This window comes from Nocardia sp. NPDC087230, assembly GCF_044744725.1.
Classification (GTDB): domain Bacteria; phylum Actinomycetota; class Actinomycetes; order Mycobacteriales; family Mycobacteriaceae; genus Nocardia; species Nocardia canadensis.
Window position 1 is genome coordinate 170591 of sequence record NZ_JBIUYV010000005.1, and the last position, 57671, is coordinate 228261.

The 57671-nt window shown below is 69.9% G+C and carries 43 protein-coding genes (2 of these 43 running past the window's edge); 15 read left to right on the plus strand and 28 right to left on the minus strand.

Annotated features, from left to right (window positions below; translation table 11 throughout):
- Nucleotides 1-100 carry the 5' portion of an acyl-CoA thioesterase gene (locus tag ACIO52_RS19025; RefSeq protein WP_402645410.1) on the minus strand. The gene continues 704 nt to the left of window position 1, outside the view, so 100 of the gene's 804 nt are visible here — the first part of the coding sequence; its start codon is at nucleotides 98-100; the stop codon falls past the left edge of the window.
- 53 nt (nucleotides 101-153) lie between these two features.
- On the opposite strand from ACIO52_RS19025, the gene ACIO52_RS19030 reads away from it, so the two are divergent.
- Together ACIO52_RS19030 and ACIO52_RS19035 are read left to right on the plus strand one after the other, a co-directional pair.
- Nucleotides 154-627: a winged helix-turn-helix transcriptional regulator gene (locus ACIO52_RS19030; protein WP_402645413.1), complete on the plus strand. Its 474-nt coding sequence runs from the start codon at nucleotides 154-156 to the stop codon at nucleotides 625-627.
- 145 nt (nucleotides 628-772) lie between these two features.
- A complete protein-coding gene (locus tag ACIO52_RS19035; protein WP_402645416.1) occupies nucleotides 773-1813 on the plus strand; it encodes a fused (3R)-hydroxyacyl-ACP dehydratase subunits HadA/HadB in 1041 nt (346 codons plus the stop codon).
- A gap of 47 nt (nucleotides 1814-1860) precedes the next feature.
- Here ACIO52_RS19035 and ACIO52_RS19040 read toward each other — a convergent pair whose 3' ends face one another.
- Entirely contained in the window at nucleotides 1861-4056 is a 2196-nt protein-coding gene (locus tag ACIO52_RS19040; protein WP_402645419.1) for a molybdopterin oxidoreductase family protein, read from the minus strand.
- Nucleotides 4057-4244: 188 nt separating this feature from the next.
- Between ACIO52_RS19040 and ACIO52_RS19045 the strand changes: the two genes are divergently transcribed.
- Nucleotides 4245-5135 carry a ribonuclease Z gene (locus ACIO52_RS19045; protein ID WP_402645421.1) on the plus strand — a complete coding sequence of 297 codons (891 nt, stop codon included), beginning with the start codon at nucleotides 4245-4247 and terminating at the stop codon, nucleotides 5133-5135.
- A gap of 191 nt (nucleotides 5136-5326) precedes the next feature.
- On the opposite strand, the gene ACIO52_RS19050 is transcribed toward ACIO52_RS19045, so the two are convergent.
- Nucleotides 5327-21526 (minus strand): amino acid adenylation domain-containing protein, encoded by a 16200-nt coding sequence (locus ACIO52_RS19050; protein WP_402645424.1) that lies wholly within the window; start codon nucleotides 21524-21526, stop codon nucleotides 5327-5329.
- Between the two features lie 268 nt (nucleotides 21527-21794).
- On the opposite strand from ACIO52_RS19050, the gene ACIO52_RS19055 reads away from it, so the two are divergent.
- Entirely contained in the window at nucleotides 21795-23033 is a 1239-nt protein-coding gene (locus ACIO52_RS19055; RefSeq protein WP_342799870.1) for a helix-turn-helix domain-containing protein, read from the plus strand.
- A gap of 170 nt (nucleotides 23034-23203) precedes the next feature.
- The gene (locus ACIO52_RS19060; RefSeq protein ID WP_218720186.1) at nucleotides 23204-23557 is read left to right on the plus strand and encodes a hypothetical protein; all 354 of its coding nucleotides are present in this window, start codon (nucleotides 23204-23206) and stop codon (nucleotides 23555-23557) included.
- 424 nt (nucleotides 23558-23981) lie between these two features.
- On the opposite strand, the gene ACIO52_RS19065 is transcribed toward ACIO52_RS19060, so the two are convergent.
- Complete coding sequence (locus tag ACIO52_RS19065; protein WP_218720187.1) at nucleotides 23982-25775, minus strand: long-chain fatty acid--CoA ligase; 1794 nt, start codon at nucleotides 25773-25775, stop codon at nucleotides 23982-23984.
- Between the two features lie 40 nt (nucleotides 25776-25815).
- Complete coding sequence (locus tag ACIO52_RS19070) at nucleotides 25816-27123, minus strand: ABC transporter permease (RefSeq protein WP_402645429.1); 1308 nt, start codon at nucleotides 27121-27123, stop codon at nucleotides 25816-25818.
- A gap of 78 nt (nucleotides 27124-27201) precedes the next feature.
- Here ACIO52_RS19070 and ACIO52_RS19075 point away from each other — a divergent pair, with 78 nt between their 5' ends.
- Nucleotides 27202-27792, plus strand: a complete 591-nt coding sequence (locus ACIO52_RS19075; RefSeq protein ID WP_316574815.1) for a WHG domain-containing protein — start codon at nucleotides 27202-27204, stop codon at nucleotides 27790-27792.
- 9 nt (nucleotides 27793-27801) lie between these two features.
- On the opposite strand, the gene ACIO52_RS19080 is transcribed toward ACIO52_RS19075, so the two are convergent.
- The 9 genes from ACIO52_RS19080 to ACIO52_RS19120 form a co-directional block, all read right to left on the minus strand.
- Complete coding sequence (locus ACIO52_RS19080) at nucleotides 27802-28584, minus strand: carbonic anhydrase (protein WP_218720189.1); 783 nt, start codon at nucleotides 28582-28584, stop codon at nucleotides 27802-27804.
- 303 nt (nucleotides 28585-28887) lie between these two features.
- Complete coding sequence (locus ACIO52_RS19085; RefSeq protein ID WP_402645433.1) at nucleotides 28888-31272, minus strand: ATP-binding cassette domain-containing protein; 2385 nt, start codon at nucleotides 31270-31272, stop codon at nucleotides 28888-28890.
- Between the two features lie 57 nt (nucleotides 31273-31329).
- Nucleotides 31330-31740 (minus strand): VOC family protein, encoded by a 411-nt coding sequence (locus tag ACIO52_RS19090; protein WP_218720191.1) that lies wholly within the window; start codon nucleotides 31738-31740, stop codon nucleotides 31330-31332.
- 10 nt (nucleotides 31741-31750) lie between these two features.
- On the minus strand, nucleotides 31751-32191 hold the full coding sequence (locus tag ACIO52_RS19095; RefSeq protein ID WP_218720192.1) for a helix-turn-helix transcriptional regulator: 441 nt from the start codon (nucleotides 32189-32191) through the stop codon (nucleotides 31751-31753).
- A 13-nt stretch (nucleotides 32192-32204) separates the two neighbouring features.
- Nucleotides 32205-32645 (minus strand): MerR family transcriptional regulator, encoded by a 441-nt coding sequence (locus tag ACIO52_RS19100; RefSeq protein WP_402645437.1) that lies wholly within the window; start codon nucleotides 32643-32645, stop codon nucleotides 32205-32207.
- A gap of 9 nt (nucleotides 32646-32654) precedes the next feature.
- Nucleotides 32655-33200 carry a class I SAM-dependent methyltransferase gene (locus ACIO52_RS19105; RefSeq protein WP_316574817.1) on the minus strand — a complete coding sequence of 182 codons (546 nt, stop codon included), beginning with the start codon at nucleotides 33198-33200 and terminating at the stop codon, nucleotides 32655-32657.
- Nucleotides 33201-33217: 17 nt separating this feature from the next.
- A complete protein-coding gene (locus ACIO52_RS19110) occupies nucleotides 33218-33775 on the minus strand; it encodes a cysteine hydrolase family protein (protein WP_402645441.1) in 558 nt (185 codons plus the stop codon).
- Nucleotides 33776-33803: 28 nt separating this feature from the next.
- A complete protein-coding gene (locus tag ACIO52_RS19115) occupies nucleotides 33804-34589 on the minus strand; it encodes an N-acetylmuramoyl-L-alanine amidase-like domain-containing protein (RefSeq protein ID WP_218720196.1) in 786 nt (261 codons plus the stop codon).
- A gap of 71 nt (nucleotides 34590-34660) precedes the next feature.
- Nucleotides 34661-35701, minus strand: a complete 1041-nt coding sequence (locus ACIO52_RS19120) for an NAD(P)-dependent alcohol dehydrogenase (protein WP_402645444.1) — start codon at nucleotides 35699-35701, stop codon at nucleotides 34661-34663.
- 213 nt (nucleotides 35702-35914) lie between these two features.
- On the opposite strand from ACIO52_RS19120, the gene ACIO52_RS19125 reads away from it, so the two are divergent.
- On the plus strand, nucleotides 35915-36964 hold the full coding sequence (locus tag ACIO52_RS19125) for a glucose 1-dehydrogenase (protein ID WP_402645447.1): 1050 nt from the start codon (nucleotides 35915-35917) through the stop codon (nucleotides 36962-36964).
- Between the two features lie 4 nt (nucleotides 36965-36968).
- On the opposite strand, the gene ACIO52_RS19130 is transcribed toward ACIO52_RS19125, so the two are convergent.
- Nucleotides 36969-37682, minus strand: coding sequence for a DsbA family oxidoreductase (locus ACIO52_RS19130; RefSeq protein WP_402645450.1), 714 nt, complete (start codon nucleotides 37680-37682; stop codon nucleotides 36969-36971).
- Nucleotides 37683-37855: 173 nt separating this feature from the next.
- Here ACIO52_RS19130 and ACIO52_RS19135 point away from each other — a divergent pair, with 173 nt between their 5' ends.
- Together ACIO52_RS19135 and ACIO52_RS19140 are read left to right on the plus strand one after the other, a co-directional pair.
- The gene (locus ACIO52_RS19135; RefSeq protein WP_402645453.1) at nucleotides 37856-38584 is read left to right on the plus strand and encodes a histidine phosphatase family protein; all 729 of its coding nucleotides are present in this window, start codon (nucleotides 37856-37858) and stop codon (nucleotides 38582-38584) included.
- Between the two features lie 48 nt (nucleotides 38585-38632).
- Nucleotides 38633-40498 (plus strand): Na+/H+ antiporter, encoded by a 1866-nt coding sequence (locus ACIO52_RS19140; RefSeq protein ID WP_316574822.1) that lies wholly within the window; start codon nucleotides 38633-38635, stop codon nucleotides 40496-40498.
- Here the strand turns inward: ACIO52_RS19140 and ACIO52_RS19145 are convergent.
- Entirely contained in the window at nucleotides 40474-41040 is a 567-nt protein-coding gene (locus ACIO52_RS19145; RefSeq protein WP_218720202.1) for a TetR/AcrR family transcriptional regulator, read from the minus strand. The two genes, ACIO52_RS19140 and ACIO52_RS19145, sit on opposite strands and share 25 nt — an antisense overlap.
- A 214-nt stretch (nucleotides 41041-41254) precedes the next feature.
- Between ACIO52_RS19145 and ACIO52_RS19150 the strand changes: the two genes are divergently transcribed.
- The gene (locus tag ACIO52_RS19150) at nucleotides 41255-41863 is read left to right on the plus strand and encodes a TetR family transcriptional regulator (protein ID WP_316574823.1); all 609 of its coding nucleotides are present in this window, start codon (nucleotides 41255-41257) and stop codon (nucleotides 41861-41863) included.
- 14 nt (nucleotides 41864-41877) lie between these two features.
- Entirely contained in the window at nucleotides 41878-42534 is a 657-nt protein-coding gene (locus ACIO52_RS19155) for an enoyl-CoA hydratase-related protein (protein ID WP_218720204.1), read from the plus strand.
- Between the two features lie 6 nt (nucleotides 42535-42540).
- Here the strand turns inward: ACIO52_RS19155 and ACIO52_RS19160 are convergent, their stop codons facing one another.
- From ACIO52_RS19160 to mshC, 6 genes are all read right to left on the minus strand, one after another.
- A complete protein-coding gene (locus ACIO52_RS19160) occupies nucleotides 42541-43383 on the minus strand; it encodes an Abi-alpha family protein (protein WP_218720205.1) in 843 nt (280 codons plus the stop codon).
- Nucleotide 43384: 1 nt separating this feature from the next.
- Entirely contained in the window at nucleotides 43385-44803 is a 1419-nt protein-coding gene (locus tag ACIO52_RS19165; protein ID WP_218720206.1) for a hypothetical protein, read from the minus strand.
- Between the two features lie 115 nt (nucleotides 44804-44918).
- Nucleotides 44919-45704: a universal stress protein gene (locus ACIO52_RS19170; RefSeq protein ID WP_316574824.1), complete on the minus strand. Its 786-nt coding sequence runs from the start codon at nucleotides 45702-45704 to the stop codon at nucleotides 44919-44921.
- Between the two features lie 84 nt (nucleotides 45705-45788).
- Nucleotides 45789-46487, minus strand: a complete 699-nt coding sequence (locus ACIO52_RS19175) for a dienelactone hydrolase family protein (protein WP_218720208.1) — start codon at nucleotides 46485-46487, stop codon at nucleotides 45789-45791.
- 47 nt (nucleotides 46488-46534) lie between these two features.
- Nucleotides 46535-48913, minus strand: a complete 2379-nt coding sequence (locus tag ACIO52_RS19180) for a heavy metal translocating P-type ATPase (protein WP_402645460.1) — start codon at nucleotides 48911-48913, stop codon at nucleotides 46535-46537.
- 117 nt (nucleotides 48914-49030) lie between these two features.
- Complete coding sequence (mshC, locus tag ACIO52_RS19185; RefSeq protein ID WP_218720210.1) at nucleotides 49031-50269, minus strand: cysteine--1-D-myo-inosityl 2-amino-2-deoxy-alpha-D-glucopyranoside ligase; 1239 nt, start codon at nucleotides 50267-50269, stop codon at nucleotides 49031-49033.
- A gap of 344 nt (nucleotides 50270-50613) precedes the next feature.
- Between mshC and ACIO52_RS19190 the strand changes: the two genes are divergently transcribed.
- A complete protein-coding gene (locus tag ACIO52_RS19190) occupies nucleotides 50614-50871 on the plus strand; it encodes a hypothetical protein (RefSeq protein WP_218720211.1) in 258 nt (85 codons plus the stop codon).
- Here ACIO52_RS19190 and ACIO52_RS19195 read toward each other — a convergent pair.
- The 6 genes from ACIO52_RS19195 to ACIO52_RS19220 all read right to left on the minus strand — a co-directional run bounded on the left by ACIO52_RS19195 (nucleotide 50856) and on the right by ACIO52_RS19220 (nucleotide 55379).
- Nucleotides 50856-51125 (minus strand): hypothetical protein, encoded by a 270-nt coding sequence (locus ACIO52_RS19195; protein WP_218720212.1) that lies wholly within the window; start codon nucleotides 51123-51125, stop codon nucleotides 50856-50858. The two genes, ACIO52_RS19190 and ACIO52_RS19195, sit on opposite strands and share 16 nt — an antisense overlap.
- A gap of 93 nt (nucleotides 51126-51218) precedes the next feature.
- On the minus strand, nucleotides 51219-52196 hold the full coding sequence (locus ACIO52_RS19200; RefSeq protein WP_402645464.1) for an aldo/keto reductase: 978 nt from the start codon (nucleotides 52194-52196) through the stop codon (nucleotides 51219-51221).
- Nucleotides 52197-52255: 59 nt separating this feature from the next.
- Nucleotides 52256-53053 (minus strand): SCO1664 family protein, encoded by a 798-nt coding sequence (locus ACIO52_RS19205; RefSeq protein WP_218720216.1) that lies wholly within the window; start codon nucleotides 53051-53053, stop codon nucleotides 52256-52258.
- A gap of 4 nt (nucleotides 53054-53057) precedes the next feature.
- Nucleotides 53058-53645 carry a DUF3090 domain-containing protein gene (locus tag ACIO52_RS19210; RefSeq protein ID WP_218720218.1) on the minus strand — a complete coding sequence of 196 codons (588 nt, stop codon included), beginning with the start codon at nucleotides 53643-53645 and terminating at the stop codon, nucleotides 53058-53060.
- A 50-nt stretch (nucleotides 53646-53695) separates the two neighbouring features.
- On the minus strand, nucleotides 53696-54406 hold the full coding sequence (locus ACIO52_RS19215; RefSeq protein WP_402645468.1) for a histidine phosphatase family protein: 711 nt from the start codon (nucleotides 54404-54406) through the stop codon (nucleotides 53696-53698).
- A 31-nt stretch (nucleotides 54407-54437) separates the two neighbouring features.
- Complete coding sequence (locus ACIO52_RS19220) at nucleotides 54438-55379, minus strand: undecaprenyl-diphosphate phosphatase (RefSeq protein WP_218720221.1); 942 nt, start codon at nucleotides 55377-55379, stop codon at nucleotides 54438-54440.
- 229 nt (nucleotides 55380-55608) lie between these two features.
- Between ACIO52_RS19220 and ACIO52_RS19225 the strand changes: the two genes are divergently transcribed.
- The 3 genes in view from ACIO52_RS19225 to ACIO52_RS19235 are tightly spaced (at most 17 nt apart) and all read left to right on the plus strand, a layout consistent with a single transcriptional unit that may run on beyond the window.
- Nucleotides 55609-56586, plus strand: a complete 978-nt coding sequence (locus ACIO52_RS19225) for an aldo/keto reductase (protein ID WP_218720222.1) — start codon at nucleotides 55609-55611, stop codon at nucleotides 56584-56586.
- Nucleotides 56587-56603: 17 nt separating this feature from the next.
- The gene (locus tag ACIO52_RS19230; RefSeq protein ID WP_402645471.1) at nucleotides 56604-57617 is read left to right on the plus strand and encodes a hemin ABC transporter substrate-binding protein; all 1014 of its coding nucleotides are present in this window, start codon (nucleotides 56604-56606) and stop codon (nucleotides 57615-57617) included.
- A protein-coding gene (locus tag ACIO52_RS19235) for a FecCD family ABC transporter permease (RefSeq protein ID WP_402645474.1) crosses the window boundary here: on the plus strand, nucleotides 57614-57671 show its beginning. Its footprint extends 1064 nt past the window's final position; 58 of the gene's 1122 nt are visible here — the first part of the coding sequence; the start codon lies at nucleotides 57614-57616; its stop codon lies off the right edge, out of view. The genes ACIO52_RS19230 and ACIO52_RS19235 overlap by 4 nt, the downstream gene beginning before the upstream one ends.

A 57671-nucleotide genomic window follows, 5' to 3' on the forward strand; every position in this document is an offset into this window, starting at 1 on the left:
TCCAGCCCCGCCAGGAATCGTCGACGACGGCGTGCCAACGCCCCGATTCGGCGGCGGTGAGGGCGAATTCCGCACCCAACCGCCCAGTGAGTTTCATCATGAAACTTACGGTAGATGGGTGAGTTCTATGACGCAACCCACTAGACTCGGGGTATGCGGCGCACCAGCTTCGAGGACATGAACTGCTCCCTGGCCCAATGCCTGGAGGTGGTCGGGGAGTGGTGGACGCTGCTGATCGTGCGTGACGCCCTGTTCGGGGTGACCCGTTTCGACGAGTTCCGCGACCGGCTCGGTATCGCCCGCAACGTGCTCACCCAACGCCTCGACGGCCTGGTCGAACACGGGATCATGACCAAGGAGCCCTATCAGGACAACCCGGTCCGCTACGACTACCTGCTCACCCCCAAGGGGCGCTCGCTGTGGCAGGTCGTCACCGCGATGCGGCAGTGGGGCGACGAATGGGCCGCGCCCGACGGCGCGCCGGTCGTGGCCGTGCATCGCGGCTGCGGTCACGTCGCCACCGTCGAACCGGTGTGCTCGCACTGCGGCGAGCGGGTGATCGGCCGGGATCTGACGCCGATCGACGGGCCCGGAGCCGGTCCGGTGTCGCTGCTGCCGACGCGCTGACCACGCCGGGGCGGGTTCGGCCGCGGCCCGCGGAGCGCGTGCGTACCGGGCGACGCCACTGTGAAGTGTGCCAAGGTGTGCGCGGTGTGGCGAGGAGTCCGCTAGCCTGCCGGGTGTCCGTTCCCCGAACGAAGGTGATCGAAAAGTGACTTCCGTGGTCGATGCCCCTGATATCGCGTCGAAGGTTGGGCATTACTACCGGGTCGACGACGTCTACGAGGTCGGCCGCGAGAAGATCCGCGAATATGCCCGCGCGGTACAGGATTTCCACCCCGCGCACTGGGACGAGGACGCGGCGCTCGCGCTGGGCTATCCGGGCCTGGTCGCGCCGCTGACCTTCGTCTCCATCCCGGCCATGGCCGCCAACCGGCCGCTGTTCGAGTCGGTCGTCGTCGGCTACGACATGTTCGTGCAGACCGAGCAGGTCTTCGAACAGCACAAGCCGATCGTCGCCGGTGACCGGCTGGTCGTCGACGTCGAACTGTCGTCGGTGCGCCGGATCGCGGGCAAGGACCTGATCACCGTCACCAACACCTTCGCCGACGAATCCGGCGAGACGGTGCACATCATGCACACCACGGTCGTCGGCATCACCGGCGAGGGCGTCGATCCCGAGATCACCAGCGCGGTGGAGAACGTGATGGTCCACGGCGTCAAGGTGTTCGGCAACAGCGACACCTCGGCCCAGGAGCCGGTCGAGACCACCCTGCGGCCGGAAGGCGAGCTCCGGCTCTCGGTCGCCGGCGCGGCCCGCGTCCCCAGCACGACACTGGCGTTCGAGGAACTCACCGTCGGTGCCGAGCTGCCGCTGCGCGACGCGCACCTCTCGCGCGGTGACCTCGTCAACTACGCGGGCGTCTCCGGCGACAACAACCCGATCCACTGGGACGAGAGCATCGCCCGCCTCGCCGGCCTGCCCAACGTGATCGCACACGGCATGCTCACCATGGGTCTGGGCGCCGGTTTCGTCTCGACCTGGTCCGGCGATCCGGGCGCGGTGACCCGCTACGGCGTGCGGCTGTCGAACTACACCATCGTCGACTTCCAGAGCGGCGGCGAGGTGGAGTTCACCGGCCGGGTGAAGTCGCTCGACGCCGACACCAAGACCGCGGTGATCGCGATCGTCGCCAAGTCCGGTGGCCGCAAGATCTTCGGCCTGGCCACCACCACCCTGCGCTTCCGCTGATCCGATCGTGGTGAACCCGGCCGTCCGGGTTCACCACGACGGGCACATCAGCCGGACACGCCGATCCGGGCGTCCGCGGGGTCGGCCACGTCCTGCTCGACCACGACCGGGCCGACCCGCACCCAGGTGTTGTTGACCGCCGCGGTCCCGGTCAGCGGATCGGCGCGGGACGGATCGTGCAGCAGATTGACGTTGACGCCCGGCTGCGCGGCGGCCACCTGCCAGCCGACGCCGGGTTCCTGATGGCCCCAGCCGTGCGGGATGGCGACCACGCCGGGGCGGATGTCGTCACTGACCTCCACGGGCACGACGATCGTCCCGACCGGCGACTCGACGCGCGCCGGATCACCGTCGCGCAGACCACGGGCGGTGGCGTCGTCGGGGTGGACCAACACGGTGCACCGGTCGCGGCCCTTCACCATGGACGGGATGTTGTGCAGCCAGGAGTTGTTGCTGCGCAGGTGGCGTCGGCCGATCAGTTGCAGGTCGTAGCCGTCGGTCGCCGCGGTGACGGTCTCGTCGAGAACGGTGCGGAGCGCGGCGAGGAAATCCGGCGGCGTCAGGTGCACTTTGCGGTCCTCGGTTCCGATCAGCTCGCGCAAGCGCGGCACCAACGGCCCCAGATCGACACCGCCCGCGGCGGCACGAATCCTGTTGACCGTCAATCCCTTCCGGCCCTTGCGCAGGATGCCGTGCGGTCCGGTGGCGATGGCGGCGGCGCTCAATCGCAGTGGGCTGAGCTGTTCGAGCACGGCGGTGAGCGCGCGGCCGGTGACCCGCCGTGCGGGCAGCGGCACCACCTCGGCGAGCAGGCGGGCCAGGATCTGCCAGTCCTCGAGTCCGTCGGCGGGCGGCTCGAACACGTGGGCGTCGAAGCGCGCGTTGTTGCGGACACTGAACACCGGGAACAGCAGGTTGAGATCCTCGCGTTCCAGCGGCGAGACCGGCGGCAGGATGATGTCGGCGTGGCGGGTGGTCTCGGTGATGTACATGTCGACGGCGACATAGAAGTCCAGTGAGTCCAGGGCCTCGTCGAGGCGGCCGCCCTGGGGTGTGGACAGCACCGGGTTGCCCGCGTAGGTGATCATCGCCCGGATCCGGTCCGGGCCGTCGGCGAGGATGTCCTCGGCCAGCACCGACACCGGCAGTTCGCCGCGGAAGGATTTCCGGGTACCGGAGCGGTCGGTCCACGCGCCGTAGCCCATCGGCAGGTATTTGCCGTAGCGGGCGACGTCGACCGGCGGGGTCGCGAACATCTGCCCGCCCGCGCGATCGAGATTGCCGGTGACGGCGTTGATCGTGTTCACCAGCCAATGGGTCAGCGCGCCGGTGGTCTGCAAGCAGACACCGATGCGCGCGTACAGCACCGCCGAGGGTGCCGCGGCGTGGTCGCGGGCCAGCCGCCGGATGGTGTCGGCGTCGACGCCCGCGTGCGGTGCCATCCGGTCCGGGGTCGTGTCCGCGACCAGGTCGGTGAGCTGGTCCCAGCCCGCGCACTGCGCGCGGACCACCCGCTCGTCACACAGCCCCTCGGTGACCAGCACGTGCAGCATCCCCAGCAGCAGGTAGAGGTCGCCGCCGGGCCGCACCGCGACGTGCTCGTCGGCCAGCCGGGCGGTCTCGGTGCGCCGCGGATCGATGACCACGACGGTGCCGCCGCGTTTGCGCACATCCCGGATGCGCAGCTTCGCGCCGGGCATGGTGGTGATCGACCCGTTGGACACCGCCGGGTTGGCACCGAGCACCACCAGCCGGTCGGTGCGGTCGATATCGGCGATCGGCATCAGCACATTGGCGCCGAACATCCGCCAGGCGACGAATTCCTGCGGGAACTGGTCGATGGAGGACGCGGAGAAGAAGTTGCGGGTCGCCAGCGCGGCCCGCAACGCGATGCCGTAGATCACCGAGGAGCTGTGGGCGGCGGGATTACCCATGTACATCCCGATCGCGCTGGGACCGTGGGCCGCGCGCACCGCCCGCAAGCGCTGTCCGATCTCGCGGAACGCCTCGTCCCAGCCGATCGGTTCGAAGGTGCCGCCGACGCGCCGGACGGGGGTGCGCAATCGGTCGGGATCGTGGTGCAGGCCGCCCATGGCGGTCGCCTTGGGACAGATGTAGCCCTTCGACAGCACGTCGTCGGGATTGCCCTCGATCCGCGTGACCTGCTCGTCTCGCACCGTCACCAGAATTCCGCAGTGTGCCTCGCACAGTGTGCACTGCCGCGCGATGGTCTTGCTGTTCACAGCTTCCCCGCCTTTCGCCGAACCGCTCGATCCACGCTAACCCGGCCGCAGCCCCCGCAGATCCGTCTACGGGCGGAAATTTCCGAGCGGTCACAGGTGGGCGGGCGTCGGCCTCGTGCGTTCGACTCGAATCACGGTGCTCGATCCGCCTGCTCGACACGGTTGGCCGCGCCCGCGAGGATAGGTCGATGTCGACACGCGAACTGGTCGTGCTCGGGACGGCGGGGGCTGTGCCGACGCGACGTCGTAACCACAACGGGTACCTCCTGCGCTGGGACGGCCGGGGCGTGCTGTTCGATCCCGGTGAGGGTACGCAGCGGCAGATGTCGCAGGCGGGTGCGTCGGCGACGGAACTGCGCTGGCTGTGCGTCACCCACTTCCACGGCGATCACTGCCTCGGGGTGCCCGGCATCGTGCAGCGGTTGGGGCGGGACGGCGTCCCGCATGACGTGCACGCGGTATTTCCCGCCGACGGCGCCGACTACTGGGAGCGGCTGAAGTACGCGACGAGCTACTACGACGAGCCGCATCTGGTGGAACATCCGCTCAGCGGGCCCGGTGCAACGCTGCAGGGCGACGGTTTCACCCTCACCGCGCTGCCACTCGACCACAGCATCACCACCTACGGCTATCGGCTCGCCGAGCCCGACAGCCGGACGTTTCTGCCCGAACGTCTACGCGCGCACGGGATTTCCGGTGCGGCGGTCCGGGAACTGTCCGGGCCGCTGCTCGAGGAGTGCACGGTGCCCAGGCCGGGCCAGAAGGTGGCGTTCGTGATGGATACCAGCCTGTGCGACAACGTCTACGCGCTGGCCGAGGGCGTGGACATGCTCATCATCGAGTCCACGTTCCTGGACTCCGAGACCGACCAGGCCAGGGAACGCGGCCACCTCACCGCGCGGCAGGCGGGCGAGGTGGCCCGGTCGTGTGGGGTGCGAACCCTGGTCCTGACCCACTTCTCGGAACGCTACGGCGAAGGCGACGACCCGCTGTTCCTCGCGCAGGCCGATTTCCCCGAGGCCGTACTCGCGCACGATCTGGACCGGATCCCGTTGCCGGCCCGGCGGCCGGCTCGCTGAACCGTTACCGCTGGTAGTCCCGCACGAACGGCGTGTCCACGCCCAACGGCCCGAGCGCGGTCGCACCACCGGGCTCCCCCCAGCGGTGCGTCCCGCCCGGACAGCGGTTCGGTGAAGAAGCGGGCGTCGGCTCGGCGGGTAGTGGGCCCGTGCCTATCACCCCATCAGCGCCACTGATGGGTTCGTGATCGTCACAGCCACTCCCGCAACACCTTGGCGATCGACTCGAGCGCGCGGCTCTCGGTCATCCGCCAGTGCGTCGCGTCCACGAGATGGTTGCGCACCGGGCGGCTGGCGGCCTCGGTCCAGGACGCGGCGCCGGTGGAGCCGGTCGGATCGTCCTGGGCGGCGGTGAAATAGGTGATGGCGCCGTCGAATCGGCGTGGCCGGTAGGCCGCGTCGAGTGCCGCCGAAGCGATCGCCGCGTCGACGACGCGCTCGGTCCGGGCGGAGTCCAGCGATGCCAGCGGTGCGGCCAGCCGGCCGAGGACCTCGGCCAGACCCTGCGCGTCGGCCACCTCGTCGAAGGTGCCGTCGGCAGCGAGGTCACCGGCGAACCCGCCGAGCAGATCGGCCGCCGTGACCGGGCTCGCCGTAGCCTGCGACGCGGCGCTGAGCGTGCTGTCCAGCATGCCCAACAGCGCGACCTCCTCACCGTCTTCCTGCAGTTGCACCGCCATGGCGTGCGCGAGCACTCCGCCCAGTGACCAGCCGAGCAGGTGGTAGGGCCCTTCGGCTTGGATCTGGCGAATCTGCTTGAGATAGAGCAGCGCCCATTCCTCGATCGAGTCCGGCAGCGGCTCGGCCGAGCTCAGCGCCGGCGACTGCAGACCGTAGATCGGCCGGTCGGGGTGCAGGTGCGCGGCGAGCCCACCGAACGACCAGGCGACACCGCTGATCGGGTGCACGCAGAACAGCGGCTCGCGGGTGCCGACGGTCCGCAACGGCAACAAGACATCGAACGCCGCGTCGGCGCCGGTGCTGTCGGCTCCGTCGGCACGCAGCGCGGCGAGGATCCCCGCGGGCGTCGGGGTGGTGAACAGCCACGTCACCGGGATGGTCGCGGCCACCGCGGCACCGAGTTGGGTCGCCAGACGGGTAGCACTGAGGGAGGTGCCACCCAGTTCGAAGAAGTGGTCGTCCATGCCGACCCGGTCCAACCGCAGGACATCGGCGAAGATCTCGCACACCGTCTGCTCGATCGCGGTGCCGGGGGCACGGTAGGCGCGGGTCGCGACTTCGGGTGCGGGCAGCGCGGCGCGGTCGAGTTTGCCGACCGAGGTGAGCGGCACCTCGTCGATGACCATGATCGTGGCGGGCACCATGTGCGAGGGCAGCGACCGCGACGCCCACTCGCGCAGATCCTCGATGACGACCATCCGATCCGGCGCGGCGACCACATACGACACCAGCACCGTCGCGCCGGTCTGGTTCTCCCGGCCCATCGTGACCGCGTAGCCGACATCGGCGTGCGCGGCGAGCACCGCGTCGATCTCCTCCAGCTCGATGCGGAAGCCGCGGATCTTCAGCTGGAAATCGGTGCGCCCGCGATACTCCAAGGCCCCGTCGGCATTCCACGCCGCCAGGTCACCGGTGCGATACAACCGGGTGCCGGCGTGGAAGGGATTCGCCACGAAGCGTTCGGCGGTCAGGTCGGGCCTGCCGAGGTAGCCGCCTGCCAGCTGTGCGCCGGCCAGATACAGCTCACCCGGCACACCGACCGGCACCGGCCGCAGACGGGCATCGAGCACGTAGACCTGACTGTTCCACACCGGCTTGCCGATCGGGACCGTCGCGGTGTCCGCGGCGCGGACCTGGTGGCTGGTGATCGAGACCGCCGCCTCGGTCGGTCCGTACACGTTGAACAGCGCGGCCTGCGGTGCCGCGGATTCGACTCGACGGGCCAACGCCACGGGCAGCGCCTCGCCGATCGCCAGGACCCGGCGCAGCGAGGCGGGCAGCCCATCGGCGGGCAGCGCGTCGAGCATCGATGGCACCGCGTGCAAGGTGGTGACAGCCTCGCGGCGCATCAGCTCGGCGAGGTAGGCCGGATCGCGGTGACCGTCGGGTGCGGCGATGACCAGGCGACCGCCCGAGACCGCCGTCGACCAGAACTCCCACACCGACAGGTCGAAGGTCGCCGCCGTCTTCAACAGCACGACGTCCTCGGCGGTGAGGCCGAATCTCTCGGCCTTCCACCGCAACTGGTTGACCACGGCCGCGTGCGAGACCACCACACCCTTCGGACGCCCCGTCGAGCCCGACGTGAAGATCACATAGGCGGTATTGGCCGCCCGCAGCGGAGCGCGCCGGTCGCGATCGGTGAGCGGGGCGGCACTCAGCGCCGACAGCTCGAGCTGGTCGACCCGCACGACCCGGGTCCCGGCTGCCGCGAACCCGGTGTCGGTGTCGGTGAGCACCAGCATCGGCAACGCCGTGTCCAGGATGTACTCGGTACGCGCGAGCGGCTGATCGGGATCGATCGGCACATAGGCGCCACCCGCGGTGGCGACCGCGTACATCGCGATCACCAGCTCGACCGAGCGCCGCATGGCCAGCGCCACCCGGGTCTCCGGGCCGACCCCCGCGGCGACGAGATACCGGGCCAGCCGGTTCACCCGGGCGTCGAGCTCGGCGAAGGTCCACCGTCGGTCCTCGGCCACGAGCGCCACCGCATGCGGGTCCGCGGCCACGGTCTCGTCCAGCAGCGACACCAGGGTCGCGGCCGGATCGGTCTGACGCGCGGTGCGATTCCACCGTTCGACAATGCGGGTCCGCTCCGCCGGAGCGAGCAGATCGATCGTGTGCAGCGGCGCGCCGGGCGCGGCGACCACCGCGGCGATGATCCGGGTGAAGCGCTCCAGGAATCCGCGCACTGTCACGGCGTCGAACAGATCGGTGGCGAAAGTGCAGTAACCGCCGATCCCGGCGGCCGCGCCGTCGCCGGTGTAGCGATCGGCCAGAATGAAATGCAGGTCGAACTGCGAGAGCTCGCGGTCGGTCTCCACCGAGGACACGCTGATGCCGGGCAGGTCCATCCGTACCTCGGCGAGGTTCTGGAACGACAGACCCACCTGGAACAGCGGATGCCGAGCCGTGGAGCGGACCGGATTGAGCACTTCCACGAGCCGCTCGAACGGGACGTCGCTGTGCGCGAACGCCTGCAGGTCGATCTCGCGCTGGCGGGCGAGCAGTTCGGCGAAACTCTCGTCGCCGTCGACCTCGGTGCGGAACACCAACGTGTTGACGAACATGCCGATCAGATCGTCCAGCTCGGCCTCGCCGCGTCCGGCGACCGGGGTGCCGATGGCGATGTCGGTGGTGCCCGACAGTCCCGCGAGCAGGACGGCCAGCGCGGTGTGCACGGCCATGAACAGCGTCGCGCCTTGCGTGCGGGCCAATTCGGTGAGCGCGGCGTGGGTGGCGGCGTCCACGGTGAACGGCACCCGGCCACCGGCATAGGACTGCACCGCCGGGCGGGGACGGTCGCGGGGCAGGTCGAGCTGGTCGGGCAAATCGGCCAGCGCCCGGCGCCAATAGGCGATCTGTTCGGCGCCCACCGAGGTCGGATCGGTGTCCTCGCCCAACAGCGTCTGCTGCCACACCGCGTAGTCGGCGTACTGCACGGCCAGCGGAGTCCACGTCGGGGCACGCCCGTCGACGCGGGCGCCGTAGGCGGTCACCAGGTCGCGGGTGAGCGGGCCACCGGAGAAGCCGTCACCGGCGATGTGGTGGATCGCCATGGCCAGCACGAAGTCCTCGGGTCCGGCCTCGAACAGCGTCGCCCGCAGCGGCACCTCCGCGGTGACGTCGAAGACCGTCGACACCAGTTGCAGCACAGCGGGTTCCACCTCGGCGGTGGAGCGCACAGCCAACCGGGGCAGATCCCGATGGCCGACGGGCAGGACAACCTGCACCGGCGCGTGATCCACGACCGGATACACGGTGCGCAGGATCTCGTGCCGGGCCACCACATCACCGAACGCCGCCCGCAAGGCCGCGACATCGAGCGCACCGCGCAAGCGCAACACCACCGGAATCGTGTAAGCGGAGGTCCGGGTATCGAAACGGTTGAGGAACCACATGCGCTGCTGGGCGGGCGAGAGCGGGAGCCGCTCGGGCCGAGCCTGGGCGCGCAGCGCGGGACGGCGGCCCGCCCGGGTCAGCCGGGAAACCTCCGCGGCGCACTCGGCGACCGTCGGTGCCGCGAACAGCACCCGCACCGCGACCCGGACCGCCACGGCCGCGCTCAACCGGGCGGACAGCCGGGTCGCCAGCAGCGAGTTGCCGCCACGCTCGAAGAAGTTGTCGTCGGCGCCGACCTGTTCGATGCCCAGCACCTCCGCGAACACCCCGGCGACGGTACGTTCGAGGCCGTTCGCCGGCCGCCGGTAGGGGCGGGCCGTGAAGACGGGCGCGGGCAACGACTGCCGGTCGAGTTTGCCGGCGGAGGTCAACGGGATCTCGTCCAGCACCATCACGGCCGCCGGAACCATGTGCGCGGGCAGCATCGACGACGACCACCGCGCCACCGCACCGGGATCGATGTCACGGCCGGTCACATACGACACCACCGTCGTCTCGCCCGCCGGATTCTGCGCGCCGACGGTGACCGCGAAGGTGACCTGCGGATGCCGGGCCAGCACGGCGTCGATCTCGCCCAGCTCGATCCGGAAGCCCCGGATCTTGACCTGGAAATCGGTGCGGCCCAGGTACTCCAGCTCGTCGGCGGCCTCCGCGCCACGCACCCAGCGCACGAGATCGCCGGTGCGGTACATGCGTTCGCCCGGCGCACCCCACGGGCAGGCGACGAACCGGTCGGCGGTCACGGCACCACGCCGGTGATAGCCGCGGGCCAAGGCCGGACCGGCCAGATACAGCTCACCGGTGACACCGACGGGCACCGGATGCAACCGCTGGTCGAGCACCATCGCGCGCAACCCCGGCACCGGACGGCCGATCGTGACCCGGTCACCGGCGCGCAACCGCGCGTAGGTCGCGCCGATCGTGGCCTCGGTCGGTCCGTAGCCGTTGAGGAAGCGGCGCCCGCGCTGCCAGGCGGTCAGCAGCTCGGCGGTGGTCGCCTCACCGCCCGCCGAGACACAGCTCAGCTCGGGCAGCCCGGCCGGGTCGAGGGTGCCCAGCAGGGCGGGGGTGATGATCGTGTGGGTCACGCGTTCCCGGCGCAGCAGCTCGTCGAGTTCGACACCGCCGACGGTGCCCGGGGGCGCGATCACCAGGGTGGCGCCGCGATGGAAAGCGGTGCCGATCTCCTCGATCGACTGGTCGAAGCTGGGCGAGCAGACGTGCAGCATCCGGTGGTCGTGCCGCAGGCCCATAATGGTGGCCGAGTGCGCGATCAGCGCGCCGAGGCCCGCGTGGGTGACGGTGACACCCTTGGGCCGCCCGGTGGAGCCGGAGGTGTAGATCACGTAGGCGGCGTGGTCGCGCCGCAGCGGAGCCGTCCGGTCCCGGTCCCGCACCGCGGTGGCGGGGTGGGTGGCGATGCGGGCGCGCACGGCGGGATCGTCGAGCACCAGCCAGCGCGCCGACTCGCCGAGTGCCGCGGCGTGACCGGCGACGGTGACGCCCCTCGTGGCGCCGGAATCGTCGAGCATGTGCCGGACCCGGTCCGCGGGGTAGTTCGGGTCGACCGGCAGATACACGCCACCGGCCTTCGCGATCGCCCAGAACGCCAGGATCGACTGGTAACCGCGCGGGATCGCCGAGGCGACAACGGTTTCCGGTCCGACGCCGTCGGCGATCAACAGCCGGGCCAGACGTGAGGAGTCGGCGTCCAGGTCACCGTAGGTGTGGCCGCGGCCGTTGTCGCGCACCGCGATCCGGTGCTGGCCGTAGTCGGTGCCGCGCACCAGCAGGTGCGGCAGGGTCGCGGCGGTCGAGGGTGTGCCGCCGTCGCCGATCCGGGTCAGGAAGGCGTCCTCGTCGCGATCCGACAGGGGCAGGTCGCCGACCGGTGTGCCCGGTCGCTGGGCGAGCGCGGTCAGGATCCGCACCAGGCGCCGGCCGAACGCGAGCGCTTCGTCGTCGTCGAACACTGTTCGTGCGAAAGACATTTCGATGATCGAACCCGCGTCGTGCTCGACCACGGCCAGGGCCAGTTCACCGGCGCCGGGACCGTCGAACCCCAGCGACACCTGGTCCAGGTGATCGGCACCGACCAAGGCGGCCAGGTCCGCCGACGGAACTCCCGCGTGCGCGAGCGCCTGGGCCTCACTGCGCTGGGCCCGGGCCAGCAGCGCGAGGAAGGGCTGGCCAAGGTCGACCCGGGTGCGGACCACCATGGTCTGCTCGGGCGCGGCGAGGACGATGTCGTCGGTCCCGGTCAGCCGAGCCAGCAGCACGGCGACAGCGCTGCGGATCAGCGCCGACCAGCCGACTCCGGCCGCATCGGCGAGCGCACGCAGTTCCTGCTGCACCGCGGCCGGAATCGGCAGCCGGGTCTGTCCCCGCCCGCCCCCGCTCTCGCGAGTCGCCGTGGGCAGCGTGAGCCGACCGGGCGGATCGGCCAGCGTCTCCCGCCAGAAGCGGGCACGCGCGATCGGATCGCCGGGTGCGGTCGCGAGCCGCTGCGCGATCGCGCCCGCCGTGGTGTCCGGGCCGGCGGTGATCACGGCGGTCAGGGCGGTGCGCAGCCGGTCGGTCACCGCCTGCGCGGTGGCCTCGGCGACGAGATCACGCCGGTACTTGATCTGCACCTGGGTGCGCGCCCCCAGGAACACCAGGATGGTGAGCGGATAGTGCGTGTAGTCGGCCCCGCGCAGACCATCGATTCGCAGGTTGTCGAGCGCACCGCCCGCCTGCTGGAGCCCTTCGGCGTCGACCGGGTAGGACTCGAAGGCCAGCATCGTGTCGAACAATTCACCGCGCCCGGCCACCCGCTGGATCGCACCGAGACCGAGATGATGGTGATCGAGCACCGAGGCCTGCTCGGCCTGCACCGCACGCACGAGATCGGTGACGGTGCCGGTCGGGTCGAGCCGGACCCGCACCGGCACCGCGTCGACGAACAAACCGATCATGTCGCCGACACCGTCCAGTTGCGGCGGACGGCCGGAGACCGTGGCGCCGAAGACGATGTCGTCGCGCCCGCTGGTCCCCGCGACGACCAGACCCCACGCCGCCTGGAAGACGGTGTTCGCGGTGACCTCGGTGCGGGCGGCGAACGCTGCCAGCTCGGCGGTGCGGTCGGCATCGATGTCGAACTCGCACAGGCCGAATCCGGTGCCGGTGGCCGGCGGCCACGTCAGCTCCGGTGCCAGCATGCTCGGCTCCACCCCGGCCAGCACCGTCGACCACGCGTGCTCGGCGACCCCGCGATCCTGCCGGCTCAGCCAGCGCAGATAGTCACGGTAGGGGCGCACCGGCGGCAGGGGCGCCGCGTCACCGTGCGTGGCGTACAGGACCAGCAGTTCCTTCATCAACAGCGGCATCGACCAGCCGTCGAGCAGGATGTGATGACCCGTCAGCACGAGATGGCTGCGTCCGGAACCGCTGGTGTAGACGGTGAATCGCAGCAGCGGCGCGACCGCCGGATCGAAACCGGCCTCCTGATCGGCGGCCAGCAGCGCGGACAGGTCGGCGTCGTCGACATCGCCGACGACCCGCAACGGCGCCTCGATCGCGTCGGCCACCACCTGCACCGGCGTGCCGTCCGCGGCGGTGACGAACGCCGAGCGCAGGTTCGCGTGCCGGTCCAGCACGGTGGCGGCCGCCCGGCGCAGCCGCTCGGTGTCGAGATCGCCGGAAAGTTCGGCGACGAGCTGGATGACATAGGCGTGCACCGAGTCGTCCAGGAGTTCACCCAGTGCCAGCAGCGACTGCTGCAGCGGGGACAGCGGCAACACCTCCGTCAGCCCGGGGTGGGTGCGGCGCCACAGGTCCAGATCCGCCTGCGACACCCGCACCAACGCGACATCGGACGGAGTCAGACCGCCCGCGTCCGGATGCCGGGTGTGCTCGGCGAGCGCGGCCAGCTGCCCGCGCCACTCGTCGGCCAGCTCCAGCACCTCGTCGGCATCGAGGATGCCGGTGGCGTAACGGAAATCGGCGCGCAGCTGGAGACCGGCGTCGGTGGGCACGGTGATCACGTTGATGTCCACGACGGTGTGCGCCGGCAGCGCGGGGTCGTAGTCGACATCGATGTCGCCGAGGTCGGCGGCGGGCAGCCAGGCCGCGTCCGCGGCGGGGTCGTTTCCGGTCGTCGCACGGCCCAGATAGTTGAAGCCGACCTGGCCAAGGCCGCCGGTGAGCTGATGCGCCGGGTCCAGGCGCAGCACCCCGAACCCGATGCCGTTGTCCGGCACCGCCAGTAGCTGTTCCTTCACTGACCGCACCGCCGTCGCGAGCGCGGCGTCGTCGACGCGCCCCGGAACCGCGGACAGGTCGAGCACGACCGGGTGGACGCTGGTGAACCAGCCGACGGTCCGGGTCAGATCCGCGCCGGGGACGACGTCTTCAGCACGCCCGTGTCCCTCCAGCCTGATCCGCAGGGTGTCGGCGTCCACGCCACGACGCGCCCGCCATGCGCGCACAGCCAGCGCGAGCGCCGCGAGCAGAGCGTGGTCGGCGCCGGCCCGGTACTGCGCGGGCAGCGTGGTGAGCAGCGGCTCGGTGACCACGGCCGGAACCTGCACCGTGATCGACCGCATCGTCGCCTCGGTGTCGACCGCACTGTCGATGGCCCGCGTCCCCAGCAGCGGATCCGGGGTGGACAGCAGCTGCCGCCAGTAGTCGAGCTCGCCGGTGCGGTCGGCAGCGACCAGCCCGTGGGCCCACCGGCGGAACGAGGTACCGACCGGCGGCAGAACGATCTCCTGCCCGGCGTCGTACTGCGCCCACGCGACGACCAGATCGGGCAGCAGGATCCGCCACGACACACCGTCGATCGCGTAGTGGTGAGCCGCCACCACGAGCAGGTCCCTGGCCTCGCTCCGGCGCACCCAGGTGAACGCGATCATCCGGCCGTATCCCGGGTCGAGCGCCGACAGCGCCGAATCCATGGCGGCACTACCGATCCGGGTCAGCTCCTCGCCGTCGGCAGCCGCCGCGTCGACCTCGCAGATCAGCGCGTCCGCCGACACCGACTCGGGAGCCAAAACCTCGAACCGCCACCGCAGGCCATCGTGACGCAACCGCGAACGCAGCATGTCGTGACGGCGCAGCACCGCGGACACAGTCGCGACCAGACCGGCGCGATCGATACCGTCCGGCAGCGCCAGAACCATCGTCTGCGCGAAGCGATCACTCGAGCCGGTGGCCAGGAACTCGGCCAGCACCGGCGTCAGCGCGACCTCGCCGACCCCGCCACCGGGCAGTTCGGCCAGAGTCACGGCAGGACTGTCGACAGCGGCGACCGCGGCCAGCTTCGCCACGGTGCGGTGTTCGAACACCTGCCTGGTCGTGAACACGATGCCCGCCGCGCGGGCCAGCGAGACCAGCTGGATCGATAGAATGCTGTCGCCACCGACGGCGAAGAACGAATCGTCGACCCCCACCGACTCGACCCCGAGCACCCGGGCGAACAACCCAGCCAGCACGGTCTCCCTCGGCGTCGACGGCGCCCGGACGACCGCCGACGCGGCCACCGGCTCCGGGAGCGCGGCACGATCGAGTTTGCCGTTGGAGGTCAGCGGCAGCGCGTCGAGCACGACGATCGCCGAGGGCACCAGATACGACGGCAAGCGTTGCGCGGCGTACTCGGAGAGCGCCGCCGGATCGGCGATCCGGCCCTGCGCGGCAACGACATAGCTGACCAGGACAGTCGACCCCGATGCCGCCGACCGGCCCACGGTCACCGCCACCTCGACCTCGGCGCGACCGGTGAGCACCGCGTCGACCTCGCCCGGCTCGATCCGGAACCCGCGCACCTTCAGCTGGGTGTCCGCACGACCCACATAGTGCAGTTGCGCATCGCGCACGCGCACGAGGTCACCGGTGCGATACATCCGCGCACCCGGGGCACCCCAAGGATCGGGGACGAACCGGGTCGAGGTCGTACCCGGCTGATTACGGTAGCCGCGCGCCACCCCGCGACCGGCCAGATAGAGCTCGCCGGTGACCCCCGCCGGCACCGGATGCAACCGCGCGTCCAGGACCATCGCGTACGTGCCGGGCACCGGCGCACCGATCGTGACCGGGCGGCCCGCGGTGAGTTCGGCGTAGGCCGAGATGATCGAGGTCTCGGTGGGACCGTACCCGTTGAGATAGCGGCGACCCGGCTGCCATCTCGCCAGCAGCTCCGGTGTCGTCACATCACCGCCGACCGACAACAGCTCCAGCGCGTCCAGACCCCCGGGATCGAGAGTGCCGAGCACAGCGGGAGTGATGATGGCGTGGGTGACGGCTTCGGCGGCCAGCAGATCGCTCAGCTCGACACCGCCGAGGATCTCCGACGGCGCGACGACCAGCGTCGCCCCCGTCGTGAAGGCACACAGCCACTCCAGGACCGACGGATCGAACCACGGCGCGCAGATGTGCAGGAACCGGTGGTCCCCGGTGAGGCCGTAGCGGCGGACCGCCTCCTCGACCAGCAGACTCAGGCCCGCATGGGTCACGGTGACGCCCTTGGGGACGCCGGTCGACCCGGAGGTGTAGATGACATACGCGGGATGCTCCGCCCGCACCGGCGCACGCCGATCCACATCCGTGACCGGCGTCGCGGCAGCCGACCCCGCCACCTCGTCGAGAGTCAGCCAATCCACACCCACCGGCACCCGATCGAGATACTCCGGCGCGGTGAGACCCAGGGCGGCCCCCGCATCGGCGACCACGTGAGCGAGACGCGGCGCGGGCTGGTCCGGGTCCAGCGGCACGAACAGCCCGCCCGCCTTCGCGACCGACAAGGCGGCGACGACCATCTCCACCGACCGTGGGAAGGCCACCGCGACAGCCACTTCGGGTCCCACGCCCCGCGCGATCAGGGCACGCGCCACCCGGGAAATCCGCGCGTCCAGTTCGCCATAGGTGACCGAGCGACCCCGGTACCGGATCGCCACTCGATCGGGACCGAGCGCGACACCACGGGAGACGAGATCCGGCAACAGCACCGGGGGAGCGTCGAGCTCGGCCGGACGCTCCGTGAGCTGCTCAGCCGCGTCGAGAAGGGGCAGGTCACCGATCGCGGACTGCGGATGTTCGACGATCGCGGTCAGCAACCGGACGAGTCGTTCGGCGAACACCGAGACGGTCTCCCGGTCGAACAGGGCACTGGTGAAACCGAATTCGGCGCGGACCGGCTCCGCCGATTCGGTGGGGACGGTCAGCGCCAGGTCGAACCCGGTGACGTCCGCTCGCGGGCCCGTCAGCAGCGCGATCCGCGCAGCCGAACGTTCGGCGACACCCAGGGCCGCCGACTCCGCCGCCGACAATTCCGGGAACACGCAGGCCTGCCGCGCCAGCGCGGCCGCATCGGACAGCAGCGCGTCGACGGTCCGGCCGCCAGGCACCGATAGTCGCAGCAGCACCGCCGGATCCCGCGGGGCGAACACGTCCATCGCGATGTCCGCACTGACGGACAGCCGCGCCAGCAACACCGCGTACGCGACATGGACAACCGTGCGCACCGAAGTCCGCCGCGCCTGCGCGACTTCCCGCATGCGCCCGAACAAGTCAGCCGGGATCTCGAACCGCACGTGATCGTCGATAGCCACCGGCCCGGCGGACCGGAGACGATCCGCCGGAAGGTTCAGCTCCGCGGGCAGATCGGCGAGTACCGCACGCCAATAGGCGAATCGGGCCACCGGATCATCGTGCCGGGAGAGCTCCGCGAGCACCGCACCCACCGGGCGATCCGGCGTATCGCGGAGCGCGTCGAGAACCACACGCAGCCGGTGCGTCAGCGCTTCGGCGATATCGGCGCCGACCACCTCGAGCCGGTACTGCAGGCCGACCCGGATACCGTCGCCCACCTCGACCCCGACCGCCACCGGATAGTGCGTCGCATTGGCCGCCTCGACATCGACGATCTCGAGACCGTCGAGGGAACCATGCGCGCGCCGCATCCCCTCGGTATCCACCGGATACGACTCGTAGGCCATCAGCGTGTCGAACAACTCGCCCGCGCCGGCGGCCCGCTGGATGTCGGCCAGCCCCAGGTAATGCCCGTCGAGCAGCGCGACCTGCTCGGACTGCACCCGCGACAACACCGCGCGCAGCGACGCGGCAGCGTCGAGCCGCACCCGCACCGGAATGGTGTTCGCGAAAAGACCCACCATGGCGTCGACCCCGTCCAGCTGCGGCGGCCGCCCCGACACCACCGCACCGAACACGACATCGGCCCGGCCGACGACACCGGCCAGCACCACCCCCCATGCCGCCTGGAACAGGGTGTTCAGGGTGACCTCGTGCGCCGCGGCGGCCGCCGACAAGGCCTCCGCCTCGGTCGCCGACAAGTCGAGCGCGCACATCCCGTAACCTGCCACCGCATCCGCGGGCGGTGCGACAGCCGCCGTGAGCAGGGTCGGCTCGTGCCCGGACAGCGCCGCGCGCCAATCGTCCAGCGCCGCCGACTGATCCCGGCCGGCCAACCACGCGAGATAGTCCCGATAACCCCGCACCCGCGGCAACATCGACGGGCCGCCGTCGGTGCCGTAGGAAACCAGCAGTTCGCGCATCAGCAACGGCATCGACCAGCCGTCCACCAGCAGATGATGCGCGGTCAGCACCAGATGCAGATCACCGGAACCGCGACGGTACACCGTGAACCGCAGCAGCGGCGCCGTCGACAGATCGAAACCGACCCGCGCCTCGGCCGCCAGGAACTCCCGCGGATCGCTGCTCGCGGTGTCGACGATCCGCCACGGCACCGCCACACCCTCGGCCACGAAACCGACCGGCGTACCCGACGCCGCCGACCCGAACGAGGTACGCAGAATGGCGTGCCGATCGAGCACCACCTGCGCGGCCCGCCGCAGTCGCTCGAGATCCACCGCACCCGCCAACTCGACGGCCAACTGGACCAGATACGGATCCGCGTCGGGGGAGACCTGCGCCAGATACAGCAAGCCGAGCTGCAACGGCGCCAACGGCACCACATCGCTGAGCCCGGGCAGCTCGCGATGCCAGGCATCCAATTCGTCCTGGGAAACCCGCACCAGCGCCACATCGGCGGGGGAGAGACCACCGGCCGCCGGGTCACGAAGATGATCGGCGAGCAGCGCCAACGCGTCGGTCCAGCACTCGGCGAGCGCACGCACCGACGCCTCGTCGATGACCCCCGAGGCATAGGAGAACGACGCCCGCAGCACCACACCATCCGCCGAACCGGCCGCCAGCGCGTTGACATCGACCACCGCGGCCGCCGGCAACGCCGGATCCTGGTCGGCGACAGGCTCACCCCACGCATCGGTGGGCAGCCAACCGTGATCGGCCAGCGAATCCGGCACGTCGCCGGCGGACACCCGACCCAGATAGTTGAATCCCACCTGGCCCAACGCACCCGTGAGCAGCGGACCCGACTCGAGGTCCAGATGCCGGAGCATGCCGAAACCGATGCCCTTGTGCGGCACCGCGAGCAGCTGCTCCTTGACCGCCTTCACCAGCGACGCCGTCGCCGCACCACCCCGCCACGCGGCCTCGGTGTCGATCCCGCCCAGCTCGAGCGCCACGGGATACATGCTGGTGAACCAGCCGACCGTCCGGGTCAGATCGGCGCCCGCGAGGGCCGATTCCGTACGACCGTGGCCCTCCAGACGGATCCGCGTCGCCGAGGCATCCACGCCACGGCGAGCCCGCCACGTCCGCACCGCCAGCGCCAGCGCGGCGAGCAGACCGTCCTCGGCGCCCGCACGATACCTCGTCGGCAGGTCGGTCAGCACCGCCCGAGTGACGTCGGCGGGCACCGTGACAGTGAAAGTCCGCACGGTCGACGCGGTATCGACCGAGCGGTCGAGCGCACGCGTACCCAGCAACGGGTCCGGCACCGCCAGCACCCGCCGCCAATGATCGAGTTCGTCCCGGCGGCCGGCCGCCGCCTCGGTCAGGCCGTGCGCCCACCGGCGAAACGACGTCCCGACCGGGGGCAAGCTCACCCGCTGCCCGGCCGCGTACTGTCCCCAGGCGGTCACCAAGTCCGACAACAGGATGCGCCAGGACACCCCGTCGATCACCGCGTGGTTGGCCGCCACGATCAGACCGTCCGGACCGTCCTCACGGCACAACCACACGAACGCGACCATCCGCGATGCCGCTGGGTCCAGCGACGCCAGCGCGGAATCCAGCGCCGCACTCGCGATCTCGGCGCGTTCCCGCTCGGTCCGGCCCGCCGCGACATCGACCCGGGTGAGCAGTTGGTGCGCCGCCACCGAGCCCGGCGGCAGCGCGTTCAGCTCCCAGCGACCGTCCACCTGCCGCACGCAGGCACGCAGCATGTCGTGGTGATTCAGTATCGCGGACAGGGTGTCCACCAACCCGATCCGATCGATACCGGCGGGCAGCGCCAACACCATCTGCTGGCTGAAACGGCCGAACACCCGGCCGCCCGACAGCGAGGCCGCCAGCACCGGCGTCAGCGGCATCGTCCCCACACCACCACCGGGAAGTTCGGCCAACGTCGGCACCGACTGCCCACCGACCACCGCGACCCGGGCCAGCCCCGCCACGGTCCGCTGCTCGAACACCTGCTGCGGAGTGAACGAGATGCCCGCCGACCGCGCCCGCGAGACCAACTGGATGGACAGAATGCTGTCTCCACCCGAGGCGAAGAACGAATCCTCCGCACCGATCTCGCGCACCCCCAGAACCTGGGTGAACAGCTCGGCGATCGCGACCTCCACCGGACCCTCCGGCGCGCGCGAACCGGCCGCGCCGAAGACCGGCGCGGGCAGCGCCCGGCGGTCCAATTTGCCGTTGGGCGTCAGCGGGATCTCGTCCAGCACGATGAGCACCGACGGGACCATGTGCCCCGGCAACGACGTACCGACGAAACGCCTCACCTGCTCGGTGTCGACCGGAACACCTCGGCGGGGAAGGACATAGGAGACCAGCACCGTCGCCCCCGAGTCGGCCTTCACCCCCATCGTCACCGCGTACTCGAGGTCCGGATGAGCCGTCAGCGCGGCGTCGATCTCTCCGAGCTCGACGCGGAAACCCCGGATCTTCACCTGGAAGTCCGAGCGGCCGAGATACTCGAAGTCACCCTCGGCCGTACGGCGGACCAGATCACCGGTCCGGTACATCCGCGCACCCGCGGCCCCCGCGAACGGCGCGGCGACGAACCGCTCCGAGGTGAGCCCGGGCCTGCCCAGATAACTCTGAGCAAGCGCGGGACCCGACAGATACAGCTCACCGGCCACACCCGCCGGAACCGGCCGCAACCGCGCGTCCAACACCACCGCCCCGACACCAGGAAACGCCGAACCGATCGTGATCGGCGCGCCCGGCCGCAGACCGGCGCTGCCCGTGGCGAGAATCGTGGCCTCGGTCGGGCCGTACCCGTTGAAGAACGCACGCTCGCCGACCGCCCAACGATCGACCAGCGCCGGGCCGAACGCGTCACCGGCCACCACGACCACCCGCAGCTCGTCGAGCCCCTCGACGTCGACCGACTCGAGCGCGGCAGGCGTGATCAACAGATGGGTCACCCGCTCCCGGCGCACCAGCGCCGCCAGCTCGGGGCCACCGAACACCGTCGGCGGCGACACCACCAATGTCGCACCCGCGTGGAAGGCCACCAGCAGCTCGAGGACCGAGACGTCGAAGTTCGGCGAGCACACGTGCAGCACCCGGTCGCCCGCGTGCACCCCATACCGGTCCCGCGCGGCCGTGACCAGCGCGCCCAGACCGGTGTGCGTGACCACGACGCCCTTGGGCCGCCCGGTCGACCCCGAGGTGTAGATGACATAGGCCGGATGCTCATCGGTGAGCGGACGCACCCGATCGAGATAGGAGATCGGATGCGACGGCCACGCCGCGATCCGGTCCCGGTGCCGGGGCGCGTCGACCTCGATCCACGCGAGCGCCTCGCCCAGGGCGCTCCGGTACGCCGCCGCGGTGAGCCCGAGCACCGCACCCGAGTCCGCCACCAGGTACGCGATCCGTTCCGCCGGCAGGCCGGGATCGACCGGAACATAGGCCGCGCCGGTCTTGGCGACCGCCCACACGGCCAGCACCGACTCGATCGAACGCGTGAATCCGAGCGCGACCACATCACCGGGCCCGATCCCGCGATCCAGCAGCTCCCTGGCCAGCCGCGACGACGACTCGTCGAGCTGGGTGTAGGTGAGTTCGATCCGGTCGCCGTCGGCGGGGGAGAAGGACAGGGCGATCGCCTCGCCCGCCGTGTCGACCGCCGCCGTCAGCAGCTGCGCGAAGAGGGGAGTGCTCGCCTTGCGATTGCCTCGACCTCGCGCCGCGCGACGAACCTCACCCATCCTTGTACAACATCCTTCATCCGTCCGGCCCACAGCTCTGCGATGACCCACGAACCCTGTCGGATTCTGGGCCTACCGGGCGGCGGACCAGTGTCGAACAAGCAAGAAGGAGTCGATATCGGGGCGTTCGGCGACCATGACACCACACGTCACGCTGTCACGACCACACAAACGGCCCGGACAACCACGTCCAGCACCTTGCCCAGCCAGAATTTGTGCGCATGGCACAATATCGGCGGCGGTTTTTGTACAACGGACGGAGCGGGCGGTGGCGGCGTACGGATCCCTCGTCTGGGTCGGTCAGGCGCTGGGCCCACTCACCGACGCGATCACCGAGGATCTGATTCGCGTCACCGAGCAGATGATCCCGGTGACCGACATCGCCTTCGATCTGGCGGACCTGCGCGCCGCCAGCATCGCGGAGAACATCGCCGTCGTGCAGTACGTCTTGGCCAACAACATCGACCCGGCCACCGTCAGCCCGCCGGCGGGCGCCGCCGCCTACGCCCAGCGGCTGGCCCGGCGCGGCGTGCCGCTGACGGTCCTGCTGCGTGCGTACGGCCTGGGCCAGTATCGCCTCCTCGACGCGGCCATCGGCCTGATCCTCGCCGTTCCCGGCCCCGACCAGGCCGCCAGAATCGCCGAGTTGCTCCGCTTCGCCGGCACCTACCTGGACCGCCTCAACTCCTCCATGGGCCGCATCTACGAAGCCGAACGCGACCGCTGGCTCAGCAGCCGCCAAGCCGCCCGGCAGCAGTGGATCGCCCGCCTCCTCGACAGCGACGACGTCGACGTCCCGGCTGCCGAAGAAGCACTCGACTACCGTCTCGACCGCCGCCACCTCGCCGCGGAGGCCTGGACTCCACCGGACACCCCGGGCGCGGACGCGGCACGCGCGCTCGACCAGACCCGCCAACTCCTGTCCACGGCGATGGGCGCCAGGGGAGCCGAACTGGCGGCGGCCACCGGGGAACGCGCGCTGCGCATCTGGTTCCCGGTCACCGAGGACCACCGCACAGCGCCCGACGACATCGGCGACCGGATCGCGGCGTCCGGCCTGCCCGTCAAGGTCGCTCTCGGCACCGTCGGCGCGGGACTACCGGGATTCCGGACCTCCGCCCGCAGCGCGGCCCGCGCCAAGAACCTCGCCGTCACCGCCGGGCCGGACGCGCCGCCGGTGGTGGACTTCGACACCGTCGCCCCGTTCGCGCTCCTGTCCGACGAACCCGACGAGCTCGCCGGACTGGTCCGTCGCGTTCTCGGCCCCCTCGCCGCCGACGGCACCAAGATGGCCATGCTCCGCCACACCCTGGACGTCTTCCTCGCCGAGGGCGGCAGCTACTCGAGCACCGCCCGCCTCCTCGACGTCCACCGCAACACCGTGCAGTACCGCATCCAGCAGATCACCGGCCGCTACGGAATCACGTTGGACGCGGACAACTTCCGTCTACGGTTCGCCCTCGGTGTGTGCCGCTGGTATCGTCACGTGCTTTTTCGGACAATCTGACTCCCGGTGGTTTGTGCCCGACGCACAGTCCCGAAGAGCGAGACAGGTGCGGCGACGTCGTGAACTCCCGAACCCGGGGGAGTGCCGGCTCGGTATCGACGCCGTGTTCGCGCACCTTCGACTGGAGTCGGCGGGGGTAGAGTTGGTTACCCGGGTGACAGGAGTTGACGATGTCCACACATGCCACACCATCAATGATCCGGACCGCTGTGATCGCGGTGGCCGTGGGCGCCGCGTCACTCGTCGCCACGGCCGGTCCAGCGTCGGCCGACGTCGAACCCGGCAACTACACGTCGACGACATTGTCGGCGGGCATCGTGCTCCTGCAACGTGACGCACGCGTCGAAGGCGGGGAGCTGGTCTTGATCGGGCGTTACCCGATTCAGCCGACACCCGACGGTGGTTACGTCGACATCTTTCCCGGCCACCGCGTCGTACTGATCAGTGACGGACGCGGCGGGTACACGGGTCCGGCGTATTTCGGTGGAGTGGAGATCGGCAGCATCACCCTGACGCCCCGATAAGGGTGACCGGGGAGAAGATCCCGATACCGCCGTCGGGTCTAGTTGACATAATGTGCATTATCGGCGTTTGAACGGCGCCGGTCGGGTGGGTGTTTTGCATTATTGATGCACTACGTGCCGTGTTGCGTTGCGTGCCGATTCGTCGGCGTTCCACCATAGCGGCGACTGACACCGCGCCGTCGTATCGCGCGCAACAACTCGCGATGTCCATGTCGGCGTTTTACGATGTGACGCGGAATTCGGCGTTTTCCACCTGGTGGCCCATTCATGACCACTCGCGATGAATGCCTGCATCTGCAGCATGCGGCCCCATATGTGGCGAAATGAAGAATTCGTGGGCCTCGGGTGAACAGGTTCGCACTCCCCCTCCACTTCCCCAGTGCCCTTATTTCGTCACAGTGACGAAATAAGGGCACTGGGGAACTCAGGAATACATCGCATCGACGTCGGCGGCGTACTTCTTCATGACCTCCGCACGCCTCAGGGACATCTTCGGAGTCAGCTCACCGGTCGCTTCGGTCCATTCGCACGGCAGAATGCGAACCTTCTTGATGCCCTCGGCGTGCGACACGTGAGTATTGGTGGCGGCGACCGCCGCATCGATCTCGGAGACGAGGTCGGGATCGTCGATGAGCGTTTCTACCGAAGTGTCGGCGGGAAGATTGTGGCGGAGTCGCCAATCCGGAAGAACGTCCGGGTCGAGGGTGATCAGGGCGCCGACAAAAGGTCGGCCGTCACCGACGACCATCGCTTGACCGATCAACGAATGTGAACGAAGAGAATCTTCCAGCAGGCCCGGCGAGACGTTCTTACCGCCGGCCGTGACGATGATTTCCTTCTTGCGGCCGGTGATGGTCAGGTAGCCGTCACGGTCGATGGCACCCAGGTCACCCGTGCGGAACCAGCCGTCGGTGAATGCCTCGGCGGTCGCGTCGGGGTTGCCCCAGTACTCGCGGAACACCACCGGGCCACGCAGCAGGAGCTCACCGTCGTCGGCGATCTTGATTCCGTGGCCGTCGGTCGGGCGGCCCACGGTGCCGACCCGGGTGTTTCGTGGGGTGTTCACGGTGATCGCGGCAGTGGTCTCGGTGAGCCCGTAGCCCTCGTAGATGGGAATGCCCACACCGCGGAAGAAGTGGCCGAGGCGGGCGCCGAGCGGTCCGCCACCGGACACCGCCGCACCGCAGCGGCCGCCGAGCGCGCCACGCAGCTGCCGGTACACCAGCTTGTCGAACAGGGCGTGCTCGAGCTTGCGCAGGAGTCCCGGTCCGCCACTGTCCAGCGATTCGCTCCAGGCGATGGCGGTCTCGGTGGCGCGGTCGAAGATCCGGCCCCTGCCGCCGGCGTGTGCCTTCTGCTGGGCACCGTTGAAGACCTTCTCGAATACGCGCGGCACCGCCAGGATGAAGTCCGGCCGGAAACTGCCGAATTGGTCGACGAGCGTGGACCAATCGGAGCTGAACGCCACGATCACTTTGGCGTCGAGGGCGGCCAGGGTGACCGCGCGGGCGAACACGTGCGCGAGCGGCAGGAACATCAGCGACCGGTTGCCTTCGGTGACGAACTCCGCCAAGGCGATCCGGTCGGACTTCGACTCCGCGTAGAGGTTCGCGTGGGACAGCAGCACGCCCTTGGGGCGTCCTGTGGTGCCCGAGGTGTAGATCAGGGTGGCCGGGGAGCTGGCGTAGACCTGGGCGCGACGGGTGTGGACCGCCTCGTCGTCGAGGTCGGCGCCGCGCGCTGTCAGCTCCGCGACGGCGCCCTGGTCGATCTGCAGGATTTCGGTCAGCTCGGGAAGAGCGGCGCGGTCGATCTGGTCGATGACCCGGCGGTGCTTGTCGCTGTCGACTACCAGCAGCTGGGTCGCGGAGTCCTGCAGGATCCACTTGGCCTGCTCGGCGGCGGAGCTGTCGTAGATGGCGACGGTGCAGCCGCCCGCGGCCCAGATGGCGTGGTCGAGGACCACCCACTCGTAGCGGGTGGGTGCCATGATGGCGACTCGGTCGCCGAGTCCGACGCCGGAGGCGATGAGGCCCTTGGCGACATCGGTGACGGTGCGGGCGAATGCCGCGGCGGTGACGTCGGTGAGTCCGCCGTCGCCGGTGTCGACGTTGAACAGCACCGTGTCCGGCGAGTGCTCGGCGTGCCGGAACACGCTGTCGGAGTTGTTCGCGTGTTCTGGAACGGTGTAGGAAGCCGGGGCTTCGAACTCGCGCATCGGGTGCCTTCCGCGTGGGGGTATCGATTCGAGGTGTGCGCTACTGCGCGGTGGCCGGTTCCTGGCGCTGGTCGAGGCCGAGGCGATGCAGGCCGCGCAGGTCGTAGGTGTGGGTGGCGACGGCGCCGAGGATCAGTCCGATCGCGAGGCCGACGAGGGTCATCCACAGGCCCTGGCTCATGCCTGCTTCGAGGTGGCCGTCGAAGAACAGGATGGCGCGCACGGCGAGGTAGATCTGATGCATGGGTTCGAAGGCGGCCAGGGCGGCGATCCAGCGCGGGGTGGCCTCGAGCGGGATGGTGCCCGAGGACGACGGGATGCCCAGGACGACGAAGACGATGAGGTTGATCATCAGGCCGGCGGTGCCGAAGGCGGCCATGACCGACAGTCCGGTGACGGCGATGGCGGTGATGGCCAGGGTGCCGTAGAGGAACAGCATCAGCGGTCGTTCGATGGTCATGTCGAGCAGGGCGCCGACGCCGAGGAACACGCCGGAGGCCAGGGGTGCGCTGATGGCGGCGATCCCCCATTTGATGAGCAGGGTGCGCCAGCGGCTGATCTGGGCCCGGGCGGTTCGCTTGTGCCAGGGGCCGTATTCGGCGGGGACGAAGCCGAGGGAGCCGTCGACGAGGGAGTTGATCATCATCGCGCCGCTGAAACCGACGATCAGCAGGACGAGGGTGTAGAAGAACGCCGCGAGTCCTTGGCCGGTGCCTTCGGGCAGGGGGTGGTACGGGGTGACGACGACGTCGATGGGCTGGGTGAGCTGCAGCTGGGCGGCGCCGCTGAGCGGTGCGGTGCCGATGGCGCCGCGGACCTGGTCGGTGAGCTGGGTGCCGACGGTGGTGTTGACCTGGGTCATGGCCTGGTCGGCGATCGTTTCCATGATCTGGGCGGCGAGGGTGCCCGCGCGGGGGTTGGTCAGGACCGAGATGATCGGCTGTTCGACGGTGCCGGGAACGATCGATGCCGTGCCGAGGATGGCGACGCGTTTGGTGAAGTCGCCGGGGATGACGATGGCGCCATATACCTCGCCGTTGCGCAGCTGTCGTTGTGCTTCGTTGAGGCCGACGGCGCGCAGGTCGATCTTGTCGGCGGGGATGTTCTCCCCCAGTGCCGTGCTGATCTGGGCGCCGAGGTTGGTGGGCTGGCCGGCGAGGGTGTCGCCGACGTCCTGGTTGACGACGGCGATCGGGAAGTCGTGCAGGTGCTTCTGGGGGTCGGCGGTGTAGCCGAGGTACATGGTGCCCAGGAGCGCGGCCAGCACGGTGACCAGCGTGATCGGTGCCAACCACTCGCGGATCGGCATGCTGCTCGGTGGGCGCGTCGGCGCGGTGTTGTCAGTCATGGCACCCGTCAATGTAGTCAGCGACTACAAAGTAGTCAATGCAAACATTCGGCGCGTGTCGGATATCCTGCTACCACCATGTCCTTGCATTCGCGCTACCACCACGGAGACCTCCGGGCCGCACTGCTGCAGCACGCCGAGGCGGCGCTGCGCACGGTCGGCGCGGACGGCTTGTCGCTGCGTCAGCTCGCCCGCGACACCGGTGTAAGCCACGCGGCCCCGAGCCGGCATTTCCGCGACAAGCAGGCACTGCTCGACGCACTGGCCGTCAGCGGCCTGGAACGGCTCGGCGACTGCTTCGAACAGGCCGTGACCGCCGGGCCGATCACCACGCGGCTCCAGACCTTCGCCCGGGCCTATCTGCGGTTCGCGCTGGACAATCCGGAGTTGCTGCCGCTGATGTTCGCGCGCAGGCACAGCTCCACCGACACCGAGATCCAGGCGGCCGCGGAGCGTGCCTTCGCCATCCCGATCGCGCTCATCGCCGAAGGTCAGGCCGCCGGGGAGATCGTGCCCGGTGACCCGAAACGTCTCGGTGTCACCGCGCTCGCGGCCGTGCAGGGCCTGGCGACCTTCGTCGGGTCGGGCTATACCGCCGACTACGACTCCGAGCAGCTCCTCGACGATCTGGTCCGGCACATGACCCTGGGGCTACTCCCCCGGTCGTGACGAGACCTTCTATTCGGTGCCCGCGAGGATGACAGGGCGGCCGTTGCGCGGCTGCGTGGGCCGGTTGCTGTGCGGGAACAGGGCGCGATACCGGTCGACGTCGGCCACCGCGACAGGACTCGGCGTGCGCAGCACGATCCACGCCACGCCCTCGGTGCACGGCGGCGTGGTGAGTGAGCCTTCGTAGCGGAACTGGGCGAGCTCCGCGGGCAGGAACGTGCGGGGGTCGACGTTGCTGAGCGTGCGGGTGGCGCCGACGCGATCGGGTGCGACGGTGAGGACCCGACTCACCGCCGCCGGTGCCTGCTGGGCGCGCAACATGATCGCGAGCACGGCCAGCCGCCCGGCCCGGTCGGTGTGCACGAGGTGCAGTTCCATGGCGGTCTCGGCGCCGACGACGGTGTGTTCGCTGGGCAGATGGAAGTGGTACTGGGTCAGCGAGAACGGGGTGCCGTCGACGATGATGCGGTTGCCCGAGTCGGCGGGCACGGCGGTCTGGATGGTGTGGCCGGTGTTGGTGATGGTGGCCGTGGGGGTGGGCCCGTAGACGATCTCGATGTGGTCGGCGGGGTGCGTCTCGGCGGCGTCGGGGAGATCGATCGGTGACTGGGCGTGGCCGTTGCGGCAGGTGGCGAAGTGCTTGTCGAGGTCGGCCCAGTGGTCGGGACCTTCGGCGTCGTAGTCCCAGTGTGGCGCGGTGGCGGTGGTGTCGGCGGCGCCGCACCCGGCGGTCGCGAGCAATGCCAGGGCGGCGAACGCCTTGCGGCGGTTCAGGACGACTCGATGTGTCACCGGCGCGACTCCTTGCCACGATTCGGCCGCCGGTCCGGTGCCGGGAAGTCGGCGCGTCCGCAGCGGCGCAACGATCAGAGCGCACGCGGAGATCGGCGCATCATCGAAGGCCGTCGGAATGTCCGATTGGTACCGAATATCCCTCTGGTGCAGGTGATTTCGCGCGTGCAACGGACTCTCAGGCTAGGCCGGTGGGTATGGTGCGGACCAGAGCGCGCGGCGGCGAGATACGTCACATCGGACGGGGTGCCGACGGGGTGGTCCTCCCCCAGGACTGTTGCCCTGAGGGAGGATTCGGGCGGATCAGGCGCCGACGTAGTCGGCGAGGTGCTCGCCGGTGAGGGTGGATCGGGCGGCGACGAGATCGGCGGGCGTGCCTTCGAAGACGATCTGGCCACCGTCGTGACCGGCGCCGGGGCCCAGGTCGATGATCCAGTCGGAGTGGGCCATCACGGCCTGGTGGTGCTCGACGACGATGACCGACTTGCCGGCGTCGACGAGCCGGTCCAGCAGGCCGAGCAGCTGTTCGACATCGGCCAGGTGCAGGCCGGTGGTCGGCTCGTCGAGGATGTAGACGCCGCCCTTGTCGGACATGTGGGTGGCGAGCTTCAGGCGCTGTCGTTCACCGCCGGACAGGGTGGTGAGCGGCTGGCCGATGGTGAGGTAGCCGAGGCCGACCTCGGTGAGGTGGGTGAGGATCTTGTGGGCGGCGGGGGTCTTGGCCTCCCCCTCGCCGAAGAACTCGCGAGCCTCGTCGACGGGCATCGACAGCACCTCGCTGATGTTCTTGCCCGCGAAGGTGTACTCGAGCACCTCGGCCATGAACCGCTTGCCCTCGCACACCTCACACACGGTGGACACCCCGGCCATCATGGCCAGGTCGGTGTAGACGACGCCGGCGCCGTTGCAGTTCGGGCACGCGCCTTCGGAGTTGGCGCTGAACAGGGCAGGCTTGGCGCCGGTGGCCTTGGCGAAGGCCTTGCGGATGTGGTCGAGCAGGCCGGTGTAGGTGGCGGGGTTGCTGCGCCGGGAGCCCTTGATGGGTGCCTGGTCGATGGAGATGACGCCCTCGTCGATCGGGATGGAGCCGTGCACGAGCGAGCTCTTGCCCGAACCCGCGACCCCGGTGATCGCGACCAGTACGCCGAGCGGGATGTCGACATCGACCTCGCGCAGGTTGTTGGCCGTCGCGCCGCGGATCTGCAACGCGCCGGTGGCGGTGCGGACTGTGTCCTTGACGGCGGCCCGGTCGTCGAAATGGCGGCCGGTGACGGTCTTGCTGGCGCGCAGGCCGTCGACGCTGCCTTCGAAGCAGATGGTGCCGCCCTTGGAGCCCGCGGCGGGACCGAGGTCGACGATGTGGTCGGCGATGGCGATGGTCTCGGGCTTGTGCTCGACGACCAGGACGGTGTTGCCCTTGTCGCGCAGGCGCAGCAGCAGGTCGTTCATGCGCTGGATGTCGTGCGGGTGCAGGCCGGCGGTGGGCTCGTCGAAGACGTAGGTGACGTCGGTGAGCGAGGAGCCGAGGTGCCGGATCATCTTGACGCGCTGGGCTTCACCGCCGGAGAGGGTGCCCGAGGGCCGCGACAGCGACAGGTAGCCGAGGCCGATCTCGACGAACGAATCGAGGGTCTGGCGCAGCGATTCCAGCAGCGGGGCGACCGAGGGGTCTTCGATGCTCTTGACCCATTCGGCGAGATCGGTGATCTGCATCGCGCAGGCGTCGGCGATGCTGACGCCGTCGATCTTGGACGAGCGGGCTTCGGCGGACAGGCGGGTGCCGTCGCAGTCGGGGCAGGTGCCGAAGGTGACGGCGCGTTCGACGAAGGCGCGCACGTGCGGTTGCAGTGCTTCGACGTCCTTGGACAGCATGGACTTGCGGATCTTGGGGATCAGGCCCTCGTAGGTGAGGTTGATGCCGTCGACCTTGATCTTGGTCGGTTCCTTGTAGAGCAGGTCGGCGAGCTGCTTCTTGGTGTACTTCTTGATCGGCTTGGCGGGGTCGAAGAAGCCGCTGCCCTTGAAGATCCGGCCCATCCAGCCGTCCATGCTGTAGCCGGGGATGGTGAGGGCGCCCTCGTCGAGGGATTTGTTCTCGTCGTAGAGCTGGGTCAGGTCGATGTCGTTGACGGTGCCCTTGCCCTCGCAGGTGGGACACATGCCGCCGGTGATGGTGAAGCTGCGGCGTTCCTTGACGGTGACGCCGTGCTTCTCCACGGCGACCGCGCCGGAGCCGCTGATCGAGGCGACATTGAAGGAGAAGGCCTGCGAGGAGCCGATGTGCGGGTCGCCGAGGCGGCTGAACAGGATGCGCAGCATGGCGTTGGCGTCGGTGACGGTGCCGACGGTGGAGCGCGGGTCGGCGCCGAGGCGGGACTGGTCGACCAGGATGGCGGTGGTGAGGCCCTCGAGGACGTCGACATCGGGGCGCGACTGGCTGGGCATGAAGCCCTGCACGAAGGCGCTGTAGGTCTCGTTGATGAGGCGCTGGGATTCGGCGGCGATGGTGCCGAAGACGAGCGAGCTCTTGCCGGAGCCGGAGACGCCGGTGAAGACCGTGAGCCTGCGCTTGGGGATCTCGACGCTGATGTCGCGCAGGTTGTTCACGCGGGCGCCGTGCACCCGGATCAGGTCGTGGGCGTCGGCCGGCTCCACGGTCGCGGTGCTGGACTTCTTGGCCGTGCTCATGGATCTCCCTCAGGTCGGTCGGCGTCGCCGGTTTCTCGAATCTACCGGCGGGGGTGCTTACTTGGTCTGCTGGATGCGGACCATGTTGCCCGCGGGATCGCGGAAGGCGCAGTCGCGGATGCCGTAGGGCTGATCGGTGGGCTCCTGTACGACTTCGACGTCGCCCGCTTGGAGCTTCTCGAACAGGCCGTCGAGGTCGTCGGTGGCGAGGTTGATGCCGGCGTAGGTGCCTTTGGCCATCATCTCGGTGATGACGCGGCGTTCCTCGTCGGTGATGCCGGGGTCGGCGGCGGGCGGGTGCAGCACGATGGAGGTGCTGGGCTGGTCCGCCGGGCCGACGGTGATCCAGCGCATGCCGTTGTAGCCGACGTCGTTGCGGACTTCGAAGCCGAGCGCGTCGCGGTAGAAGGCGAGGGCGGCGTCGGGGTCGTCCTGGGGCAGGTAGCTCTGGTGAATGGTGATGTTCATGGCGACCACGCTAATTGTCGCGGGAGACCGGCGCTTCTCGATTCCTGATCGGTCTGGTCACCTTCTTGACCACGCACGACGGCATGCCCTGGGTCGCCAGCGCCTCCTGCCGGTAGACGCTCGGCGGGACGCCGACGAGTTCGGTGAAGCGGGTGCTGAAGGTGCCCAGTGACGACGATCCGACGGCGAAGCAGACCTCGGTGACGCTCAGGTCGCCGCGGCGCAGCAAGGCCATGGCGCGTTCGATGCGGCGGGTCATCAGGTACGAGTAGGGCGATTCGCCGTAGGCGAGGCGGAACTGGCGGCTGAGGTGCCCGGCGGACATGTGCACGCCGCGCGCGAGCGCCTCGACGTCGAGCGGTTGCGCGTATTCGCGGTCGATGCGGTCGCGGACCCGGCGCAGCAGGGCCAGGTCCCGCAGGTGCTGGGGCCGCTCCGGCGTGCTGGTCACATGCGCGATCGTCTCATGTCGGGGCAGGGTTGCCCAGCAGGGCCGGGTGCGCCGCCCTCGGCGATCGGACGGCGGCGACCTGGTCGCGGAAGTGCGGGCAGGTGCGGAAGTCCTCGGCGTCGCAGTCGAGGACGTGGGTGACGGCGTCGAGGGCGGCGCGGGTGCGAGCCAGCTGGTCGGCGAGGCGGGCCCGGTGGGCGTGCAGTACCTGCCTGCGGGTGGCCCGGTCGGGTGCCTGGGTGAACAGGAGGGCCAGGTCGTCCAGGGACAGTCCGGCCTTCTTGCCCAGGACGATCATGGCGATGGTGTCGAGGTCGGTGTCGCGGTAGCGGCGTCGGCCCGCCGAGTCGCGGCCCGGGGTGAGCAACCCGCGGTCCTCCCAGTGCCGGAGGACGTGGGTGGCGAGTCCGAACCGGGCCGCGGCCGTGCCGATCGTGGTGTGCTCGCCCGTCATCCGTCGAGCCTAGGCGGTGGCGAGGTAGCGGGTGACGACGGCGACGGGATGCCAGGGCAGGCGGATCGCGGTGGACTCGACGGTGCCGAATCGTGCGCGCAGCGAGTCCTGGACGGCCGCGGTACGGGCGAATCGGAAGTCGTAGACGGCGAGGGTGGCGCCGGGGCGCAGGATGCGGTGCAGCTCGGCGGCGGCGGGGTCGAGATCGGGCCATTCGTGCATGCTCAGGCTGGATACGGCGAGGTCGATGCTCGTGTCGGGATACGGGAGATCGGTGACGTCGGCGACGGCCAGCTCGACGGTGTGAGCGGACAGGTGCCGGCGGGCGATCTCGATCATGTGTGGGGACAGGTCGATGCCGTGCAGGCGCAGGTCGGGGCGTCGGGTCGCCAAGCAGGACAGCAGCTTTCCCGGGCCGGTGCCGATGTCGGCGACGGTGGCGCCGGGCGTGGTGGCGGCGTCGATGTCGGTGGCGATGCGCCGGTAGAGGCTGCCGAGCAGGCGGGTGGCGCGGCGGTCGTAGCCGAGGCTGCGGGCGTGGTCGAAGGTGGTCATGGGACCACCGTGCCGGTTCAGGTCGACCTGAAGTCAAGCTCCGCGGTCGGGCGGACGGCGGCGGTGCGCCCGGGCGCCCGCTGGTACTGCCAGTAGAGGTTGGTGTGGGCGATGACCTCGGCGGGTTGCGGTGCGCCCCAGGGGGTCTTGTCGAAGGTGGTGTGGGCGTCGGCGACGAGGGTGACGTCGTAGCCGCGCACGAACGCGCCGTGGATGGTGGAGCGGACGCACGCGTCGGACTCGGCGCCGGTGACGACGAGGTGCCCGGCACCGGCCGCGGCGAGCAGCTCTTCGAGGGGCGTGTCCTCGAAGGAGTCGCCGTAGCGCTTGGCGACGAGGGGTTCGTCGTCGCGGCGGGTCAGTTCGGGGACGTACTGCCATGCCTCGGTCCCGGTGACCAGATCTTCGGCGGAGTGCTGGATCCAGATCACCGGCACCGAGGCGGTGCGAGCCCGGTCGACGAGTGCGGCGATGTTGGCGACCACCTCGTCGCGGCGGATCGCCGCTTCGACGACGCCGTTCTGGACGTCGACGACGAGCAGGGCGGTGCCGGGGCGGTCGGGCAGCGTGGTCACGGCGGATTCCTCGGTGACGGTGGGGTGTTCAGAGCGGACGCAGGACGACGATGCCCGGCGTGGTCCGGACGTAGTCGGCCAGCGGGGTGTCGACGACCTGGTAGGCGGCCAGCGAGGAGGCGTTGCGGAACATCGGGCCGTCGGCGGTCTGGACGATGATGCCGACGTGGGTGACGTCGAGGCCGGCGTCGGGGGTGTAGGCGCCGACGAAGTCACCGGTGCGCAGTGCGGCCATCACTGCCCCGTCGACGGCGGCCGCGGGAATGTGGGTGATCGCGCGGTCGACGACGGGCAGGCCCGGCAGGTAGGTGCCGCCGTCGGCGGTGGCATTGAGGTGCTTGGTGACGGTGACCGCGGCGGGACTCAGACCGGCGGTGATATCGGTGGCGGCGATGCGCCCGGTGCTCGCCCAGTCGGTGAAGAAGTGCTTGCGCTGGGTGAACTCGACGCGGCTGTCGACGTAGCGGGTGGCGACGAGGTTGGCGACGAACTGGTCGCGATCGGCCGAGCGGGACGCGGCGTCGAGATAGTCGAGGTAGGTGAAGCAGTCGACGCGGCGCAGGTCGATGACGAGTTGTTCGGGCTCGGTGGCCGATCCGATGAGCATGTTCGGGCCGTAGGGGGTGCCGAGCAGGTGGCCGGAGAGCCGGGCGAGCAGCTCGGCTCGGCTGATCGCGCCCGCTTCGGCGCGCACGGCGAGCAGTTCGTCGATCTTGCGGCCGGTGGTGTCGTCGATGGCCGGGGTGGCCAGGGCGGGCGCGGCGGCGCAGACCAGGGCGGCGAGCACGAGCAGGATCCGGACGATGATGCGCAAGACGCCTCCCAGCAGCCAAACGGTCGATCGGTGCGAGCGGTCTCCACCGTAGCCGACCCGGTGTCGTCGTCTCAGGCGTCGGGAACGATGACCGCGCGTCCGGTGATCTGTCCCGCGTGCAGGCGCTCATAGGCCAGCGGGGCTTCGTCGAGGGTGAAGGTCTCCACGTGGACCGACACCTCGCCACGGCGGGCGATCTCGAGGACTTCGATGAGTTCGGTGCGGGTGCCCCAATACGGTGAGCGCACGGTCGTCTCGTAGGGCGGGGAGCCGAAGCCGACGGCGACCGTACCGCCCCCGAGCCCGACGACGGTGATGTCGGCGGCGATGCCCGCCGCGGCGGCGGCGGTGGCGGTCGTGGCCGGCGCCCCGACGAAGTCGAGGACGACCTGGGCGCCTTCGCCGTCGGTGAGGGCGCGGATCTTCTCGGCGGCCGAGGCGTCGGACAGGACGGTGTCGTGGGCGCCGACCCGGCGGGCGAGGTCGAGCCGGTCCTCGGAGACATCGAGGGCGATGACGCGGGTGGCGGTCATGGCCCGCAGTAGCTGGATGGCGACGTGGCCGAGGCCGCCGGCGCCGATGACGACGGTGGTGCTGCCGGGCACTAGCTTGGGCAGCGACAACGTGATCGCGTGGTAGGGGGTGAGTCCGGCGTCGGTGAGCGAGACGTTCTGGACGGGATCGAGCTCGCCCATCGGCACGAGGTGGCGGGCGTCGTCGATGATCAGGTACTCGGACATCGCGCCGGGGGCACCGAGGCCGGGCGGGAAGATGCCGAGTTCCGCGGCGCGCAGGCAGTAGTTCTCGGCGCCGCGGGTGCACATGCGGCACCGTCCGCATCCCCACGGCCCGTACACCGCCATCATGGCGCCGATCTCGACACCTTCCACGCCGGCGCCGACCGCGGCGACGGTGCCCGCGCCTTCGTGGCCGAGGGTCAGTGGCAGCGGGAAGCCGAGGTGGTCGGCGGGCAGGCTCATGACGGCGATGTCGGAGTGGCACACCCCGGCGGCGGCGACTTTCAGCAGGATCTGGCCTGGCCCGGGTTCGGGGTCGGGCACGGTGACGACTTCGGGGGCTGCGCCCGGGGTTCGGTACTGCACGGCTCGCACGGTGACCTCCCACGTCGACGGGGCTGCTCTCGTCGATCGTCGCAGCAGGTCCGGGGAGATTGCAAGCGATTCGCGATCATCGCGCTACTGCGGGAGATGAACCGCTTCCCGTACCGTTGGCGCAGGTAGTGCGTATTCTCCGCGGGTTCGCGAACGAGTTGCTCGTGCAAGTTTGTCGACAGCATCGCCCGGTGCGGCGGAAGGGAAAGCGACATGCGTGCTTTGACCGTTGTTCCAGATCAGCCCGGTTCGCTGAGCGTGCAGGATGTGCCGGATCCGGTGGCCAGGCCGAACGAGTTGCTGGTGGACGGGGTTTCGCTGGGCATCTGCGGCACCGATCGCGAAATCGCGTCGGGAGTGTACGGATGGGCGCCGCCGGGTCGGGAACGGCTGATCCTCGGACACGAGTCGCTGGGCAAGGTACGGACCGCGCCGGCCGGAAGTGATTTCGCGCCGGGCGATCTCGTCGTCGGGATCGTGCGCAGGCCGGACCCGCAACCGTGCGGGGCGTGTGCGCGTGGGGAATTCGACATGTGCCGCAACGGCCAGTACGTGGAACGCGGGATCAAGCAGATCGACGGGTACGGCTCCACCGCGTGGGTCGTCGACGCCGACTACACGGTGAAGCTGGATCCGTCGCTGGCCGAGGTCGGGGTGCTGATGGAGCCGACGACGGTGGTGGCCAAGGCGTGGGATCAGATCGAGCGGATCAACAACCGGGCCTGGTTCGAACCGAAGACGGTGATGGTCACCGGCGCGGGGCCGATCGGCCTGTTGGCGGCGATGCTCGGCGCGCAGCGGGGGCTGGATGTGCATGTGCTCGACCGATCGACCGACGGGCCGAAACCCGGTCTGGTGGCCGATCTCGGGGGCACGTTCCATACCGGGCCCGCCGGGGAGGTCGCCGAGAAGATCAATCCGGACGTGGTGATCGAGGCGACGGGCGCGGCGGCGGTCACTTTGCAGTTGATGCAGCTCAACACTCCGGGCTCGATCGTCTGCCTGACCGGGGTGACGGCGGCGGGCAAGGATTCCCCGGTCGACGTGGGTGCGCTCAACCGCAATATCGTGCTCGACAACGCCGTCGTGTTCGGTTCGGTCAACGCCAACCGGCACCACTACCAGCTGGCCGCGGAGTCGCTGGCGAAGGCCGATCCGGCGTGGCTGGCCCGGTTGATCACCCGGCGGCTGCCGTTGGAGCGCGCGCTCGAGGCGTTCGATCCGGGTGATCACACCGATATCAAGGTCGTCATCGACCTGTAGTCCGTCAGATCGCGCAGCCGTCCGGGCCGCAGGTGTCGCCGTCGGCGTCGGTGGCCGGCACCAGCGGTGCCGGACGGTCGTTCCAAGCGGTGGTCAGGGCCTGGGTGAAGACCTCGGTGGGCTGGGCGCCGGAGACGGCGTACTTGTTGTCGAAGACGAAGAACGGCACGCCGGTGGCGCCGAGCTGGGCGGCTTCGCGTTCGTCTTGGCGGACGGCGTCGGCGTAGGCCCGCGGGTCGGCCAGGACCTCGCGCACGGCCGTCTCGGCGAGGCCGGCGCGGACCGCAAGGGTGACGAGGCGCTCGGTGTCGGCGAAGACCGGCTCGGCTTCGGCGAAGTTGGCGGCGTACAGGGCGTCGAGCAGCGCGTCCTGCTTGCCCTGGTCGAGGGCGAAGTGCAGCAGCCGGTGCATGTCGGAGCTGTTGCCGTAGTCGCGACCGGAGGTCTGGTAGGGCAGGCCGAGCTGGGCGGCCTGGGCGCCGATGTTGCGCTCGTTGGCGGCGGCCTGGTCGACGCTGATGCCGTACTTGGCGGCGATGCGCGGGATCACCGGTCCGGTCTCGTCGGCGGGCAGGGCGGGATCGAGTTCGAAGGACCGGTGCACGACCTCGACGTCGTCGCGATGGTCGAACTCGGCCAGCGCCTGCTCGAAGCGCGCCTTCCCGAGGTAGCAGAACGGGCAGTTGATGTCGGTCCAGATCTCTACTCTGGTGGTCAAGCGGGCCTCCTCCGGCACACGAAATCCGGCGGCGATCCGCCGAAAATATCTGGACAGGCGTTCAAATTCTCGGGGTGCAACGTCGGCGACGAAGCCGCTATTCCCTGGCGCGTCCGGGCACGACAGGACGAGCACGAAGGACATCGATGGGGTTCGAACAGCGGAGGGGGTGGGTGCAGGTGCCCGAAGGATTGACGGTGCCGCGCGCGCTGGCAGGACTGTGGGCCGTGCGGCACGCCCAGAGCGTGGCCAACGCCTGGTACGCCGACCCGGCGACCGAATTGCGTCCGATGCGCGGCACCGACGCCGAAGTCGAGCTGACCGAGCTGGGGCGCTGGCAGGCGCAGTGCCTGGGCGAGTGGCTGGCCGGTCTGGCCGGTGTGCAGCGGCCCGACCTGGTGGTCTGCTCCCCCTATCTGCGGACCCGGCTCACCTGGGCGGTGATGGCTGAGGCCGCCGTCACCCGCAATCGGCATCTGCGCCCCATCCGCACCCTGGTCGACGAGCGGCTGCGCGATCGCGAGATGGGGGTGTTCGAACTGCATCCGTACAAGGCGATCCGGCGCCGCTCCCCCGAGGAAGCGGCCCGGCGCGCCCGGGTCGGCAACTGGGTCTACCGGCCGCCCGGTGGCGAGTCGCTGGCCGATGTCGCCCTGCGGGTGCGCAGTTTTCTCGACGAGCTGGACGTGGTCGCGGCGGGTGAGCAGGTGCTGGTGGTCACCCACGACGCGGTGGTGATGTCGATGCGCTACATCCTCGAGGGCATGGGTACCCCGGTGCCGGACACCCTCGAGCCGGTCCCGAACGCGTCGGTGTCGCAGTGGCGCCGGGAGGGCACTCGGCTGAGCCTGCGGGTGTGGGGCGAGGTCGCCCATCTCGGGGGTGCCGAGCAGGTCGGCTGAGTCCGGCCGTGGCGCCGCGGCCGTCGCCGGTGTGGCCGCGATGGAAGAATGCTGGTCGTGCATGTGGCGATCGGTCTGGTAGTACTCGTCGGCTCGGCGACCGCGCTCGCGGCGCTGGCGCGGCGGTTCGGGGTGTCCGAACCCCTCGTGCTGACGGTCGCCGGCGTCGCCGCGTCCTATCTGCCGATGGTGCCGCAGGTGCATCTCGAGCCCGAGGTGGTGCTGCTGGGGCTGCTGCCGCCGCTGCTCTACACCGCGGCGCTGCGGACCTCGCTGGTCGACTTCAAGGACAATTTGCGCACCATCGCATCGCTGTCGGTCGGGTTGGTGCTGTTCAGTACGTTCGCGGTGGCGCTGGTGGCCTGGTGGCTGCTGCCGATCCCGTTCGCGGCCGCGGTCGCGCTCGGTGCGGTGGTCGCGCCCCCGGACGCCGTGGCCGCCACGGCGATCGCCCGCCGCACCGGCATGCCGCGCAGCATCGTGACCGTCCTCGAGGACGAATCGCTGTTCAACGACGCGACGGCGCTGGTGTCGCTGCGCGGCGCGATCGCCGCGATGGCGGGCGCGGTGACGGTGTGGCAGATCGGCGGGGACTTCCTGCTCGCCGCCGTCGGTGGCGGTGTGGTCGGCGGGATCGTCGCGGCGGCACTGGTGCTGCTGCGCAAGCGGATCACGGACCCCGTACTCGACACCTCGGTGTCGCTACTCGCGCCGTTCGTGGCGTATCTGCCCGCCGAACACTTCCACGCCTCGGGCGTGATCGCGGTGGTGACGTGCGGGATGATCCTCGGCCACGGCGCGCAACGCTGGCAGGGCGCGGCCTCGCGCGTCGCCGAGTCGACGAATTGGCGGACCATCCAGTTCATCCTGGAGAGCGCGGTCTTCCTGATCATCGGCCTGCAGGTGCGCTGGATCGTCGAGGCTGCCTGGCACAGCGGTCTCGACCGTCGCACGCTGCTGATCGCGGCGGTGGCGGTGCTGGCCGCGGTGATGCTGGCTCGTCCGCTCTGGGTGTTCACGCCGGTGCTGGTGGCGCGGTTGTTCGGGCGCGCGACCGAGCCGCTGAGCCACGCCGCGGTGGTGTCCTGGGCGGGCATGCGCGGGGTGGTGACCCTGGCCGCGGTGCTGCTGCTGCCCGAATCGACCCCGCAGCTGCCGGTGCTGGAACTGCTGGCGCTGGTGGTCGTGGGCGGCACTCTGCTGGTGCAGGGCACATCCCTGCCGTGGCTGGTGCGCCTGCTGCGGCTGCGGGGGCCCAGCCGCGCCGAGGACGCGCTCGCCAAAGCCGATCTGCTGCAACAGGCGTCGAGTGCGGGGCTGGCCGAGCTGGACAAGCGGATCGGCCCGAACACCCCGGAACCGGTGATCGAATCGCTGCGGCAGCGGCTGATCTGGCGCACCAACGCGGCGTGGGAACGTCTGGGCAGGCCCGAGGCCGAACTGGTGACGCCCACGGCGGAGTACCGGCGGCTACGGCTGGCGATGCTGGCCGCCGAACGCGACGCGGTGCTGGCCGTCCGCGACGCCGGTTCGGTGGATTACGAAGTGCTGCAGCATGTTCTCGCGCGCCTGGATCTCGAGGAATCGATGATCGACCGCTTCGACGAGGCCGACGAGGAGCCGGGCACCGAACCGCTGTCCGGGGCCGCGCCCGCCGACGGCTGTACCCATCTCGAACACGCGCCGCTGCTGCGGGAGCCGGTCGGTGACCTGGTGTGCCGGGAGTGCGTCGCCGAAGGTCTGCGCTGGGTGCATCTGCGGATGTGCACCGACTGCGGCAACATCGCCTGCTGCGAGTCGTCGCTGGGCAACCACGCGAGCGCGCATTTCCAGTCCTCGGCGCATCCGGTGATGCGCAGCGTCGAGCCCGGCGAGGTGTGGCGCTGGTGCTACGTCGACGAGTTGCTCGGCTGAGGCCGGTGCGAGTAGATCAGCCGCGCGTACTCGGCGAGCAGCTGGTCGAGTTCGGTGGGTTCGCCGGTGGCGGCGAGTTGCTGGTAGCCGATCAGCATCGCCATGCCGAATTCGGTGACCACCGTGGCGGTGGCCGGGTCGCCGACGACACTGTCGATCACGCGATGCACGGTGCGGCGGCGGGATTCGTCGACGCGCTTGACCGTCACGTGGACCGACTCGTCGTTGGCCGCCCAGGCGCGCAGCGCCGCCTCGGCGCCGTGTTCGAGGCCGCCGGCCAGCGCCGACATGGCGCGCACATCGGCGTCGGGATCGCCGTGGCCGACATCGAGCGCGCGTAGCTCGATCATCTGCCGGTTCTCCCAGTGCTCGAGCAGGGTGTCGACGAATCCCTGCCACGATCCGAAGTGGTGGTAGAACGAGCCGCTGGTGACACCGAGGCGACGGCACAGCACACCGATGTTGAGACCTTTGAAGCCGAACTCGGCGAGCACCGCCACGGCGGTGTCGAAGTACTGCTCCTTGGTGACGACTCGGGACATCGCGATGCCGATCTGTTCGTGCGGACAGGACCGAAGAATGCGAACAGTACCCGATCGTAACGAGGGCTCGCGCGAGCGTAACGAAGTCTATGCTGTGGCGGAATCGTCGAAAATGAGATCGAAATATCAAGCGCTGGAACAAAATCCGTGCACTACCAGGTGACAAGTGCACCCGAATGGAATAACAGAGCAGACGCTCTGTAAACTATTGTTCATGCCGAGACCGCGAACTCACGACCCGGAGACCGTGCTGGACGCCGCCGAGAACCTCGCCGCGCGCGCCGGTTCCGCCGCGGTGACCGTGCGCGCCGTCGCCGCCGCGACCGGTGTGTCCAACGGCGCGCTGTACCACACCTTCGGTTCTCGCCAGGAAGTGCTGGCGCGCACCTGGTTACGCGCCGCTCGCCGCTTCCTGGCGCTGCAGGCCACCGACATCGACCGCGCCGTCGCGGCCACCGACCCGGGCGCGCGGATCGACGCGGTCGTCGACGCCGCCGAGACACCGGCCCGCCTGGCCGACGTCCACCCCGACTCGGCCCGGCTGCTGCTGCTCGTCGACCGGGCCGAACTCCTCGACGGCGACCTGCCCGCCGAGCTGGCCCGCGAGATCGCCGACACCGAGAAAGCGCTGCTGACCGCGCTGTCACGGGTCGCGCGAGCACTGTGGGGCCGCGCCGACCGGCGCGGCGTCGCCACCGTCACCACCTGCCTGGTCGACCTGCCGACCGCGCTGCTGCTGCGGCGTGACCGGCTCACCGATCCCGTGGCCCGCAGACACCTGCGCGCCGCTGTCCGTGCCGTGCTCGAACTCGGCCCCCGCTGAAAGGAACCCCCTCCATGCCCACCCTGCGCCACCACGACGCGATCGCGATCCTCGACCTCGGCGACGGGGAGAACCGCTTCTCCCCCGACTTCATCACCGAGGTCCACGCCCATCTCGACACTGTCGTCACCGAGGGCGCCGCGGCGCTGGTGACCACCGCGACCGGCAAGATCTACTCCAACGGGCTTGACCTGGACTGGTTGTCGGCCAACGGCGATCGCGCCGCCGAATACGTCGAAGCCGTGCACACCCTGTTCGGCCGGATGCTCACCCTGCCGATGCCGACCGCCGCCGCCATCGGCGGCCATGCCTTCGGGGCGGGTGCCATGCTCGCCGTCGCCCACGACTACCGCGTCATGCGCGCCGATCGCGGCTTCTTCTGCTTCCCCGAGGCCGACATCCGCATCCCGTTCACCAACGGCATGGCCGCGCTGATCCAGGCCAAGGTCCCGCCCAGGACCGCGATCGCCGCCATGACCACCGGGCGCCGCTTCGGCGGCACCGACGCGCTGGCCTACGACCTGGTCGACGCGGCCGTCGGTGAGCACGAGGTCCTCGACACCGCCCTGGCGACCGTCGCCCCGTTCGGCGGCAAGGACCAGCCGACGCTGACCGCGATCAAATCGGTGATGTTCGCCGGCGTGCTGGACGCGTTGCGCGGCAAGGACTGACGCGGTTCACGGCAGCCGGGGGCCCTTGCCCAGATAGACGTCACCGCGATCGTCGCTGGCCCAGCCGCCCCCGGTGTAGTCGCCGAGCACGAAACACGCGTCGCAGAACTGCTTGCCGAACACCGTCAGGTAGATGCTGCGGTAGGAGCTGATCGCCCGCATCTTCACCGACTTGTAGGCGGCCTGCGCGCTGGGCTGGGCTTCCAGGAACGCGTACCGGCGGAAGTCGGCGACCGGTTCGGTGGAGAACCGCACCAACCCCAGCCTGCTGAGATTGCCCAGATAGTGGTGATCGCGTTCGGGCAGCGCGCACCCGGCCATGGAGGCGATCATGTTGATGCCGTCGGCCAGGCGCTGCGAGCCGATCCCGAACGGCGCCTTGGTGCGGATGTCGATCGCCGGTTGCGGACCGGCGACGGCCAGGAACCGCAGGATGCGGGCTTCGTCGGGGGTCAGGTCGTGCAGGATCGGCACGAACGAGGGATGCAGGTCGCGGGGCTGCTGCGCCGAATCCCAGCCCTCGGTGATCATCGCGTCGCCCATGGCCTTGAGATCCTCGGCGCCGACACCGGATTCGACGTGCCCGTACACGCCGGCGGCGGTGCTGGTGAGACCGAGCGCGCTGAGCGCGATCTTGCGCAGCGAGTCGATCCGTTCGTCGATGATCTGCGACATCGGCTCACCGGCACGGATATCGTCGGCGAGATCGGTGGCGGTGTGCAGCGCTCCCCTGGTGACCGCGCCGACGATGTGGCGCAACGACAGTCCCGCGATGCGCGCCAACCCGACCAGGTCGGTGGGGATCCCGGGCTCGGGCGTCGGTTCGGGGAGGTTCTCGCGCTCGTCCATCTCACACTCCGAAGACCAGTAGGTGCAGGGCCCCGACGATCACACCGAGCGCGCCGCCGTGCGCGTAGAGCAGCCACGCGTCCTGTTCGATGGCGGTGTAGAGCATTTCGACGAACTCCTCCGGCGGCAGTTCGCGCAGTTTCTCGGTGGCGAGGCGATCCACGCTGGCGGCGGTGGTCTGCGAGAACTCGACGTCGTCGACCAGCCACGGCTTCATCTCCGTCGCCAGGCTCGCGCCCGCGGTGGCCTGGATGGCGTCGAACTGCCGCGGCCCCACCGCCAGCCGGGTCACCGAGCGCAGCGGCCCGAGCACCCGGTCGATCTCGGCTTTGAGGAAGTGCGCGATGACCGCGCGGGTCTTGTCACCGCTGGGCCCGTCGAGGAGCTGTTCGGCGACGACGTCGAGGGTGACGATCTGATACCCGATCGCGTGTCCCAGGTCGGCCGCGGCCTGATGCTGGCGTTTGGCGAATTTCGCGACACGCCACGGATATTTGTAGCGCGGTTGCGGGGTGGCCGGCTCGAAGACCACCTTGATGGCGATGATGTTGACCAGCACGCCCACCACGGCGCCGCCGAGGAGCACCCACGCCCACGCGGGCAGGAAATGGAGGATGTCGTAGAGCCAGCCGGGCAGCGAGATCAGCGCCGGGGTGTCACCGTGTGGGGTGCTGTAGTGCAGCAGCGACAACCACAGCGCGACGACGACGCCGAACGGGAACCCGATCACCCCGCTGCGGGTCATGAACCGCAGCTCCGGTGCGCCCAGCCCGTAGATGACGTCCTTGAGCAGTTCCGGGCGCCGCCGCAGATAGCCCACGACCATCAGCTTCACATCGAGCAGCTGATCGATGTTGGCACCGATGAAGTCGAAGGCACGGTCGGTGATCGCCGGCAGTTCCGCCTCCACCCGCGAGTACACGACTTCGCGTGCGCGCGGCGGCATGTCGGCCCACAGCTGCGGATGCTCGGTGTCCATGATCGAGTCGACCATCGACCGCACGTTCGGCAGCGCCACCTGGGCGACCTGCGCGGAGATCTTGCGCGGATCCATCTGATCGAAGAAGTCCTTGGCCGTACCGATCTTGGCGACGGCGTTGTCGACCATCAGGCTCGCCATCTTCTCGGCGCGAGCCGGGATGAAACCCTGGAAGCCGAGGATGCCGCCGGGGGCGAAGGTCGGCAGGATCTGCACCTTGCGCGGCAGCAGTGGGAAGATCGTCTTCAGCCCCGGCACATAGAACCCGGTGAACCGCACCGGCGCGAACAGCATGATCACGCCCGTCCAGTTGGTGATCAGACCCGCCATCGCGCTGAAGATCGGAATGCTGATCATGTCGACCCAGAACTTGCTCAGGCCGGTCGTCTTCTCCCAGTCGAGCAGGCCGAAGAAGCCCGCCGCTTCGATCCCAGCATTCATCCGGCGTCCACTCCGTCGTGTTCCGAACCTCGCGCGTTCGGGTCATCATAAGTGACCGACCAGGTGGTTTCGGGCAGCTTTCGCGGTTACCCGCTAAACCGGAGCAAACTCGAAATCAGGCGTGGGTGGTGTTGACCAGCAGCAGGTTGGTGTCGATGTCGTGGGTGACCTTGTTGGCGACCGAGCCCAACAGCCGTGCGGGACCGCTCATTCCGCGATTGCCGATCACGACGAGGTCGTACTTCCAGGCCGCGTTGCAGATCGCCTCGGCCGCGGGGACTCCGGTGAGGACGTCGCGACCGAACAGCTCCGGATCCTCGACGTGGACCTGGCCCTCCACCTCGATCAGGGTGACGGCGCCGTCGTCGTCGGTCTTGGCGGCGGTCACCAGGAACGGGCGCGCGCCGAGCGCGACGGCGACCTCGTAGCCACGGCGCACCGCGGTGATCGAGCTCGCCGACCCGTCGGTGGTGAGCCCGACCGTGGTCCACCGCTTCGGGATCTTGTGGGTGAACACCACATCGGATTCGCTGTGGTGGGACACGTGATTGGCGGTCGACCCGAGCAGGCGCGCCTTCGAACTGCCCAGCCCACCACCGCCGACGACCAGCAGCGTGCCGGGTTCGGCGGCGGCGACCTCGAGCAGGACCGCGCCCGCCGTGCCGGGCAGTTCCCTGCGGCGCACCTCGGTCACCCCCGCCTCGACGAGAAAGGCGGCCGCCGCCGCGGTGATCTCCGCGGCCCAGGCGGCATCGGTCCCCGCCTTCAGCGTGGCTTCCTTCCAGACGCTCACGACGGTGACCCCGACACCGAGCTTGACCGCCAGTTCCCCCGCGACGACGACCGCCGTCTGTCCGGACTCCGAGCCGTTGGTCCCCACCACGATGCGCTGGTACCCCATGTGACGCTCTCCGATCGACGGCAGGTCAGCTGCGCTTGGCCACAGTATAAACGCCGCACACTCCCGGCAACCGTGGTGCGCGGCTCACGCGCCGGTGCGCAGGTGCCGGTCGAAGAAGGCGAAGATGCGCTGCCAGGCGTCGTCGGTGGCGGCCGCGTCGTAGCCGATGCCGATGCGTTCGAGCACCGCGTTTCCCGGCAGGACATTGGCGAAGCTGTGGGTGGCGTTCGGATAGGTCTTGATGTCGTGGTCGACTCCGCCCGCCGTCAGCGCCGTCTCGAGCTTGTGCGCGGCACCCGGCAGCGCCGGATCGAGTCGTCCGTAGCTGGCAACCACCGGGCACGCGCCGTCGAGCAGGGTCCGGTAGTCGCCGTAGAGGCTGCCGTAGAACGGAGCCGAGGCGTGGAACCCCTGGGGCGCGGTGAGCAGTGCGAAACCACCGCCCAGGCAGAAGCCGAGCACGGCGATCCGGCCGGTGCAGTCGGGGTCTTCGGCGAGCCGGTCGCGGGCGGCGAGGATCTCCCCCACCGCGGGCCCCTTCCCGGTGAACGCGACCGCGCGGAACGCCTGCTGGATGCAGCGGACCCGGCCGCGCGCGAACAGATTCGGCGCGATCGCCAGGTAGCCCGCGTCGGCGACGATGTCGAGCTGGTGGCGCAGGTCGGCGTTGATGCCGAGGGCGTCGTGGAGGACGACCACGCCCGGCCACGGGCCTTCGCCCTGCGGGCGCGCGATCAGCGCGTCGATTCGGCCGGTGGGAGTATCGATCTCGATCGATTCCATCGTTCGAATGTAGATGTTCGGCGCGCGGTTCGCGGCCAGTCGGCCGGTTACCCGGCGGTGCGTCGCCCGTCCGGCGAGTCGGGCAGCGGCAGGCGTTTGAGGTGCAGCGCGTTGAGGGCGACGATCAAGCTCGATCCCGACATGGCCATGGCCGCGATCTCGGGGCGCATGGTCAGGCCCCACGGGGCGAACACCCCGGCGGCGATGGGCAGCGCGATGCCGTTGTAGCCGATCGCCCAGGCCAGATTCTGGTGTTCCTTGCCAACGGTGCCGCGACCGATGCGCAGCGCGGTCGACACGGTGAACGGGTCCGAGCGCATGAGCACGACATCGGCGGTCTGAATGGCCACGTCGGTGCCCGCGCCGATGGCGATGCCCAGATCGGCCCGCGCGAGGGCGGGCGCGTCGTTGACGCCGTCGCCGACCATCGCGACCTTCTTGCCCGCCCGCTGCAGCTCGGCGATCCGGTCGGCCTTGTCGCCGGGCAGGACGTCGGCGATCACGGTGTCGATGCCGAGGTCGGTGGCGATGCGCTGGGCGGTCGCCTGGTTGTCGCCGGTCAGCATGACCACGTCCACGCCGAGCTCGTGCAGGGCGGCGACCGCGGCGACGGAGGTGGGCCGCGGGGCGTCGGCGAGGGCGATGACCGCGACCGCGGCGCCGTCGACGGCGACCAGGACGGCGGTGTGGCCCGAGGCCGCCAGGTCCTCGCGCCGGGTCGCCAGCTCGCCCAGGGCGATGTGTTCCCGGTCGAGCAGCCCGCGATTGCCGACGACGACGCGGTGACCGTCGACGGTGGCGATCGCCCCGCGCCCCGGCACATTCCGGAACTCGGTCGCCGACAGTGCCAGGGCGCCCTGGTCTTTCGCGTACTCGACGATCGCCTCGGCCAGCGGATGCTCGGACTCGCGTTCCACCGCCGCGGCCACCGCGAGCATCCGATCGGTGTCGACGCCGGGTGCGGGCACCACGTCGGTGACCTCCGGTGTTCCCTTGGTGAGGGTGCCCGTCTTGTCCATCACCACCACGTCGATGCGGGCCGCGTCCTCGAGCGCCGTCGCGTTCTTGAACAGCACACCGCGTTTCGCGCCGAGCCCGGTGCCGACCAGGATCGCCGTCGGTGTCGCCAGGCCCAGTGCGTCGGGGCAGGTCACGACGACCACGGTGATCGCGAACAACAGCGCCCGGCTCAGCGAGGCACCGGCGAGCAGCCACACCGCCAGCGTGGTCACACTGCCGATCAACGCCACCAGGGTCAGCCAGAACGCCGCCCGGTCGGCGAGCCGTTGACCCGGCGCCTTCGAATTCTGCGCCTGCTGGACTAGGTCGATGATCTGGGCGAGCGCGGTGTCGGAGCCGACTTTGGTGGCCCGCACCCGCAGACTGCCGGTGGTGTTGATGGTCGCGCCGATGACCGGCGAACCGGGTTCCTTGTGCACCGGCAGGCTCTCGCCGGTGACCATGGATTCGTCGACCTCGCTGGATCCGTCGAGCACGGTGCCGTCGACGGCGATCTTCGCACCGGGGCGCACCAGCAGCACGTCACCGACAGCGACGTCGGCGGTGGGGATCTCGACCTCGCTCCCGTCGCGCAGCACCACCGCTTTCGGCGGCGACAGGTCCAGCAGCGTGGAGACCGCGTCGTTGGCGCCGCCGCGCGCTCGCATCTCGAACCAGTGCCCGAGCAACACGAATGTCGCCAGCATGGTGGAGGCCTCGTAGAACACCTCGCCGCCGCCGGTGAGCGTCACGTACAGCGAATACAGCCAGCCGGTGCCGATGCCGACCGAGACCAACACCATCATGTCGAGGGTGTGCGCCCGCAGCGCCTGCCACGCGCCCGTGAAGAAGATCGTCGACGAGTAGCAGATCACCGGCAGGCTCAGGATCAGCATCCACACGTCGGCGCGCAGGCCGAACGGGACCGCCAGGTGCAGACCCAGCATGTGGGTGGCCATCGGCGACCACAGCATGACCAGGGTGGAGAAGACCAGCGCGACCAGGAAACGGTTGCGCATGTCGCGGGCCATGTCGTCCATGGACATGGCCGCGTCGCCGCCGTGATGGTGGCCTGCCATCGCCGTGTCGTGGTCGGCGGTACGGCCGTCGGGTGGGGTGGTGGCCGCCGGGGTGTGCTCCACAGCGGAGGGTTCGCTCGCCGGATCGCAGAGGTGGGTGGGCACCGAGCGGCCCGCGCAGTGGTAGCCGCAGTCGCGGATCCAGGTGCGCAGATCGGTGACCGAGGTCACACCCGGGTCGTAGGTGACGGTGGCGGTCTGCGCGAGCGGGTTGGCCTCGACCGCGAGAACTCCGGGCCGATGTCGCAGCGCGGCGGCCAGGGTCTGCCGGGAGCCGGCGCGATGCAGGCCGCCGACGTGCAGGACCGTGGTCGCCGAGGCGGTGACGGGGTGGTGCGTGTCAGGCATCGCCGCTCCTGTCGCCGGTCGAGCGCACGACGCGACAGCGCGCCGCGCCTCACTTGCCGGCGACAGTACCCGGTGCGGGTCACGAGACGACCAATGTCGCCGGGTGACCCGCGACCGTCAGAGCGTGATACCCAGCAGCGCGTCCACGGCGTCACGTACCAGCGCGGGCGCGGCCGGATCGGCCCCACCGTAGGTCAGTGCCTGCTCGACCCAGTTGTCGACGGCGTCGAGCGCCTTCGGGGTGTCCAGGTCGTCGGCCAGGTGCTGGCGCAGCCGGGCGACGGTGTCGGCGGCCGACGGGCCGGTGGCCAGGGCGGCGGCTTCGCGCCAGCGGGCCAGGCGGGCCTGGGCCGCGGTGAGGACGTCGTCGGTCCACATCCGGTCCTCGCGGTAGTGCCCGGCGAGCAGGCCGAGGCGGATCGCGGCCGGGTCGACGCCGGAGCGGCGCAGCTTCGACACCAGCACCAGGTTGCCCTTGGACTTCGACATCTTCTCGCCGTCGAGGCCGATCAGCCCGGCGTGCACGTAGTGGCGGGCGAAGCGGCGCGCGCCGGTGATCGCCTCGGCGTGCGCGGCGGAGTATTCGTGGTGCGGGTAGATCAGGTCCGAGCCGCCGCCTTGGACGTCGAACTCGGTGCCGATGCGGTTGAGCGCGATCGCCGCACATTCGATGTGCCAGCCGGGGCGGCCCGCGCCGAACGGGGCCTGCCAGGACGGTTCGCCCGGGCGCTCGGCCCGCCACAGCAGCGCGTCGATGACGTCGCGCTTGCCGGGACGGTCGGGGTCACCGCCGCGCTCGGCGAACAGCTGCTCCATGGTGGCCCGGTCGTAGCCGGACTCGTAGCCGAACTGCTCGGTGGCGTCGGTACGGAAGTAGATGTCCGGGAACTCGGCGTCGTCGACGATGTAGGCGGCGCCGGCGGCGAGCAGCTTCTGCACCAGCTCCACCACCTCCTCGACGGACTCGATCGCGCCGATGTAGTGCTTCGGGGGCAGCACCTGCAGGGCGGTCATGTCCTCGCGGAACAGCTCGATCTCCGAGCTGCCGAGGTCACGCCAGTCGACGCCGTCGCGGGCGGCGCGCTCGAACAGCGGATCATCGACGTCGGTGACGTTCTGCACGTAGTGCACGTCGTGGCCCGCGTCGCGCCACAGCCGGTTGATCAGGTCGAACGTGAGGTAGGTGGCGGCGTGGCCGAGGTGGGTGGCGTCGTAGGGAGTGATGCCGCAGACGTACATCTTCGCGGTCGCGCCGGGGGTGACCGGGCGGACCTGGCGGTCGGCGGTGTCGAACAACCGCAACGGCGGCCCTGCTCCGGGGACGGTCGGTAGGGCGATATCGGACCAGGACTGCATGATTCGAGGGTAGAGCCCCCGTTGTGGCGCCCGGCCCGCGGGCCGGTCACGCGGTTGCCCGCGGTGTCGCCGGAGCGGCCCGCTACCTGCACACAAACGTGTTCCGGGGGTTGCGTCAAGGGTTGTGCTCAGGCAGATCCGCTGGTCACGGCGGTGGCGGGCGACCTACCGGCCCGGACCCACCCCACCTGGGCAGATGGTTGCCGATGCGGATTCTCCGCGATCATTCTCACACGTCGGACGCTGCTGAATCCCGGACGTCCTCGAAGTGGAGTCGACCTTTCCGGCGCTTCTCGCCGTGCACCGACCGGTTACCGTTCTCCGCCGACGTGGACCTGCGCGCGATGGACGTGCCGGCGCTGGGCGTCGGCGACGTGCTCGTCGATTCGGCGCGCGGTGCCGAGCGGGCGCGGGCTTGCTTCGCGTGGGGCGAGGTGCGTGCGCTGCCCGAGGTGGGTCACGCGGTGCTGGGGCAGTCCGCGGCCATCGAGCGACTCCTCAGCGCGCACTCCGGCTGGGCCGGGGGCTGGGCGACGGCCCGGTGTCGCCGCGCGTCGGGAGCGGCGACACCGAACTCATCGTTCGATCACGCCTGCAGGTAGCACTGCACGTTCGCGCCGTCGACGTCCGGGCCGAACTGCGGCAGCGCGTAGAACGAGGCACCGACCTGATCGGCGGCCTGCACGGTGACGTCGGGCAGCGGAGCACCGGTGTTGCGGTCGGTAGCCTTGCACACGTAGGTCTTCTCGGCCCACCAGCCGCTGGGGAAGGCCTGCGCGGGCGCGGCCACGGCGGCGACGGCGCCGGTGAGCAGCAGCGCGGCGGCGGAGGTGGTGACGATCGATCGGGTCGACATAGATTTCCTCTGATCTTGCGTGGAATGACGAAAGTGCTTGGAGCACACTAGCACCGGCCCCGACCCGGAAAAGCAGCCTCAAGATACCCGACGTCAGCGGATCCGTGGGCCGGAATCGTCGACATCGACGCGGTCCACCGCGGCGCCGTAAACCATCGGGCTCGCATCGCATTCGGCGACGAAATCGGCCGGGAAGCCCCGGTCGAACGGCACCGCGTCGTCGAGCACTCGGACCGCGTCGGCGGGCAGGCGCAGTCGCGCCGCCGCCAGATTGCCCGCGAGTTGCTCGGCGGTGCGTACCCCGAGGATCGGCAGCACCGCGCGACTGCGCTGCCGTGTCCAGGCCAAAGCCACCTGCTCGGCCGCGACGCCCAGTCCCGAGGCCACATGGGTCACTGCCGCGACCGCGGCCATTTCCGAGGGCGTCGTGGCCCGGCCCGCCCCTGGCGAGAGAGCGCCCCCGGCCAGCGGTGACCACGCGGTGACGGTGAGCCCGAAGGCTTCGGCCATCGGCAGCAGTTCCCGTTCGATGCCACGTTCGAGCAGGTTGTAGGGCACCTGGACGGCGGCGAACGGGGTCCGATCGCGGGACTGCGCGAGCGTGTTGGCGCGGGCGATGACCCAGGCGGGTGCGTCGGAGATGCCGATGGCCAGCGCTTTTCCAGCCCGCACCACGTCGTCGAGGGCGCGCATCGTCTCCTCGATCGGCGTGTGCCGGTCCCACACGTGCACCCAGTACACGTCGACGTAGTCGGTGCGCAGCCTGCGCAGGCTCTGTTCCAGTGACAGCACCAGGTTCTTGCGGTGGTTGCCCGCCGCGTTGGGGTCGGTGGCGTCACGGCTGAGGGTGTACTTGGTGCCGAGCACGAAGCGGTCCCGCGCGCGCAGCACCCGGCCGAGGATCGCCTCGCTCTCGCCGTAGGCGGAGGCGGTGTCGAGGAAGTTGCCGCCCACCTCGGCATAGGTGTCGATGATCCTGGCGGCCTCGACGGGGTCGTCGAAACGCATGGTGCCCAGAGCGAACTCGGAGACGCGCAGGCCGGTATGGCCGAGCAGGCGGTAGCGGAGCATACGGTCAGTCTGGCGGGGAATCGCCGACGCAGGCAGACCGTGACAGGGCCACCCTGGGATCAGAACGCGGGCCAGGGAATCGGGCGCGACGAGTTGGGCAGCGGCATCACCGGATCCTCGAGCAGCGCCTTCGTGCGTTCGGTCAGCGCGGTGATCTCGGCGTCGGTGATGTGCTCGGCCAGCGAATCGGCCACGGCGCCGGGCAGATTCGCGGCGAACGCGGTGATGTCGGTGATCAGTGATTCGTGCACTGGGCGCCCGGCCCAGCCCCACAGCACCGTGCGTAGTTTCGGCTCGGCGTGCAGGCAGATGCCGTGATCGACGCCATAGACCTGCCCGTCGACGCCTTCGAGCGCGTGCCCGCCCTTGCGGTCGGCGTTGTTGAGCAGCAGGTCGAGCACCGCCATCCGCTGTAGGCGTGGATCGTCGGCGTGAATCAGTGACACCTCGTTGCCCTCACCGTCGAGAGCGCGCAGGACTTCGCAGAAACCGTCGGGCACCGTGCCCGGTCGGCACAGGTCGACCAGATCCAGGCGCGGCTTCGTCTCGGTGTGGTGGTCGACCGAGGTCACCCACCGCTGCACCATGCCGGGCCCGAACGGCCCGTCGCGCAACACCGTCTCCGGGATGACACCCCAGCCCAGCTGTTCGGAGATCAGGTAGGAGGCGACTTCCCGGCCGGCGAGGGTGCCGTCCGGGAAGTCCCACAGCGGACGCTCCCCGCGCACCGGCTTGTACACCACGCGCAGCGGTGCGCCGTCGGGCTCGGGCGCGGCGATCTCGCACACCAGCGTCAGGTTGCTGGCGACGCCGACACGGCCGACGATGTCCAGCTCGCCTTCGGTGAGTGCGGTCACCGGATCACTCCTCGTCGATCTCGGCCGCGCCGAAGATCTCGCCGCGCTTGTAGCCGTTGGTGCGCACGCACATGTGACCACGCGCGGACAGCGGTTCACCGCACAGCGGACACGGCGGCCTACCCGCCGCGATCACCCGCGCCGAGCGCAACGCGAATTCACGGGCCTGGATAGGGGTCAGGAAGACCCGCACGGCGTCGGGGCCTTCCTCGGTGTCGTCGAGCACCACCGATTCGTCGACCTCGGTCTCGGTGATCGCCAGCAGTTCCACCACCACGGCGCCCGCGTCGGCGTCCCAGCCCAGACCCATGGTGCCCACCCGGAACTCGGTATCGATCGGGGTCACCAGCGGCGCGACATCGCGGACGTCCTCGCCCTCCGGCGGCACCTCGGCGCCGAAGCGACGGGCCACCTCGTCGAGCAGCAGTCCCATCCGGTCGGCGAGCACCTTCACCTGCTGCTTCTCCAGCAGCACGCTGACCACGCGCGGTTCCTGCACAGCCTGCAGGTAGAACGAACGATCGCCCGGCTCACCGACGGTACCGGCGACGAAACGATCGGGGGTGCGAAATACATGGATTGCGCGTGACACATGCACCTCCTGCTACGTGACCCTGTTCGACACTCACGAACACCCTCCCTCTAAGGAGAATCGCGGTGTCCCGCATTCCCATTATCCGCGCCCGCGGCATTCGTCACCTCTCCACCGGGAGTCGGCGACGCGGTGACGGCGAGGGCGGACAGGTCGGCGCCGGTGTCGTTGAACTTCCACACCGACGGCCCGACCGGGCTGTACCGGACGACGCTGATCGAGGCGGGTTCCACCGCGATCCGCTGGAAACTGTCCAGATGCAGGCCGAGTGCGTCGGCCAGGATCGATTTGATGATGTCGCCGTGCGAGCAGGCGACCCACAGCACGTCACGGCCCGCCTGCTCGGACAAGCGGCGTTCGGTGTCGCGGACCGCGGCGACCGCACGCTGCTGGACCTGAGCCAGGCCCTCCCCACCGGGGAACACCGCACCGGAGGCGTGCCGCTGCACGACCTTCCACAGCGGTTCGGTGAGCAGTTCGGCCAGCGGGCGGCCGGTCCAGTCGCCGTAGTCGACCTCGATGAGCCGTTCGTCGTGCTCGGGTTCGAGGCCGAGTTTCTCGGCGAGCGGGGCGACCGTGCGCTGACAACGCAACAACGGTGAGCTGGCGATGTGTTCGATCGGCAGCGTCGCCAGCCGGTCGGCGACCGCGGCGGCCTGCTCGGTACCGCGGTCGGTGAGTTCGACACCGGGAGTGCGGCCGGCCAGGGTCCGCGCGGTGTTCGACGTGGACACTCCGTGCCGGAGCAGGATCACCGTCATGGGACCAGCCTAACCATCAGTGCCCGGCGGCTCAGGTCGCCGAGACGACGCCCGCGGCGAGCAGGCCCATCACGACCAGGCCGAGGATGATCCGGTAACCGACGAACCAGTAGAACGAATGCTTGCCGACGAACTTGAGCAGCCAGGCGACCGAGGCGTAGCCGACGACGAAGGCGATGATCGTCGCGACCAGCAGCTGCGGACCGCTGGCGTTGAGGCCTTCACCGGCGGGTTCGAAGGCGTCCGGCAGGCTGAACAGGCCCGAGGCGGTGACCGCGGGAATCGCGAGCAGGAACGAGAAGCGGACGGCCGCTTCGCGCTGCAGGCCGAGGAACAGACCCGCGGTGGAGGTGGCGCCGGAGCGCGAGACGCCGGGAACCAGCGCCAGACACTGCGCCAGGCCCATGATCAGGCCGTCGCGGGTGGTCAGCTGCTCGATCGGACGGGTCTTGCTGCCGAAATGCTCACCGGCGGCGATCACCAGCGCGAACGCGACCAGCATGAACGACACCAGCCACAGGTTCCGGGCGCCGGTGCGGATCTCGTCCTTGAACAGGAACCCGAGCACGCCGATCGGGATGGTGGCGATGATCACGTACCAACCGATGCGGTAGTCCAGTTCGCGCTGGGTGTCGCGCTCGTAGGCGTCGCGAGCGCTGCGATCCATCACCGGCAGTTTGGTGGTGACCCGGTCGGCGACCGCGACTTCGCGCTGGGATCGTTCGCGCAGCCGCATACCGAGGGTGGTGAACCAGGCGACGATGATTCGCCAGATGTCCTTGGCGAAGTACACCAGGACGGCGGCCTCGGTACCGAGCTGGGTGACGGCGGTGAACGAGGCGCCGGCGTCGTCGCCGAAGAACACGCCCGAGACGATGCGCAGGTGCGCCGAAGAGGAGACCGGCAGGAACTCGGTAAGTCCTTGCACAAGCCCGAGTACCAATGCCTGTATCCAGGTCATCGACTCGCCCACCGCGTCCTCCTGCTATCTCGTGCCCGAAAGACCGCGTCCTCCTGGGCTTTTGCTTCATGTGCGGCCGGGTGGGGCCGCGATCCCGCAGCGACCCTACCCGCCCGGCTGCGCCGGTGCCGCCCGCCCACCTTGGGATCTGCTGAGAGTGCGCGACGCCACGGGTCGTCGGCGAAGGCGGCCGAGGGCGGCCCATTAGGCTGGTCGACGTGACGAAAACGCGGGCGCGGTGATGGAACAGCGAACGGTGGGACGCAGCGGCCTTCGGGTGTCGCGAATCGGGTTGGCGACCCATACCTGGGGGACCCATACCGACGCCGACGAGGCGTCGGTGCAGTTGGCGGCGTTCACCGAGGCCGGTGGCACACTCGTCGATCTCTCCCCCGTCTACGGCAACGGCGCGGCGCAGCGGATCCTGGCCGATCTGCTCGGCGATCTGGTCGCCCGCGACGAGCTGGTGCTCAGCGGCAGCGCGGGTGTCGTGCTGCACGCGCCCGGCGCCGGTGTCGGCGATTCGGTGCCGGCCCCCGCGGCGACGGGCCCGGTGGTCGACGCCTCGCGACGGACGCTGCTCGCCCAGCTCGACCGCACGCTGCGTGAGCTCGGCACCGACCATCTCGATATCTGGAGCATCGCCGCCTGGGATCCCTACACCCCGCTCGACGAGGTCGCCGCGACCTTGGAGACCGCGGTCAGGACCGGCCGGACCCGCTACGCGGGCGTGCGCGGATTCGCGGCCTGGCAGCTGGCCAGTCTGGCCGCGATCGCGCCGATCACCGTGGCGCAGACGCCGTATTCGCTGCTCGCGCGGGGCACCGAGTCCGATGTGATCCCGGCCGCCCGGCACCACGGGGTCGGCATCATCGCCTCGGCGCCGCTGGCCGGAGGCATTCTCACCGGCAAGTACCGCGACGGCGTGCCCGCCGACTCGCGGGGTGCCGACGAGGCGACGGCCGCCGAGATCCGACGCAGGCTCGACGACGAGCGGGCGACGCGGGTGGTGGACGCGTTGGTCACCGCGGCTGATGGCCTCGGCACCTCACCGCTGGCGGTCGCGCTGGCCTGGATCCGCGACCGGCCCGGCATCGCGAGCATGATCGTCGGTGCCCGTGACATCGGTCAGCTCACCGGCGTGCTGGCCGCCGAGACCCTCGAACTGCCGCGCGCGATCGCGGCAGCCCTGGACGATGTGAGCGCCCGTTCCGAATGATGGCTAGCCTTACCTGCATGAGACTGCGTGGTGTGCTGACGGCGATGCTCGCGGCGACGGTGCTGACCGGCGCCGTCGCCTGCACGGGAAGCAACCCCGCATCGACTGCCACCACCGGCGGCCCGGTGACCGCACAGCTGACCGACCTCGACCCGGTCCCGATCGGTGCCGCGCCCACTCCGCAACTGCCCGTGACCGCACGGTCCTTCGACGGCACCGAGGTGACCGTCACCGACACCTCGCGGATCATCGCCGTCGACCGCTACGGCACCCTGGCCCAGACCGTGTACGCCCTCGGGCTCGGCGCGAACCTCGTCGGCCGCAGCACCTCCGCCTCTTTCCCCGCCGTCGCGAACGTGCCGAACGTGGCGGGCGGCAACGGCAGCCTGAGCGTCGAAGCGGTGCTCGCGCTGCGCCCGTCGGTGTTCCTGACCGATACCACCAGTGCCGCACCCGCCGTGCGTGAACAACTGCGGGCGGCGGGCGTCACCGTCGTCTACTTCGACCCGCAGCGCACCATGGACGGCGTCGTCCCGCAGATCGAGGCCGTCGCCGGCGCACTCGGTGTGCCGGAGGCGGGCACCCGGCTGGGCCGGCGCACCCGCGACGAGATCGCCGCCGCCACGGCCCGCGTGCCGAAGCGGGACCCGCAGCCCACAATCGCCTTCCTGTACTTGCGCAGCAGCGCGATCACCATGATCGCGGGCCCCGGCTCGGGCGCGGACTCGCTGATCACCGCCATCGGCGCCGTCGACGCGGGCACCGCATCCGGGGTCGGCGAACCGTTCACCGCGATCACCAGCGAGGCGATGATCGCCGCGGCGCCCGATGTGCTGCTGGTGATGTCGGACGGGCTGAAGTCCGTCGGCGGGGTCGACGGCCTGGTGAAGGTGCCCGGCATCGCCCAGACTCCCGCCGGTCGCAATCATCGGGTCGTGGACATGGCCGACGCGGTGGTGCTCAGCTTCGGCCCCAACACCGGCCGCGTCATCACCGCCCTGGCCGACGCCGTCTACGGCAAGCCGGCATGAGCGATGCCCCCGACCTGACGAAGTCCGCGGACGCCCCGCGGATCGACGACGCGA

Bases quoted from the DNA above. Each gene is read 5' to 3' on its own strand.
- ACIO52_RS19070 (WP_402645429.1), bottom strand. From the start codon at position 27,123: ATGACTGACAACACCGCGCCGACGCGCCCACCGAGCAGCATGCCGATC.
- ACIO52_RS19050 (WP_402645424.1), bottom strand. From the start codon at position 21,526: ATGGGTGAGGTTCGTCGCGCGGCGCGAGGTCGAGGCAATCGCAAGGCG.
- ACIO52_RS19075 (WP_316574815.1), top strand. From the start codon at position 27,202: ATGTCCTTGCATTCGCGCTACCACCACGGAGACCTCCGGGCCGCACTG.
- ACIO52_RS19160 (WP_218720205.1), bottom strand. From the start codon at position 43,383: ATGGACGAGCGCGAGAACCTCCCCGAACCGACGCCCGAGCCCGGGATC.
- ACIO52_RS19085 (WP_402645433.1), bottom strand. From the start codon at position 31,272: ATGAGCACGGCCAAGAAGTCCAGCACCGCGACCGTGGAGCCGGCCGAC.
- ACIO52_RS19145 (WP_218720202.1), bottom strand. From the start codon at position 41,040: ATGTCCCGAGTCGTCACCAAGGAGCAGTACTTCGACACCGCCGTGGCG.
- ACIO52_RS19165 (WP_218720206.1), bottom strand. From the start codon at position 44,803: ATGAATGCTGGGATCGAAGCGGCGGGCTTCTTCGGCCTGCTCGACTGG.
- ACIO52_RS19195 (WP_218720212.1), bottom strand. From the start codon at position 51,125: ATGTCGACCCGATCGATCGTCACCACCTCCGCCGCCGCGCTGCTGCTC.
- ACIO52_RS19200 (WP_402645464.1), bottom strand. From the start codon at position 52,196: ATGCTCCGCTACCGCCTGCTCGGCCATACCGGCCTGCGCGTCTCCGAG.
- ACIO52_RS19215 (WP_402645468.1), bottom strand. From the start codon at position 54,406: ATGACGGTGATCCTGCTCCGGCACGGAGTGTCCACGTCGAACACCGCG.
- ACIO52_RS19170 (WP_316574824.1), bottom strand. From the start codon at position 45,704: ATGGGGTACCAGCGCATCGTGGTGGGGACCAACGGCTCGGAGTCCGGA.
- ACIO52_RS19045 (WP_402645421.1), top strand. From the start codon at position 4,245: ATGTCGACACGCGAACTGGTCGTGCTCGGGACGGCGGGGGCTGTGCCG.
- ACIO52_RS19140 (WP_316574822.1), top strand. From the start codon at position 38,633: ATGCTGGTCGTGCATGTGGCGATCGGTCTGGTAGTACTCGTCGGCTCG.
- ACIO52_RS19090 (WP_218720191.1), bottom strand. From the start codon at position 31,740: ATGAACATCACCATTCACCAGAGCTACCTGCCCCAGGACGACCCCGAC.
- ACIO52_RS19155 (WP_218720204.1), top strand. From the start codon at position 41,878: ATGCCCACCCTGCGCCACCACGACGCGATCGCGATCCTCGACCTCGGC.
- ACIO52_RS19030 (WP_402645413.1), top strand. From the start codon at position 154: ATGCGGCGCACCAGCTTCGAGGACATGAACTGCTCCCTGGCCCAATGC.
- ACIO52_RS19230 (WP_402645471.1), top strand. From the start codon at position 56,604: ATGAGACTGCGTGGTGTGCTGACGGCGATGCTCGCGGCGACGGTGCTG.
- ACIO52_RS19190 (WP_218720211.1), top strand. From the start codon at position 50,614: ATGGACGTGCCGGCGCTGGGCGTCGGCGACGTGCTCGTCGATTCGGCG.
- ACIO52_RS19225 (WP_218720222.1), top strand. From the start codon at position 55,609: ATGGAACAGCGAACGGTGGGACGCAGCGGCCTTCGGGTGTCGCGAATC.
- ACIO52_RS19060 (WP_218720186.1), top strand. From the start codon at position 23,204: ATGTCCACACATGCCACACCATCAATGATCCGGACCGCTGTGATCGCG.
- ACIO52_RS19150 (WP_316574823.1), top strand. From the start codon at position 41,255: ATGCCGAGACCGCGAACTCACGACCCGGAGACCGTGCTGGACGCCGCC.
- ACIO52_RS19180 (WP_402645460.1), bottom strand. From the start codon at position 48,913: ATGCCTGACACGCACCACCCCGTCACCGCCTCGGCGACCACGGTCCTG.
- mshC (WP_218720210.1), bottom strand. From the start codon at position 50,269: ATGCAGTCCTGGTCCGATATCGCCCTACCGACCGTCCCCGGAGCAGGG.
- ACIO52_RS19105 (WP_316574817.1), bottom strand. From the start codon at position 33,200: ATGACCACCTTCGACCACGCCCGCAGCCTCGGCTACGACCGCCGCGCC.
- ACIO52_RS19065 (WP_218720187.1), bottom strand. From the start codon at position 25,775: ATGCGCGAGTTCGAAGCCCCGGCTTCCTACACCGTTCCAGAACACGCG.
- ACIO52_RS19125 (WP_402645447.1), top strand. From the start codon at position 35,915: ATGCGTGCTTTGACCGTTGTTCCAGATCAGCCCGGTTCGCTGAGCGTG.
- ACIO52_RS19100 (WP_402645437.1), bottom strand. From the start codon at position 32,645: ATGACGGGCGAGCACACCACGATCGGCACGGCCGCGGCCCGGTTCGGA.
- ACIO52_RS19175 (WP_218720208.1), bottom strand. From the start codon at position 46,487: ATGGAATCGATCGAGATCGATACTCCCACCGGCCGAATCGACGCGCTG.